The following is a 57671-nucleotide window of genomic DNA, read 5'->3' on the forward strand; positions in this document are numbered from 1 at the left end:
ACCTACGCATACTGGGATCAAAACCCAGTGTCTTAACCACTTGACGACTCCCCAATGCTTTTGTATTAAGCAATTGGCTGGGGAGGTAGGATTCGAACCTACGCATACTGGGATCAAAACCCAGTGTCTTAACCACTTGACGACTCCCCAACAACACACATCATTGATAAAACGGATGCTTCGCTAGCGAGGCAACACAATACGCCTGATGCGCGTAAGAAACTTTATTGTAAACAGCTTGTGCTGCATTTTCAGAATCGAAGGACAAAAATACACATGCACCAGAACCACTCATCATTGGTGAACCGTATTCAGCCAAAACATCAAATGCTACTTTTACTGCTGGATACTCAGCTAAAACAACACTCTGCATATCATTGCGCCAATGCTGTTCTGCTTGAAAGTCTGGCATTATCCTTGGCTTGGAATCACGTGTCAAGTCTTTATGTGCAAATATTTTCGGTGTGCTGACGTGCACAGGAGGCTTGATAATCACATACCATTGTTTCGGCAAGATTATCGGGCTTAAATCCTCACCAATACCGCGAGCAAATGCACTTTGTCCAAAAATGAAAAAGGGTACATCTGCACCTAATTGCACTCCGAGCTGTAATAGTTGGGTCTTATTCAGTTCAAGCTGCCACAGGCGGTTGAGTGCCATTAGAACTACTGCTGCATCGGCACTGCCACCACCCAGCCCACCACCAATGGGAATCTGTTTGTCCAGCCAGATGTCCACTCCCAGCCGAGTAGCGGTATGACTACGCAGTAGCTGTGCTGCACGCACGCATAAATCCTCTTCTGGTGCGATACCGGCAACTGGTGTATGCAGTTTTATGCTGCCAGTACGGTTTATTTTGAACCAGATTTGGTCATACAGTGTAATCAGGGTAAATATGCTTTCAAGTAAATGGTAGCCATCAGCACGCCGGCCGACGATGCGCAAATCAAGGTTAAGTTTGGCTGGTGCTAGAAAGTGATGAGCATCAGCAGCTGGCTGTAAATTATTCATGTTGTGCTAATTACTAAATTCAGGAAGTCTTTGACGCAATTCACATTGCGATGATGTCTGACTGGGCGCGTCTGTGTATTCATCAAACACCAGTTTGATATCAAAGCGCGCGTTATTTAATTGAACAATTCGTGGATTATTGCTGTTATTTTGCAGCTGGCGCTGAATTATCCAGCCTGACTGTTTCAGCTTACCATCTGGCAGTAACTGGTAAGGTTCGTCAGCAATCCAGTAACCTTGTACCCACTGATTCAGGTGATCAAATGGTAGTACAAAACCAAGCATACGCTGACTTAATTCTTCTATGCTGCTAGCGGTGATAATCTGCCCTTTGCTATTTTCTGCAATCACTCCTGTGTTATCACGACACAAAACCCCTACGCTGTTTCCCAAAGGCGTTTTGACTTCTATGGTTTGTACTGTGCCTAAATTCTGCCAGCTAAAGTTGGCATAGGTACCTTTGCCTTGATCTTTGATAGCCAACCGGCCGGAACTGTCAAAACTGGAAACGGTGTTTTCATAACCAGCCTGCCAGTCTGAAGCTGCTGTTATTTTTTCCGACATCAGACTATTGCAGGCACTTAAAGCTAAGCTAAGGATGGATGCTGTTATGTATTGGCGTTGTTTATGCAAAAATGAATGCATTATTTTCCACTCCGATAATCATGATGGGGTTTATTGTAACGATATGGTCAGCAACTGTATGTACTTTGAGTGGTTAAATTTCTATTATATTTAAATTAATAGCCGCCGTTTACACGATATGTGTACGGCAGCTATTTTGGCGATATTGCTGGATAATCAGGCTGGCAGATTAATTAGGCCTGTAAGGCTCTCCTACTCACTGGTCTGAGTTTGATCAGGAGGTGCAGGTAAGCTTGCCGGACTGATTGCAAATTTTTTCAAAGTCTGCTGTAAGACTTTCTGGTCTGAATTTTTATTAGCCAGCCCTTGAGCCCAGATTTGCCGTGCCTGCTCCTGTTCCCCCTCTTGCCACAATACTTCACCCAGATGTGCCGCAACCGTGCTTTCCGGCAATGCCTGATATGCTGAGCGCAGGAGCGGTAAGGCTTTTTGGGGATCGCCATTAAGGTAATAAGCCCAGCCCAGACTATCCTGAATCGTTGCTGATTTTTTGTCCAGCTGATGCGCATGTTGCAGAATAGTTAATGCCTCTGCCCAGTAGCGTTTTGACATACTCAGCATGGAATAACCCAGTGCATTGAATCCGTCTGCATCTTCAGGTTTCAATTTTGTATAGGTACGAAAATCGTTTACTGCTTTTTTCGGCTGATCCAGCTCTTCTGCATAAGCAAGACCACGCATATACAGGATCAATTCCACTGTTTTGCTGTTATGTGTGGTGTTGACAAGCTGCTGTGCTTCTTTTAGTTGCTGTGTCAGTTTTCGTACATAGGCTCTTGGTGTGAGTATTTTTCGATCAATGTAACTTGAAAGTACAAGTATACTAGAATCATCGAAAATTTCCGGTGGCTGTTTGCTTTGATTTATACGCTGTAACCATTGCTGAGCTGCTGCTATATTGTTTTGCTCTATTTCCATTATGCCCATCAGATAGGCTTTATCGGTAGCAAATTTGTCATCTGTAACTTTGTTTAACCATTCACGTGTGGCAGTCTTATTTTTATTGAGATAAAAATAATATGCTGCTACCAATGCTGCTTCGCTGCGCTGGCTAGCATTACCCACCTGAACTGCCTTATTGACGTTATCGACAAGTGCTGGTGTGTTTGCATCATTAACATCTAATGTGCTGGCCTGCCGCAGATAAAAGTCTGCATCCACCTGAGCTTTTTTTGTTTTTGCTGCAGTCAGAGGTAAGCTAGCAGGCTTGATTCTATGCTTGTTCAGAATTTGGTTCAGAACTTTATGATCGCTTTTTTTGTTAATCCACCCCTGAGCCCAGATTTGACGAGCCTCGTTTTGACGATCTAGCTGCCAGTAAACTTCACCCAGATGGGCTGCTACTTCACTCTCGGGCTGATGCTGATAAGCATATTGAAGTAAAGGCAGGGCTTTGTCTGCATTCCCATTGAGAAAGTATGCCCAACCCAGACTATCATTAATGGCCGGAGACTGGCTGTTTAGTGAATAAGCCTGTTCTAGTAATTTCTGCGCTTCTGACCAGTTTTCTTTAGGCATGCTCAGTAAGGTATAACCTAACGCATTGAGACCCTCTACCTGATCAGGCCGCATCTGGACAAAGCGGCGCATATCTGCCACTGCTTTGGCCGGTTCGTTAAGTTTATCCGCATACAATAGTCCTCGCAGCAGTAGTAATGGCGGAATATCCAGCTTCTGCGCTTTGGCATCGCCCTGCTCGGCTTTTGCCAGCATTCTGTTCAGATATTGTTCATACTGGCGGTTTGTAAGAGAGGAGCCGTTTATAAATGTTTGCAAACGCAATAAATCTCTGGCGCTGAAAAATGTGCCCTGTTTGCTGCTAGACTGAGCTTTGTTGAGCCATTTTTGCGCTGCTGTCCAGTGTTTTTCTTCGGCTTCAAGTGAGCACATCATGAGTGCCTGATCAAAGACAAACTGCGGATCATCTGCTTTTGCTGCCCATGAACGGGAAGCAGACAGGTTATGCTCATCGTAATAGCGCATGGCTACCATTATTGCAGCTTTACTGCGCTGATTGCGATTACCTAGCTCGGCGATTTTCTCTGCATAGGAAGCAATTGTAGCTGTGTCTGCTTTCTGGCTAACGGCCAGAAAAGCGGCCTGCAAATACAGGTCTGCATTTTTACTTTTAGCCAGTAATGGGTGTAATGTTTGATATGCCTCCTGCAATTTGTTATTTTTAATCAGTAATTCTATATAAAGGCTTTGCCATTTAGCTGGCATGGTATCGACGCCGGTCTGCTGATAGAAGTTCAGCAGATATTGTGGCTGTTTGAGATTAATGAGATTCAGGGTGAGCTGAGTGGCAGGAAAGATGTCTGTATCCAGACGAAGTAATGCTTGCAATGCTTTAATAGTCTGCTCTTCATGGGCGCCAGTTACGCCATAGATAGCATCGGCAATTAATGCTTCTGCCATTTCTGGATGTAAAATCGCTGTTTTGTGAATCGGAGCATTCAGTTCATCAGTGGCATTCAGATTGTTTAACCGCAGTTGTGCCAGTTTTAAGAACAGCCGGCGCAGCTGGTAATCGTTGACATGAGACAGAACTGCATCTGTGTTTTTCAACACTTGTGCTATATCATTTTTGGCTATGGCCAGTTCCCACATCAGACGCTGTCTGGCTGGCGTTTCTGTTGGTTCGATTTGCTGCCAGCGATCTGCAATGGTTTGCGCCTCTGTAATTTTATTGGCATTCAGTGCCATTTCCATAGCCCGCTCGGCTACCTCTGGCTCCTGCGTATGTTCAAGCATGCGCATGTCAGCAGCCAGTGCACTATCGGTTTTACCCTGTGAATAGGTAAGCTCACTGGCAAACAGAGTAAAAATATCATTGGCACGCCCGGCAATGGCCAGACGCCGTTGTGCAGATGCGGCATCATCTGGAGCGGTAATTTGTTTTACCCGCTCAATTCTGGTTTGAATCAGGGGAACAGATGTCTGCTGCTTCTGCGTGCTGTTTGCATTGGCCATACTTGCAGCAAGTAAACTCAAAATGATCGGGGTAATGCGATGAATCCGATGAGGCATTAAACTTCTCCATGTATGCTGATCAGTTATCGTATGCACTGACTTATAAAACAAATAACAATTTTTTGCCTGTTCTGCCAACTATCTCAGGCATGTCTGCTACCTATTTTGGGATTAAACTATTAAGGTAAAATAGCTTGCTACTTTAACACAGACATTTTTGAGCTGCGCATGATTTATGCCAGTTTTATGTAGCTAAAGCCTATATAATTTATGCTTTCAAATTTATTTTCACGATGTTATTGTATCAATTTTATTCTGGATTTTATCACTAAACTATGCCTGAACTGCCTGAAGTAGAAACCACTCGGCGTGGAATTGCTCCTTTTATTGTGAATCAGACGATTTCACAAGTAGAGGTACGTCAACCACGTTTACGCTGGCCGGTAATGAGTAATCTGGGTTCCCAGCTTGAAGGTGAAAAGGTTTTATCAGTCAAACGACGGGCTAAATATCTGTTAATAGAGCTGGCTTCAGGTACATTAATTATTCATTTAGGCATGTCTGGCAGTTTGCGGGTCTTTACTGATTTGAGCGCGCCACCTGTACAAAAACATGATCATCTGGATATTGTTTTTACTAATGGTACTTTACTGCGTTTTCATGATCCTAGACGCTTTGGCGCGGTTCTGTGGTTTTCTGGGGCGATTGAACACCATCCTTTACTGGTTAATCTGGGTCCGGAGCCGCTAAGTGCTGACTTTAATGCTGACTATTTAGGGCGAAAACTGGCTAAACAGAAGCGTGCGATTAAGTTAGCAATCATGGATAATAAGACTGTTGTTGGTGTCGGTAATATTTATGCCAATGAGGCATTGTTCCGCACTGGCATTCACCCAGCTACTACTTCTATGCAGTTGGATAAAAGGCAGATTATTGCTCTGACGGACGCAATTAAACAGATATTACAGGAAGCGATTACTGCCGGAGGCAGCACTCTGCGCGATTTTGTGAATAGTGCTGGCAAAAGTGGCTATTTTCAGCTACAACATGTTGTATACGGGCGAGCTGGAGAATTGTGCCCGCAATGTGGACATCCGATTGAGAAAATGGTTTTGGGGCAGCGCAGCAGTTTTTACTGTCCTCAATGCCAGCGATAATGATTAAATAACAATGACAAAATCAGAATATACTTCTTTGTTTACCCGCTGTGCGCGTATTTTCAAACTGGCCTTATGGCTGAGACAAACTATCAGGCGCGTAAAGCGTTTCAAGAATTTAAATGCAACTGAACAGAATAATGAATTAGTTTCAATTGCACACGATTTATTGCACATTTTGCACATTGAAGTAAAGTCTGAACAGGCAATGCCAGACACTGCCAGTATGCCATGGCTGACTGTTGCCAATCATGTTACCTGGCTGGATATTTTTGTCTTGATGGCCTATATTCCCGGCGGCTTTATTGCTAAACAAAGTATCAAGTCCTGGCCGGTATTGGGTAAGCTGGTTACCAATGGTGGTACCGTTTATATTAACCGGTTATCACGGCAAGACATTAATCCGGTTATTAAGGCTATAGTACAGGCATTGCAGGCAAATAAAAACGTTCTGTTTTTCCCTGAAGCTTATACATCTGAAGGGCTAACGACGCTACCGTTTAAAGCTGCTTTGTTTCAAGCAGCCATTGATGCTGACAGGCCGGTAATGGCAGTAGCAATACGTTATTATGATATGCATGGACAGCGCACACCGAAAGTAGCTTTTGTTGGTAAAACCACTTTGCTGCGCAGTCTGTGGAATATTGTTTCTATGCCGGAAATCAGGGTAAAGGTGGATTTCTCCGCATTACTGAATACTGCGGATAATAAAAATTCTGATCGTTTCTGCCTGAAAGATCAGGCCGAAGACTTTATTCAAGCGAAAATACTTAGCGATAGCCCAATAGAGTGCATGGCTTCGACAGAAAATATATCTTCTCAATAATGATGATCTGATATTTTATTCAGTAATAAATTACCTACGGGGACAAACGCTGTTTAATCCATGAGTTATTTTGCTGTATATACTGTATACGGTCATGTAAACGGCTTGGCCGTCCCTGCCAGAATTCGACCAGCTCAGGCTGAACGATATAACCTCCCCAATGAGGCGGTCTCGGTACATTGAGCAGATATTTTGCACTCAGTTTGGCTGCTCGCGCCATCAGTTCGGTTTTACTGCTGATAACTGCACTTTGTTCACTTGCCCATGCACCAATGCGGCTGCTGTATGGCCGGGATTGAAAATACGCATCGGAATCTGCTGGGGGTAATGGCTGCACTATTCCTTCAACTCGTACCTGCCGTTCCAGTTCCGGCCAGAAAAATGTCAGTGCTGCATAATGATTCTGGCTTAATGCACGGCCTTTACGACTAAGATAATTGGTAAAGAACACGAATCCCTGCGCTGTCACTTCTTTTAAGAGTACAATGCGCGCATTAGGACGGCCACGCTGGTCAACTGTGGCAATATTCATGGCAGTGGGTTCATTCACTTTGGCATGCATAGCTGCCGTTAGCCACTTTTGGAATTGTTCCAGTGGGTCGGCACTGCAATCTGCCTCGTTGAGTGACTGTTTGCTGTAATCCTGACGAATATTGTGTAAATCCAGATTATTCATAGTGTTTATTGATACATGCAAGAAATATATTTATATGGCCATCAGACTTGATCAGCTGCTTTTTCGGCATCAATAGCGTATAATCGCTCAATTTAACAGCTTTATGTTTAATTGAATGTAAAGTCTGATTGGCAATCATCCTACCCGCGATAGCGGGCAAACGCAAATTACTTCAGGTAACATGTCCTTAACCGTTATCGGGCTCAATCACCAGACTGCTCCTATTTCTGTGCGTGAACGTTTGGCATTTCCGGCTTTCATGCTGGCAGAGGCCTTATCTGCGCTTGGCAGTGAGATTAAAATTGCGGAAGCGATGATTTTGTCTACCTGTAACCGTACAGAAATCTATTGTATTGGTGACGCAGCTACAGTCGTACAGTGGCTATCCAGCTACCATCAATTACCACTGGCTGAATTTGCGCCCTATTTATATCAGTTCCATGACAAAGAAGCTGTACAACATGCCTTTCGGGTAGCATGTGGTCTGGACTCAATGGTTTTGGGTGAGCCACAGATTCTGGGACAATTGAAAGAAGCCGTGCGCATAGCGCGTAGCCAGCATACGCTGCATCAACATCTGAACGCTTTATTTGAAAAAACCTTTGCCGCAGCAAAAGAAATTCGCAATGAAAGTGCAGTTGGTGAAAATTCGGTGTCTATGGCTGCTGCCGCTGTAAAAATGGCCGCCCAGATTTTTCCGGATATTTCTGCATTGAATGTTCTGATGGTAGGTGCTGGTGAAATGATTGAGCTTGTAGCTACCTATTTTGCCGCCGAACATCCACGGCGGCTGACAGTACTCAATCGTACGCTGGCGCGGGCGCAGGAATTATGCAGCAAGTTGAATGTCGGAGCAGATGCGCGCATTTTAACTGCTCTGCCTGAAATTCTGGCTGAATATGATGTAGTAGTTTCTTCTACAGCCAGTCCGTTTCCGGTAATCGGCAAGGGTCTGGTAGAACGGGCACTTAAACAGCGACGCGGCATGCCTATGTTTCTGCTTGATCTGGCTGTGCCACGCGATATTGAAGCCGAAGTTGGAGAACTTAATGATGCTTATCTGTATAGTGTTGACGATATGGTCAATATTGTACAGCATGGGCAGGCTGCCCGACAGCAGGCTGCTGCCACTGCTGAAAAGATGGTTGCTAATAAGGTTGCAGAATTTATTGCTTGGCAACAAACCCGTAGAAGTGTTCCCTTAATCTGTGCATTACGCAGCCAAGGAGAAGAGCAGCGGAGCAAGGCTGTAGCCAAAGCTCTGCGCAGGCTTCGTAAAGGCACATCTATCGAAGAAGTATTGCAACGTTTAAGCCACGAGCTGACCAATAGTCTCTTGCATGCACCAACTAGAGCATTGAATAAGGATAGCCAGCAGCACCCTGAGCTGGCTGAAGCCATCAGCCTGATTTATCACCTGCACAGCGACAACCGGCAGCATTAGCCGGTTATGCCATATCGCACTTCTACTACACCAGCCAACGCAGTTTTGATTGACTAATAACTTATTTGAATACGGAACACCAGATGAAACCTTCATTGATAGAAAAGTTACAGCATCTGACTGAGCGTCTGGAGGAAGTAACGGCTTTGCTGGCTTCCCCTGACGTCACCAATAACATTGACGAGTATCGTCGCCTGACCCGCGAACATGCTGAGCTTACGCCGGTAGTAGAAACCTATCGCCAGTATACGCAGGCAGAAACCGATTTGGCCGCTGCTGAGGAAATGCTTGCAGACCCTGAATTAAAAGAATTTGCAACAGAGGAAATCAGCAACGCACGAGACCTGATTACTCAACTGGATAGTGAATTGCAGAAGTTGCTGCTACCAAAAGATGAAGATGACGATAAAAATATTTTTATTGAAATCCGTGCGGGTACTGGTGGCGATGAAGCAGCTTTGTTTGCCGGTGATTTACTGCGCATGTATACCCGCTTTGCCGAACGTATGGGCTGGCAGGTAGAGATTGTGTCTGCCAGTGAAAGCGATCTGGGTGGCTATAAAGAAGTTATTGCACGCATTGCCGGTATGAATGTTTACAGCCAGCTTAAATTTGAATCTGGTGGGCATCGGGTGCAACGTGTGCCTACTACTGAAAGTCAGGGTAGAATTCATACTTCAGCCTGTACCGTTGCCATTATGCCCGAAGCTGATGAGGTAGCCGAAGTACAATTAAATGCTAATGATCTGCGTATTGATACTTTCCGTGCTTCCGGTGCCGGCGGTCAGCATATTAATAAAACCGATTCAGCAGTGCGTATTACCCATCTGCCTACCGGAATGGTGGTGGAATGTCAGGATGGGCGCTCGCAGCATGCTAATAAAGCACAGGCGATGCGTGTGCTCGCTTCCCGTCTGTATGAGCAGCAGAAACATGCAGCCCATGCCAAGGAAGCGGCAGAACGCAAAAGCCTGATTGGCAGTGGCGACCGCAGTGAACGCATTCGTACTTATAACTATCCGCAAGGCCGGGTAACCGACCACCGCATTAACCTCACCTTGCACAAGCTGGACTTTATTATGGATGGCGATTTAAGTGAACTGACACAGGGACTAATCGCCGAACATCAGGCTCAACAACTGGCACTACTGAGTAATGCCAGCTAAAGCAGCCACAAAAAGCTGTTCTGGATACCAGAGCAGCTTTTTGGTTTATATACCCGGCAGCCATGTATTGAGGCTGCTGCCATAGAATAAAAACCAGATTGATGCAATGGCAAGCACAATTCCAGCAGCATTCAAACCATTAATTTTTTCCTTAAATACAAAAGCACCAATAATGGTAGCCAACGTAATCACTCCTAGATTCATGCCGGCAAATACCAGCGAAGGATCCTGCTGAAACTGCTGATGGGCACGGATGTAAAAAAGAATATTAGCGAAGTTCAGACAACCCAATAATAAACCGGCGAGGATACTGGCCGCATTCCAGACCGTTTTGCGCACACAAAGATAGCCTGTAATTAAAATAGCTGCCAGAATAAATGCTACCTGTAAAGTTGGGGCAAAGGCTGTGCCACTTTTGGCCATTTGTTTAAACAGTATGTCTGTTGTACCGTAACAAAGCCATACACCAAACAAATAGCCTGCGGTTTGAAAAAAACCACCCTGCTCCTTACTTTTGGCAGGACTATGCCGGTAAAGTAGTGTCAGCAGAGCCATCAAAGCCAGCGCAATTCCAATAATCTTGTTAGTACTCAGGCTTTCACCAAAAAATACGAATGCAGCTACAATGGGCAAAAACAGCGACAGGCGCTGTGCCGCATCGGTTTTAACCATTCCTGCCAGCTCAATAGCCCGCCCCAGTACAATAAAGCCCAGTGGTAAACCAATCCCCAATGCCAGAAAAATAATCCAGTGACCGGCGTATTTATGCCAGTTAGAAAAATCCGGATGTAGAAAAAACCAGCTGCATAATGCAGCCACCGGATAATTGACTGCTACTGCCTGCGCAATATCCACTCCGTTTCTGCGCGCCAGCTTCAATAATACGGATACTGAAACACTACATAAAATACTAATAATCAGAAAATACATTTTCTCCCCCCTAAAATAGATTCAGACCAAAATCAGCCATGTATGCAGAAATTTAAAAATCAAAATCCGCCTGTATCCATAATTGTTCCATCAGCCTGTCATTTTCATTACCTGCCTGCTGAGCCTGCAACAACAACTGCTCCAGCTTGCGCCGGCGCATGGCACATAAACGCAGTACATTCTGCTTTTGCATATCAGACAAGCGCAACCAATACAGACGTTCATTGCGGCTACGCAAGCAACCTTTGCAATAGCCCTTATGATTACTTTCACACACTCCACGGCAAGGGCTGGGAATGACAAAGAATTCTAACTGTTCCATCGCACAGATTCCTGTGTTCCACTACAGGGCAGCAATAGCAGCCAGCACCTGCACCTAATCATTATGGCTGGATAAGGCAGACAATAATTTTGGTGCATACTCCGGCATAATTTAGCCATTTTAATACAAGCAGACAACCTGATTTTGCTAAAAATTCCACGAAAAGCAGAGTAAATGTTATAATTCAAGGTTAATTTACCATCTAAATAGCTAATACAACTAGGTTACACACCCCCATGAGTAAAAAAATTCGTAATATTGCCATTATCGCACACGTCGACCATGGCAAAACCACACTGGTAGACCAGTTATTGCGTCAATCCGGTACTTTCCGCGCCAATCAGCAGGTAGACGAGCGGGTAATGGATAGCAACGATCTGGAAAAAGAGCGTGGCATTACCATTCTGGCCAAAAATACCGCCATCGAATACGAAGGCTATCACATTAATATCGTTGACACACCGGGACATGCCGACTTTGGCGGCGAAGTAGAACGCGTACTGGGCATGGTAGACTGTGTATTATTGCTGGTAGACGCACAGGAAGGCCCCATGCCACAAACTCGCTTTGTGACCAAAAAAGCGCTGGCACTGGGACTAAAACCTATCGTGGTTATCAACAAAATTGATAAACCCAGTGCCCGTCCAAGCTGGGTTATCGATCAGACTTTCGAATTGTTTGACAAACTAGGTGCTACCGATGAACAGCTAGATTTCCCCATTGTATACGCTTCTGGCTTATCCGGCTTTGCCAAGCTCAATGAAGAGGATGAATCCAGCGACATGCGCCCGCTGTTTGATACCATACTGAAATATACCCCTGAGCCATCAGGCGATGCAGATAAACCACTGCAATTGCAGATTTCCCAGCTTGATTATGATAACTACACTGGTCGTCTGGGTATTGGCCGCATTCTGAACGGACGTCTTAAACCCGGTCAGGTAGTAGCTATCATGAATGAAGACCAGCAGATTGGTCAGGGACGGATTAACCAGTTGCTTGGTTTTAAGGGCTTGGAACGCATTCCTCTACAGGAAGCTGAAGCGGGTGACATTGTCACCATTTCCGGTCTGGAAGATATTGGTATCGGTGTGACTATTGCCGACCGCGAACAGCCTCAGGGCTTACCCATGCTCAGCGTGGATGAACCCACGCTTACCATGGACTTCATGGTCAATACCAGCCCGCTGGCTGGTACCGAAGGTAAATTCGTCACCAGTCGTCAGATTCGTGAGCGTTTACAGAAAGAATTGCTTACCAACGTGGCATTGAAAGTGGAAGACACTGCTGATGCTGATGTTTTCCGCGTTTCCGGCCGTGGTGAACTTCATCTGACAATTCTGATTGAAAATATGCGTCGCGAAGGTTATGAACTGGCAGTTGGTAAACCTCGCGTGGTTTTCCGCGAAATTGACGGCGTAAAATGTGAACCCTACGAAAATCTGACTGTGGATGTAGAAGACAATACACAGGGTGCGGTAATGGAAGAACTGGGTCGTCGCCGTGGTGAGCTTACCAATATGGAAAGTGATGGCAAAGGACGCACTCGTCTGGAATACCGCATTCCTGCTCGCGGCCTGATTGGTTTTCAGGGTGAATTTATGACCATGACTCGCGGCCAAGGTCTGATGAGCCACGTATTTGATAATTATGCGCCGGTAAAAGCCGAAATACCCGGCCGTCGCAACGGTGTACTGGTATCGCAGGAACAAGGGGATGCCGTGGCCTATGCCTTATGGAATCTGGAAGACCGTGGCCGTATGTTCATCAACCCAGGCGAAAAAATCTACGAAGGTATGATTATCGGCATTCACAGCCGTGATAACGATCTGGTAGTTAACCCGCTGAAGGGCAAAAAACTGACCAATGTACGTGCCTCTGGTACAGACGAAGCAGTACGTCTGACACCGCCCGTACTGATGTCTTTGGAAGCTGCAGTCGAATTCATTGATGATGATGAACTGGTAGAAATCACCCCACAAACCATCCGCCTGCGTAAACGTTACCTGAGTGAACAGGAACGACGCAAACACTTTAAAAAGCTGGATTAAATTCAGTTATTTATGTAGAACAGGCAGCTTTGACGAGCTGCCTGTTTTTAAATCCGCGTAAATACATTGGCAAACAATACTTTTCTTCCCATCAAATCATCTTATCATCACCTATATCATTATTTAGTTCAGACATTATTTTGATAGCAAAATCAGAAATACCATTTCAGACAGCAACCCTCAATTTCTAACGCTTAGATTACATAATTTTTATTTTTCCAACAAAACTTACTCTTGTTTGTAAAAACAGCATCCCCCATCTCAGTATTCGTTATTTTATTCTTGTAAGGACTAAGTCGCATGACCGCAGTATTGGTAATACTGGCTATTATTTTATTGCTTATTGGCCTATTAGGCACAGTCATGCCCGCTTTACCCGGCCTGCCCTTAATGTTCGGCGGAGCTTGGTTACTGGCATTAAGCAGCGATTACCAGATAATGGGTGCAGGAACATTGATTAGTCTGGGTATTTTAACCATACTGGGCTGCACCATGGATTATATGGCAGGTATGCTTGGCGCTAAGCATTGCGGTGCGAGTAAAAGAGCCATCTGGGGTGCATTTATCGGTGCTATTATTGGCATGTTTTTTGCCGTACCCGGTATGATACTTGGCCCCTTACTGGGTGCAGCTGCCGGGGAGTTTATTGCCAGACGTAATCTGATGGCAGCCGGCAAAGTGGGACTAGCTACTGTTATTGGTCTGGTTCTGGGTGTTGTAGCTAAAATCGGCTGTGCATTCGCCATGCTCATAACCATTGCCGTAATGTATTTGTATCATTTTATTAATTTTTAATTCAATCAGTTCTCCGGAAAAACAGGTTATGGCTACAATATTTAAACAAATACTGTAGCCATTTATCAGATATCTTGCTTCTATTTACCAGCAATTGGATTTAATTGCCTGCCAGTACACCCTTGCCTTATCATAGTCTGTCCATAAATATTGGCAATCAAATTAATTATTACGTATAAAACTGAAATTATGCCCTCCGTTGCCCCTTTTGTACTGCCTCAAACCAGTCAAACTGCGTTCTGGCCAGATTTAAACGCTGGTAGTTTGCCATTGCTGTTAAGCAAACATTTACCTGAAAAAAAACTGAAAATTATTCTTACTGCCGATGCCGAACTGGCAATTCGCATTCAGTCAGCTTGGCAATTTTTCGACCCGTCAGCACGGATAGTATTCTTTCCCGACTGGGAAACGCTACCATACGAGCACTTTTCTCCCCATCAGGAACTGGTATCCGAACGCCTCAGTACCTTATGGCAATTAAAAAACGGATTAGTTGATGTTTTACTTCTTCCGCTGGCCACAGCAATGCAAAAAATTGCACCACCTTCTTTTTTGCTTGGTCGCACTTTCTGGCTGAAAACCGGTCAGCAATTGGATATAGAGGCACTTAAGCATAGCCTGATTGAAGCTGGCTATAATCATGTCACCCATGTTGTCGCAACAGGCGAATTTGCCACCCGTGGCGGTATTTTGGATATTTTCCCGATGGGCAGCGAAATACCTTTTCGTCTGGATTTATTTGATAACGAAATTGACACCATTAAAACTTTCGATGCCGACAGTCAGCGCACATTAAGCAGTGTAGATGAAATCCGCCTGCTTCCTGCGCACGAATTTCCTACCGATAGCGATGCACAGAAAATTTTTCGTAGTCGCTTTCGTGAAGAAATCAGTAGTGATGCCCGCAAGGCAACAGTATATGCTGCTGTATCTGAAGGCCACTTCGGAGCAGGTGTTGAATATTACCTGCCATTGTTCTTTGAAGAAGAATGTGTCAGCATTTTCGACTATATACATGAAGATGCCATTCTGGTCTGTCTAGGGGATATTTATAATGAAGCTGCCCGCATCTGGCAGGATGTCAAACAGCGTTATGCTCTGGCACAAGGCGATCCGGCCTATCCGCCTTTAGCACCCAGTTATCTGTATTTAAGCGAAGACCAGTTTGGTGCACACATTAAAACTTATGCACGTCTGATTCCGCAATTAAGCGCAGAAAATATTTATACCCTGCCCGGTGTCGCAGTAGACCGTCAAGCAGACGACCCCTTACATGCACTTAAAAATTTTTTAAAACAATACACTGGTCGGGTACTGATTTGTGCCGAAAGCCTCGGGCGGCGTGAAACCATGCTGAACTTCATGCGCGAGCACAACTTGCAACCTAATGTAGTAAACGGCTGGCAGGATTTTCTTAATGGCAGCACCAAATTGTGCCTTACTGTCGCACCATTAAGTTATGGTTGTCTGCTGCCAGAACAACAATTAGCCATCATTACTGAAGCCGATTTATACCAATATGTTGTACGCGGTCGCCGTACACGGCGCAAACACAGTGCCATTTCCGACGGCATGCTGCGTGATTTAGCCGAAATCAAAATTGGCGACCCTGTTGTTCACGAACAGCATGGTATTGGCCGTTATCTGGGTCTGGTTACACTGGATTTAGGCGAAGGCGCCAGTGAAATGATGCTGCTTGAGTACGCAGAAGGTTCACAATTATACGTACCCGTTAACCAGCTGCAATTGATTTCACGTTATGCAGGCAGTGCCCATGAAAATGTCAGCCTGCACAAACTTGGCCATGGCGCGTGGGATAAAGCGCGCCATAAAGCGGCTGAAAAAGCTCGTGATACCGCGGCAGAACTATTAAATCTGTATGCTCAGCGGGAAGCTCAGCAGGGACACCGCTTTAGTTTAAATGAAATGGATTATCAGGCCTTTGCTCATGGCTTTGGCTACGAAGAAACCGAAGATCAGGCGGCTGCGATTGCTGCAACAATTAAAGATTTATGTGCAGAAAAGCCCATGGATCGGCTGATTTGTGGCGATGTAGGGTTTGGAAAAACCGAAGTGGCCTTACGTGCAGCCTTTGTTGCCGCCATGGCCGGTAAACAAGTAGTGGTTCTGGCTCCGACAACACTGCTTGTGGAGCAACATGCACAAAATTTTGCCGATCGCTTTGCTGATTTTCCCATTAAAGTAGCTCAACTCTCTCGTTTTAATACTAGTAAACAGACACAGGCTACACTATCCGGTCTGGCTGACGGTACAGTAGACATCGTGATTGGTACGCACAAACTGGTACAGCCAGATGTTCATTTCAAAAATCTGGGACTGGTTATCATAGATGAAGAACACCGTTTCGGAGTACGGCAGAAAGAACAGTTGAAACGATTACGCGCAAATGTCGACGTGCTTACCCTGACAGCCACACCGATTCCGCGCACCTTAAGCATGGCACTGGAAGGTTTGCGTGACTTTTCACTGATTACTACCGCCCCCAGCCGTCGTCTGGCAGTGAAAACTTTTGTGCGCCAGTTTAGCGATGGTTTAATACGCGAGGCTGTAATGCGTGAGCTGAAACGTGGCGGTCAGGTATTTTTTCTGCATAATGAAGTTGATACCATAGCCAACACACATGAAAAACTCAGTACCTTATTGCCCGAAGCGCGCATCGGTATTGCCCACGGCCAGCTACGAGAACGCGAGCTTGAACAGGTAATGCGTGATTTTCTCCAGCAGCGTTATAACATCTTACTGTGTTCAACCATTATCGAAACAGGAATTGATATACCTAATGCCAATACCATTATCATTGAAAGAGCAGATAAATTTGGTCTTGCTCAGCTACACCAACTGCGTGGTCGCGTAGGCCGCTCTCATCATCAGGCTTATGCTTATTTATTGGTACCGGAAGCGATGACCAAAGACGCGCAGAAACGTCTGGAAGCCATAGAAATAGCAGATGATTTGGGTGCAGGTTTTACTCTGGCGATGCAGGATCTGGAAATCCGTGGTGCAGGCGAAATTCTGGGCGAAGGACAGTCTGGTGAAATGATTCAGGTCGGTTTCACTCTATATACAGAAATGCTCAAACAGGCTGTACGTAACCTGAAAAAAGGCCGCGAACCTGATTTAGATGCGCCATTAGGCATCACCAGTGACATCAAACTGCATAGCCCGGCTTTACTGCCAGAAAGTTATTGCCCCGATATCCATGCCCGTCTTGTGCTTTATAAACGTCTGGCCAGCTGTGAAACGATAGCCGAAATAGACCAGATACACGAAGAACTGATTGATCGCTTCGGCCTACCAGAGCCTGCTGTTTCCACCCTGATAGCCAGCCATCATCTGCGCATTGAGGCAGCCAGTCTGGGCATTGATACGATCGACGCCAGCAGTGAGGCCATTACATTTACTTTTGGTAAGCATCATCGCATCAATCCAGCAACCATTGTGGCAATTATGCAAAGTGACAAAAACTACCGTCTTGTTGGTGCCGACAAACTCAGAGTTAATATTGCCATTGAAGATGTCATGCAACGCGTACAGATAATCAAAAACATCATGAAGCAGCTTGCTGTTGATGCAGGCTAAGCCAGAATACAATCATCCTAAACTAAGCGTTAATTCAGCCTGAGCTGAATTAACGCTGACTACCATCATCTAATTGTGCCTGCAACTTGATAAGTATTAGTCATAAACATATTTCAGCTCATATTATCCAACGCAAACAGCTCAGTACCATACTTCTTCAACCATAAACGTGCATTAGCTGTTTCGGTAGTATATTCAGCCACCATCGCCCAAAATGCCTTACCATGGTTAGCATGACGTAAATGACACAGCTCATGAATGCAAACATAATCCACGACAAAAGCTGGCGCGCCAATCAAGCGCCAGTTTAAGCGGATACCAGTACGACTGCGACACACTCCCCAAAAAGTACGCGCCTGACTTAAAGCCATTGCCACTGGCTGTAATTGCATTATCTGCGCCCAATATTGCAAGCGTGATAATAATTCAGTTTGAGCGCGCTGCTTTAACCATGTACTTAAAGCTATCTGCGGTAATTGCACATTCGCCAGTGGCAATAAAAATCCTTGCTGCGCATCCCATTGCACATTAGTAAGCACAGCCACCTGCGTATAAGAATAAGTCTGACCACGAAACCAGATGTATGCAGGTAAGGCTGTTGATATTTGTAACGCCTGTTGCCATAACTGCTTAATAGAAAGCTCATTAGTATTTAACCAATGATACAATGATTTCTTTGATACAAATGGAGGTACATTGATATCAAGCAAACCGCGCGCAGCTGAACGCACAATAATATTTTTCCGCGCAGTACGCCTCAGCTTCAACCTGATAGCACAGCCATCCGCAGTTGTATGAATAAACACTGACATAACAACTAATCTGTCAAAACATCATGAAACAATAATCGTAATACAGACAATTATTTTTATAGACCAATACTAAAACGCGCTGATATTTTTGGACACAACAGCATCACCACACCCGAATCAGCCGCCGACATTGCCAACATTATATCTTTACCAATTGAGATACCAGTACTCCGCCCTGAATGCTATCCATTACTGGCTGTACAAATAAATTCATAACCACCTGAAAAACAGTCCGTTAATGCTGCACCAGTGGTGTAGGTGTTTGCGGATTTTGCGGTGCGAACGGACCAACACCTTGAATTATAATCTGCTGATTTTCTATCCACTGTTCACAAAGTTTAATTAACTCTTCTGGGGTCTGAGCAGCATCATAATGAATAGGCGTGCCAATCACTACAGTTACTTTACCCGGATATTTCAAAAAAGAGTCTTTCGGCCAGAATTCACCACTATTCAAGGCCACAGGCACCAGATGCATATGCAGCTGCTGAGCCATACGAGCTGCACCCTTTTTATAATACCCGCGGTATCCGGGTTTAATCCGTGTACCTTCCGGAAAAATACAAATCCACATACCTTTTTGATGGCATATTTTTCCCTGACTGATAATCTGAGCATTCGCCGCTTTAGGATTCTTGCGATCAATCCCTATTGTGCCACGCCATTTTAATGCCCAGCCAAATATCGGGATACGAAAAAGCTCACGTTTAGCAACAAAGGCCAGATCCGGAAAAAAGGAAAGCATTGCCAGCGTTTCCCAGCCAGATTGATGTTTACAGCAAACGATAGCCGGTTCATGCGGGATATTTTCCCGCCCGATTACCTCATATTTCAGACCAATAACGTGTTCCAACATCCAGAATAGCACTTTTGCCCATGCAGTAGTCGTCCATGTCACACCTTTCGGAATGAGCATAGAAATAAGCACCACCTCCAGCCATAGCAGCGAAAATACACATAGAACAAACCAGTAGATCAAATTACGTAACAGCAACATGTATATTATTCCTCGGCTGCCTTTTCAGCCTGTGCACGACAAAATTTAGCAAAGTCCAGCAAATCGTCATATACCTGCGTATCATCTGGTAATTCTTCCAATTTCAGCGTTTCTTTGCCCTTCCCTGTTAAAACAAGTACCGGATGCCCACCAATGGCTGCTATTGCTTGCATATCGCGAATGCCATCCCCTACCAGCCATGTATCCTCAGCCTTTATATGCAAACGGTCGATAATATCCAACAACATACCCGGCTGGGGTTTGCGACAATTGCATTTGGCATTACGGGTATGCGGGCAAAACCAGATTCCGCTTAAGCGACCGCCAGCTTTTTGAATATAAGTATGCATTTTGCCATGTACTTCATTAAGCTGCTGCATACTTACCTGACCACTCCCGATTCCGGACATATTCTCAGCTATAACTACGGTGTACCCACTTTGAGTTAAAAAAGCAACAGCATCCATACTACCGGGTAAAGGATGCCATTGGTCTGGATCGCTGATTGGCTGCGGCTGCATTACATTCAGTACACCATCACGATCTAGAATAATTAATTTTCTTTTTCCACTCAATGCCATAATCATCCTTACTGAGTAGGCTTCAGACTTTGACGCCACTTAATCAGAGCGCTATCAAAAACACTGTCAAGCAGAGCCTGATTTTCATCATTTATTTCCACATGATAAAAACTTTCCAGAACCGGTGTATCCAGCGTTTGTACATAGTCTTCCATAAAGCGGCCATAGCCTTCCTCTTCATCCTCATAGTAATAAAGCGAAAAGCGGCGTCCTTCATCATTGAAATCATTGTCTTCCAGACAGCCTGCCATATTATTCAGAACAAATTCTGCGCCACTCATTACCTGTGCCTTTAACGCAGACATGTCTTCTTCTGCCGCTTCATCCCATTGTGGATTATATAAACCTCGGCGCACAATCCATGACCAGTAATAGCCCATATGCGTGGCCGCATTTGCCAAGCTCAATGCTGGCGGATAATCTTCCTCTGTATGAAAAATTACATTATCGAATATCATAATTTGGCTCTCATTCACCATAAGAACGGGCTATAAAACATATCTTACTCATTAAGCAAAGCAATGTCGGCTACCGCATTCATCTGCTGTGACAGAAACACTAATAAGGCCAAGCGATTATTTTTAATCGCTTCATTCTCATCCATTACCATCACATTAGTAAAGAATGTATCTACTTTTTCCTTGATACCGGTTAGCTCCGCCAGTGCCTGAACAAAATTCTGCTGCTTCATGGCAGCCTGAATTTTTACTGCTACCTGCTCAGTTGCCTGATACAGATTCTGCTCGTCCTGTTGTTGTAAAAGTGCAATCTCAATAGCAGGTAATGCAGAAAAATCAACTTTTTTGAGCAAATTGTGCACACGCTTGTTCGCGGCTATTAATGCAGTAGCCTCAGCCAGTTGCTTAAACTGAGTTACAGCTGCCAGCCTCGCTTCCACCTCACCCAGATTATCAATCTTACCAGCCAGCACAGCGGCTACTACATCTTGCGCATAGCTATTTTGTAACAAAATAGCCAAACGTGCCTGCATAAATTCGGCTACTTCACCAATTGTATTGGCAGCCAGTTTACCAACAGGAAAAGTATCAAATGCAGCCCGTAATAATGGAGCTAGTGACAGATTATGCTGCATCAGCATTCGCAAAATACCCAACGCACTACGGCGCAGTGCATACGGGTCTTTATCTCCGGTTGGAATAAGCCCGATACCCCAGATACCCACTAAAGTTTCCAGTTTGTCTGCAAGTGCTACTACCGTTCCGAGTAAATTATCCGGTAAGGCATCATTGGCAAAACGCGGCCAGTAATGTTGTTCAATGGCCACAGCCACGTCTGCATCTTCACCATCATGCAGGGCATAGTATTTGCCCATCGTACCCTGTAATTCAGGAAATTCACCAACCATATCAGTAAGCAAATCCGCCTTAGCCAGTTCGGCCGTTCTGGCTGCCTTATCAATATCAGCACCCAGCAACGGAGCAATTACCTTAGCCAGCTGGATAATGCGCTGTACTCTTTCCGCCTGACTACCCAGCTTATTATGATAAACAACATCTTGTAAACGGGATAAGCGACTAGCCAGAGAAGTTTTCTGATCCTGACGATAAAAGAATTCAGCATCTGCCAGACGTGCGCGTAATACACGTTCATTACCCTGAATAATATGAACCGGATTTTCTGTCTGTAAATTGGATACCAGCAAAAAACGGTTAATCAGCTTGCCTTCGCTATTTAACAGCGGAAAATACTTCTGATTCTGCTGCATGGTTAAAATCAGACATTCCTGTGGTACTTGTAGGAAACGCTCAGCAAAACCGGCCTGTAACACTACCGGCCACTCAACCAGTGCCGTTACCTCATCCAGCAAACCTTCAGCATAGGCCACTTGCGCATGCAACTTCTCTTCAGCCTCATTCAGTCCCTGTTTAATACGGGCACGACGTTCAGCAAAACTGGCAATAACTTTACCCTGCTCCATTAACTGCTGCGCATAGTCTGCTGCATGGCTGAATACAATTCTGCCCTCACTCAGGAAACGGTGACCTAATGTCCAGTTCTGGCTGCTTAATCCCAATACACTACCCGCAACCGTCTCAGCACCATGCAGCATAACCAATCCATGCACTGGCCGAACAAAGGTATCCGTACTGCTCCCCCAGTGCATCACCTTAGGAATAGGCAGTTTTTTAATCGCCAGATTCAGAATATCGCTTAATAATGCACTCAAGGGCTGGCCAGTCTGAGTATACTCATAGGCAAACACCATCTGTTTGCCATCATCAATCTGACTAAGCTGACTAATTTCTATCTGATTACTGCGGGCAAACCCCTGCAAGGCTTTAGTAGGTTCACCATCTTTCATGCCCGCTGCCACACTCGGGCCTTTTTTTACTATGCGCTGATCTGCCTGTACCGGTTTAACATTCTGTATCAGCACACCTAAACGTCTGGGCGACGCAAATACCTCATAATCAGCCACACCACTGATCAGCTGAGCTTTCTCCAAACCTTCAACAATACCAGCAGCCAGACTTTCACCCAGATTATTCAAGGCTTTTGGCGGCAATTCTTCAGTACGCAATTCAATTAATAAAGGAGCATTCATGCAAGTATTACTTTCATTTTGTTCAGGCTGTGTGGCCGTTTGTATTCTTTTTCAATAACGGGAAACCAAGTTTTTCTCGGCTTTCCACATATTTATGGGCAACCGCTCGGCTTAAAGCACGCACACGACCAATATAAGTGGCACGTTCAGTCACAGAAATGGCACCGCGTGCATCCAACAAATTAAACGTATGCCCAGCCTTAAGTACCAGCTCATAAGCAGGCAGAGCCAGACTCACATCCTCCACAGCCAGCAGACGTTTGGCTTCTGCCTCATAATGATTAAACTGCGCCAGTAACCATTCAGCATTACTGAACTCAAAATTATAAGTAGACTGCTCAACCTCATTCTGATGATATACATCACCGTAAGTCACAGTCTGTCCGTCCTGAGTTTTGGCCCAAACCAGATCATAGACGTTTTCAACACCCTGTAAATACATGGCCAGACGTTCAATACCATAAGTAATTTCACCCAGAACTGGTGAGCAGTCCATGCCACCTACCTGCTGAAAATAGGTAAACTGAGTTACTTCCATGCCATTGAGCCATACTTCCCAGCCCAGCCCCCAAGCACCCAGAGTTGGATTTTCCCAATCATCTTCAACAAAGCGGATATCATGCTGACGCGGATCAATACCCAGTTCCTCCAAAGAGGCCAGATATAACTCCTGAATATTATCCGGTGACGGCTTTAATGCCACCTGAAACTGATAATAATGTTGCAGACGATTCGGATTTTCACCATAGCGACCATCCTTGGGACGGCGCGACGGCTGCACATAAGCTGCAAACCAGGGTTCAGGCCCCAGTGCGCGCAGACAGGTGGCCGGATGGCTGGTACCTGCTCCCACTTCCATATCCAGAGGCTGCAACACCACACAGCCATGACGGGCCCAGTAATTTTGTAGAGTAAAAATAATTTCTTGGAAAGTCAGCATGAAAGGAATTTTCTGATGATATGCAAAATTACCTATTTTACTGTGCTTGCCAGCAGTTGAACAGACGCCATCACATTTCTAAATAAGTTCACACACTAATAATAAATCAAAAAAATCCTTGCAACTTCCGGCTAGCAGTGAAACGATAGCCTTTTCATTGATCAAATCTACTTTCTCAAACATGTATCATGGCGAACGCTTCAACGCATATTCTCACCTTATCGGTTTTATCCTCGCCATCGTTGGCACAGGATTTCTCCTAATTAAATCGGTACATTATGGAGATATTTACCGCATTGTCAGTTCTGCCATTTATGGTGCCAGCCTGATACTTCTTTATGGCATATCCACCCTGTATCACTCCACTCATTCGCACCGAGCCAAGGCCGTGCTGCAAAAATTCGATCACTGCGCCATTTATCTGCTGATTGCTGGCAGCTATACACCTTTTACCCTTACCACATTGAACGGCGGCTGGGGCTGGTCATTACTTGGCATATCGTGGGGACTGGCAATATTTGGTATTATTCAGGAAGTGACTATTGGACGCAAAAGTGAAACGCGCATCCTGTCACTGATTCTTTATCTGATTATGGGCTGGCTGATCATCATAGCCATCTATCCGTTAACACAGCGCATGTCTTCACTAGGTCTATTCTGGCTGACTAGCGGTGGGCTGGCATACAGTATCGGCATCTACTGGTTCATTAATGATGAAAAAATCCGCCATGGTCATGGTATCTGGCATCTGTTTGTTATACTTGGCAGTCTGGCGCAATTTATCTGCGTTTACGCCTATATCTGAAATATCAATATACAAACGCTAATTGTCTACCTGAATCATTTAGCATTAATAGAAAGAATGAAAGTGAAGATATACCTGAAAACCTTGCTTGTTAGTCTGTGCCTGCTTATTCTGGCAGCCTGTAGTGGCGAAAAAACCACGCAATCTGCCGCTTCATCTGCGCAGACGAAAAAAGAAATTATTATTGGCACTACCGTGGGCGATTTTGCCGACATGGTGCGCGATCAAGTAAAGCCTGAATTAGAAAAACAAGGCTATAAAGTGCAACTATTGGAATTTACCGATTATGTTCGCCCCAATCTTGCCTTGGCGGATAAATCCATAGACATCAACATTTTTCAGCATAAGCCATATCTGGATGATTTTGCTCAGTCGCGCCATCTGGATATCATACCAGCCTTTCAGGTTCCTACAGGCCCTTTGGGTATATATGCCGGTAAGCTGAACCAACTGGATGCAGTAAAAAGCGGCTCCAGCGTTTCTGTTCCCAATGACCCCTCCAATCTGGCTCGTGCGCTGGTTATGTTGGACAAACTTGGCTGGATTACCCTGAAAGCCAACATTAATCCACTTAAAGCCTCACTGGCCGATATTGCCGGCAATAACAAAAACATTAAACTGGTACAACTGGAAGCTGCTCAATTACCCCGCTCCCGTCACGATGTGGATTTCGCAGTGATAAATGGCAACTTTGCCACCAGCTCAGGCTTAAAATTCACATCAGCATTGTTCCTCGAACCCGGCTACACCTACGTTAACTGGGCGGCAATCCGGGCTGTTGATAAAGACAACCAGTGGGTAAAAGACATAACCGCTGCTTACAATTCAGATGCATTCAAGCAGTATGCGTTCAAACGTTTTGCTGGTTACAAATATCCTGAATCCTGGGGCGTACAGGACACTCAATCCGCATCTACACCAGCACGATAAGCAACTGTATCTGCCGTGAACCAGCATTTCGTTATTTAGAGCATTAATAACGAAATGCTTTTACCCAAGCTGAGATAAGCATGAAGCCGAATAATTTTACCTCCAGTAATGAGCTGCCATTAAAGCAGAAAATCAATCTGGAAACTGCACGTATCAATTGGTATGAACTCCAACCTTATTTTGCTCGTGGTAGTTGTATTTACGTTGCACCAGAACTAGATTTAGTCAATATTGCCCATATGATAGCCGCAGACGACAGTACCACCATTGCACTTTTGATACATGAAGGTAAAATTAGCAAAGTCAGCGATATCATGGCACAGCAATATTTTGATTGTAACCAGCCAATGTGGGCAGTTGTGGTAAGGCCATATGTGCTGATCCAGCCAGACAATGCTATTGTCAGAAGCAAATAAGCCAAAAGCACTTAACACAAGCATTTATAATTGAAAGAGAACATTATGCCACGTCACAATCAGGGCTTTACGCTCATAGATATGATGATTACCGTCACCATTATTGCCATATTAGCCGCCATTGCCTATCCAACCTACAATCACTTTATCATTAAAGCTCGGGAGCAAGGTGCTCGTGCTGATCTAGTACAAAACGGCAGCAAGCTGGAGCGATTTTACGCTAAAAACAAAACATTTAATGGTTATACGGATCAGATGCTTGAGCAAAGTAAAAGTACAACATATTTTACCCTCTCTGGTACCTACAATTCCAGCAGCTATCGTCTGATGGCCACACCAACAGCCGCCAATAGTGGTGCAACTAGACTGGTTGTTTATGACAGTATAGAGGGTATGTTTTTATGCGATGATAATCAGCAAACAGAATGCAATCCCTATTAAATCTGCACACATGCATTCTACCTGAGAACATATAGCTAGAAGAAAGTGCATCATTTCAGCAAAGCATTTACCTTGATGAATTTGCAACTACTCTTCAAGTTATAACAGTTGGTGCAGCCTTACGAAAAAAGCTATATTCAAACGTGTTGTTTCAAGAAAGCAATTAAATTTCTCACCAGAAAATAAAGAGCAGACATATGGATATGCTGAAATTTATCTTGTTAATATCAACTACATTAACACTGACCAATTCCGCAATGGCGGCCAGCAATCAGCATTCGGCAGACAATGATGGGTTTGATGATGCCGAAAGAATCATCGTTCGGCTGTACAATCAGCAACAACAAATTGAAAAAGAAATCGACAAATTAACTGCTTCGTTTTTTGAGGATAATAATCAGATTGGGCGGTTTAACAACTGTAAACTGCCAGATTGTCATCAATACAGTGAAACTACATCTTTCCGTCTTGACCCGAATCAAAATTTTACATATCAGAATCAGGTTAGCAGAGATGGTCTGAGTAAATCTATCAGCCGTAGTGGCAAATTTAACCAGCATAAAGGTAAACAGACACTAATACTGAATAATGCAGATGGCCAGCCAGAACTGTATCTGTATCATTAAATTCCCAGAAACTCAGCATGACATTTATCAATAAATAGCTGATTAAATAAAAAGGCAATGAAAATATCATTGCCTTTTTATTTAAGTCCTTATCAGGTAAATTTTATTTATGCTTATGTTTGGACGAATTCACATCTGAGCGTTCAATTATCTGATCTAATTTGTAAACATACTCAGTGGCAGTGGCATCATCTGTAGCACCAGCCGGTTTTACCTCATACACGTTCAAACGTAATACCTGACTTTCTGCCGGATTGAACTGCCAGCCGTCAATCGTACCGGAGAAATTACGCCATACACCGGTTTTAACCTTCACACCCTGATCATTATAAGAAACTTCACGAACTTTAAGGCATTGAACTGCGCCATTATCCGTCTGACAGGTTTGTGTTTTCGGATTTATTTCCCAGAATACCACCGTAGGTTGACCATACTGAGCAGTAGCAGTAGGCACACCACGCCAGAGCAGATGTTCACCGCGCCGGTTTTCTATCCACAACTGTGGCTGTGCATTCTGGGCATTTTCTGTATTAAGCAATCCGGCATGCAATTGCTGGTCATTCATAAAAGCAATCAGTGCAGTATCCTGTGCCATTACATCAGGAGCACAGGCTTTCATAGTACTCATTGGTGCCCGAATCTGCATATCCTGTCCGCTTAACTGGTAAGCAGAACCAATATTATTACAACCACCGGAAACATTCAGTTGCTGGCCAGTAAAACTCAGCTTTAAGGCTGAATTCGACTTAAAATTGGCTAATGGCCGGCCATGCCGGTCAGCAGCTTCTACCAGCTGCCAGTCATAAGCACCTAATTGCTGCACACTGGCAGTACGCATATTAACTTTATGGTTAGATGTATGTGCACAGGCAGCAAGACCACCGGCAATCAGGGCAGTTACCACCATTTTTTTAATACTCATAATTATATCCTTGCTTTAACGACGCAACACTTGCACATTAAAATAAATCTACGCATAAAACAACTATCATGTTTTATATAAATGGAAGATTAGCTATTATGCAACAACCACCGCAAATTTAGGAGAATCAGTATGCAAATCGGCATCATCATTGTCGGCGATGAAATTGTAAATGGTTCGCGTCAGGACAGTCATTTTGTTTTTTTCAGACAATTACTTCAGCAGCATGGTCTATACATGGCCTGGGCACAGTATTTACCTGATGACCGCGCGATCATCAGCCGACAGTTAGTGCAGTCATTTAAAGAAAAAATACCTGTTTTTGTCACTGGCGGGATAGGAGCCACACCAGACGATCACACTCGTCAGGCCTGTGCTGATGCTTTAAACCTCCCATTAGTACCTCACCCCGAAGCCTTGAAAACGATTGAAGTTATCTCAGCAGAACATGGCGACAAACTAGACAGTCCTGCTCATTTACAACGGGCAAAAATGGCCGATTTTCCTCTAGGAGCAGCACTGATTCCGAATCCATTTAACAACATCGCCGGTTTTTCAATCCAAGAACATTACTTTTTACCCGGCTTCCCCAAAATGGCACATCCAATGGCTCAGTGGGTATTAGACCAATATTACCGGCAGAACTTTTTTCAGCATAAACTGGACACTAAAGCCGCATTAGTTGACGGCATACCTGAATCGCGAATTGTGCCACTGATGGAACAGATTGAACAAAACTGGCCGGGTATCAAAACTTTCAGCTTACCCACCATCCGTGAGGATTTACCAGCTAATGAACAAATACATCAATACCGGCTGGAATTTGGTTTGAAAGCCTGGGGTAAAGACTGCGCCATGCTACCAGAAGTCTGGGAAGACGCAGTACAGAAACTAAAACAGCTTGGAGCTACAAAAATTATCTTACTGAATAAAAGCAGTGAAGGCTAAAGTAGACAACACATAGACTCTGCATCGGGATAAATCCTGTAATTTATAGAAAAATTACCTGTTCAAATGCTAAAAAAAAGGGTTTAAAACTATGTCTATCGCGCTGACAGGCTGAAAAAACCATACTTTTACCTCTTTACATGCAAAATGGTTTTTTATTTGCGTTTCATTTGGCAAACAACTAGAATTTCAGCACCTTAAAGTAGTATCTGATTTTGCGGTTAGCGGGATACCAGTATATAACCGGCCGATAGCATACCGATTCCATTAACCGCGCACCTTAGCAACAGGTATAAATTTATTCATGATAACACTGAACAAATACAATTTTTCTGCCGGTCCTGCAATATTGCCAGAGGCCGTATTACAAACAGCTCAGGCTGAAATGCTGGATTATAACGGTATCGGTAGCTCAGTCATGACCATGAGCCACCGCTCAGATGCTTTCATCAGTATTCTGTACCATGCCGAACAGGATTTGCGTCAACTGCTGCATATTCCGGACAATTATAAAATATTGTTTATGCAGGGCGGAGCAAGCGCTCAATTTAACATGGTAGTCATGAATCTGGCCAATGGCTTTAAACGAGTTGATTCAGTGGTTTCCGGCAACTGGAGTCGAATTGCACACAGCCAGATGGGCAAACTTTCCAATGCGCAGATACATTTAGCAGCACATGGTGGTGATTTATATAACTACACCGACGTGCCCGCTCCCGAAAACTGGGACGTTGACCCAAATTCAGCCTTTGTCCACTATTGCATTAATGAAACTGTACATGGTCTGCAATACCGCAATATTCCTAAACCAGACGGAATGCCACCGATAGTATGTGATATGTCGAGTGAAATTCTTTCACGACCGATTAATGTTGCCGATTTTGGTGTTATCTATGCCGGTGCTCAGAAAAATATCGGCCCCTCTGGAGCAACCATCGTTATAATTCGCGAAGATTTACTGGAACGCTGCTCCGACCGAATACCTGATGTATGGAATTATCAAAGTCATATCAGCCGTCAAGGAATGTATAACACTCCCGCTACCTATCCGATTTATATTTCCGGTCTGGTTTTCCGCTGGCTACAGGCTCATGGCGGAGTGGAACAAATGCAGGCACTCAATACCATGAAAGCAGAAACCCTGTATTCTGCTATAGATAGCAGCAATGGCTTTTATATCAATCATGTGAAACAGCAAGCCCGTTCACATATGAATGTCATTTTCCATACCCCAGAAAAAGAACTGGACAAAATGTTTGTGCAGCAGGCTAATGCTCATGGATTATGTGCACTCCAAGGCTATAAATCGATTGGTGGAATGCGTGCTAGCATTTACAATGCCATGCCTATTCAGGGTGTCGAAGCACTGGTAAATTTCATGCGTGAATTTCAACGCCGTTACGGCTGATTTATCTGATTTGCCTTTCTACCGGTATAGCAGCAATCTGTTATACCGGTTTTCTGTTCAGCCTTAAAAAAAATCGTATTGTCTACGACAAAGCCATTAACAAATTATTTTTTCAATATAAGATGAAATTTCGACCTTAACTACTGTACTGTTTCAGGTCGATATCGCTCCAGCAACATATTACTGAATTTATTCTCCGGGTCTATTCGTGCCTTAAGCTTAAAAAACTGTGCTGCTTGCGGATATGCCTGCTGAAATTGCTCAGAAGTTGCATGCAATTGATAAGGCAAGAAATAACTGCCACCGTTTGCTAGTACTGCATCGATTAATTCTCGAGTCCAGACTCCCACTTGCTCTTTACTGCGCTCATCAGTAGACTGCTGATAATAAATAACAAAAGCAAATACCTCAGTTCTCGCCCAAGCCAGCAGTGAACCACTGTCCCGATTCGCATGACGAACAGAAATATTCATAACATTAACCCGATGTTTTTTCAAAATAGCAATCAATTCCGGATAAAAATTATCAAACCGCTCTACCGGTATAAAAAACTCTTCCAGAACAAAACTTTTATTTTCATAAGCAATAGGTTTTAAGTTGGCTACATTAAAACTGGCTTCATAATTACGCCACATCACTGGTCGCCGTGCATAATCGACATAATCATGCAATTTGCGCAACTCTTTGCCGAAAGCAGATGAAGCTATAATTTTCGGCTTTTGTTTTTGCCAGAAAGTGGGTTTAACCAGCGGTCGTAATCTGCTGGCAATAGTCACTGGTTCTTGTGTCTGTTCAAATGTAACCGAACGGACTTTTTTGAAATCAGGGGGGGTATATTATTGCATTGTGAAATATTGCGGTCTTATCCGAACGAATATGCTGAGAAAAGTACCGGTAGTATTCTGAAATTGGCATAACCTCATTAACACGTTTAACTTTAACATTATCAGCAAGACGCAAAGTCACTTCTGTAATCACGCCCAAGCCTCCATAACCGCCAATAGCAGCATAAAATATATCCTGATTTTCTTACGTCGGACTAGCTACTACTACCGAGCCATGAGCAAGCACAATTTTGAACTCTTCCACAGACAGAATAATTGGTCCTTCACCAAAATAGCGGCCATGCACATTAACGCTTAAAGAACCACCAATACTGAAATCAGCATAGCTTTGCATGATTTTTACTGATAAGCCATAAGGATCAATCAATTCCTGTACTTGACACCAGCTTGCACCGGCTTCAATGGTTAAAAGCTTTTGTTCAGGATTAAAAGCAATCACATGATTAAGTTTTTGCGTATCAATCTGGAGCGCACCCTGTATAGCTGTTTGCCCACCCATACTGTATTTACCTCCAGCGATACTGATTGAACCAGAAGTTTGTTTAATTAGTTCGGCGACCTGTTGGGTAGATTCCGGTTGCACAACAGCAGCCACCTGTACCGGCGTCATACCTGTCACATCATTGACAATCACCGCCTGTGTTTCTATTGATAGCAACAGGCACAGACAGCAGAACAAAAAGTTTATTTTTTTTATTGTCATGTCATATATTTGTTATAACCAACAGCAATTAGCAATTTTATTGGTACAAACAAATCAATAAAAGATATACATTATTAATATTTAACAAGAATCAAATATCTTATTCAATCCAAAAACCTTGATCACTTTCCTTTGACTCAATAATCGGATTACCGCCTAATCCAGACCACTATTTAAATAGTAAAGGTGGGTAATCAGCAGCATAGCAGTAAACTGCAAGCCATGTCTGGCAACACTGGTTGCGAATATTAGCTATCTTCAACAATCCGCACCACATAGAAAGGCGCTTAAATGTGCAACCAGAAGAAAAACGATTTATATTGTAATATGATAAATGCACTCAAGTGGTTCGCATTGAATTATCGCGCATACCATTGCTCAATAAATATATTACTTACATAAAACCAATAATTATGAAATTCTTGCAGCTGTTAATATTTATATCTATATCATTTTATTCATTAGCAAACATTCATATTTATCAAGGAATATTTAATAATAAAAAAATACAACTTTATATAGATGATGCTTTAGATCCCAATATAGCATCGTTTTATCTATCCGGTGATAATACACCACCTGTTGCACTGGATCTTTTTTAACAAAGAAAACGAGTGGTTTTTCCGTGAAAGCAACTGCTCTAAAACAGGTTCGTGCAATTATTTAAAAACTAATAATATAAAGCTGGATTCAGATGATGAAAAATAAACAACAAAGTCCTTACAGCTTATTTGACTAATGACAGAACAAATAACAAACATCATCAGCATTTAAATAAAATAAAAGAACTCAAGCTTTTTGACAATAAAGCTGAATTCAGAAATGAACTTATCTGGTAATTTACTTAATTATTCAATAGTATTTCCGCTGGTGATTATAATTTTGATGATATAGAAGATTTTTCTAGACTTAAAAGCGGATCACCCGATTGGCTATTTTCAAACAATACATATGCTTATTATATATATGATAACAAAAAGAATAAATTTATAAACTTGCCATTGTCCGGTTCTAATATTACTTTCAATCCACAAACACGTACTGCTAGCAGTCAAAAAAATTGCATTGAATATCTAGGCTCAGATACTGGCTGTAAAATAACGGTCATACAAAATATTTATCGTTTCCACAATAACCGGTTTATATACTCACCAACCGAAATTCATGTTCAATCTATTATAAATATTTCTATCAAGCTGACTCTACAAATAATTGTGATGAAGAAAGTTACTTCAGATGTCTATCTGAATAATTGACTAGTTCATAAAATTTGAAACAATTTAGAATATTTCAAAATAATAGTTAAAACACCCAAAGATCTGAATAATATGATCATTACGTTTTAGTGTTAGGAATAACAAAAAAACTTTTCCAAGCTAATCGATTCAGCAGCTAAACAAACAACCGTTTATAACCCAAATCTGCAAGAGAATTTATAAGCGCACTTTACGTTCAGCACATCGTCGCTTCGCAGCTGCAATTGCCTGATTAAGTTTAGCCTCGGTAAGTGTACCCAGTAACGCTTGCCTAAACCCGCACTTAGATGCCTGCACCTGTGTATATGGTATACCACCAATCTCATTGCCTAACCGCCTCATCCAGGCACGGCTATCCGTACCGGTATACCGAAACAGTGGATAGCGTACAGATACCTGACGGGTAAAGCGTTGTAAATTAGCTTCACTATCCAGCGCTACCCCCACCACAGCAACCGTTCCTTTACCAGAACGCAGTTGCTGCTGATACCAGCGCGACAACATAGGCATTTCTTTGCGACAAGGTGCACACCATGTTGCCCAGACATTGATAACAAGTATCGGATTATTCGTTGGTAAAACTGTAGCTTTACCTTGAGGCCAGCTCTGTAACTCTGCTGCCTGTAAGCGAATGCAACCGAAAAACAACAAACTAAATAAATATATTTTTTTTAAAAGCTCAGCAGACTGAAACATTTCCTTACCTGAATATTACATTCTAATAGCCTTAATTATAAAACATTTGATATATAATTTCTGGGCGCTAGTCATACGTGGTGCCGTTTCCCTATCTTTTCTGTATCAAACTGCTTAAATATGTAACTGAAATCAAATAATTAACAATCATCAAATATAAAATCCGCTTAACATTTAGAATAATTAATAATACTTGTCAAAATTTGAAGTTTCGTCCACACTTCCAATTCAGATTTTTCATTTCTTTAGAAAGAAGTTCAGAGATAATCATGGCCAATACCGTCATACTCTATCACAATCCAAACTGCTCCAAATCACGAGCTGCGTTGTCTTTACTTCAGGTACGCAATGTTAATACCAAAGTCATTCCTTACTTAACGGAGCCATTAACTGAGTCGCAAATACGCGTACTGAAACAAAAACTGGCAATTAGTTCAGCACGGGAAATGATGCGCAGCAAGGATAATCTATTTACACAACTGAATTTGTGTGAAGCTGATGAAGATACATTGATAGCTGCCATGGCAGCACATCCGATACTGATTGAACGACCAATAGCTGTAATTGGCGAACACGCCGCGATAGGTCGCCCTTTAACCAATATTGAAGCACTACTTGAAAAGTAAATGACCGCTGATACCCATCTTGGTTTCTGGCGCTGTTTGCGAAGCGTTATTATTGCTGGCAGTCTGTTTGTCGGCACCAATTATATCATTAGTGTTGCTACGGTTTATCAGTACAGCCATCCGCGCGTACTTTGCGAGGCTGATGCTGCGATCGTACTTGGCGCAGCTGCATGGGATAAACGCCCTTCTCCGGTTTTTCGTGAACGCATCAATCATGCCATCCATCTTTACCGTACAGGCATTGTAAAAAAAATCCTGTTCACTGGTGGCAGCCCCAAAAGTGGTTTTATGACTGAAGCAGCAGTCGGGCGGCGTTATGCAATTCGCAATGGCGTTGATGCTAATGATATTATTTATGAAAACCATTCGCGCGATACTTGGCAGAATTTAGTTAATGCGAAAGCTGTTGCCGATGATAATGATTTAGATAGTTTTATCATTGTCAGCGATCCCTACCATCTGGCTCGCGCTAGCTTGATGGCACATGATCTGGGTTTGAATGCTCAGGTTTCTCCTACCCCTACCACCCGTTATAGCGCCACCCAGTCCAAATTGCGTTTTCTGGCACAAGAAAGCTATACCCTTATGGTATATCAATGGATAAAACATCTTGCGCTTTTCCCTCAATTTATTCATATGCTACGCAGCAAATTTTAGTAATTATTGCCAATTTACCAGCTAATAGCATTTGATTATTCTTATCGACAGCATCCAAACACTCAAGCCTGTTATAGCAGCTTTCACAATACTGAATCTATTCACTATTATTTTTATGACATATTATAAAAATAACGGTAGGCATAGTCTGCTAATGACCTTCGATATTCATTTTTCCAGCTAAAAAAATCTCAAGACCATTAACCCTATCGGGCAATCGATAGTATGATTAAACTTTTAAATCCAATCATTCGCGATAGCATAGGATCAAATCATGGATCGAAACCAGCAACTTTTCGAACAAGCAAAAACCATCATTCCGGGCGGAGTGAATTCTCCAGTACGCGCTTTTGGCAGCGTAGGTGGCACTCCTCGCTTCATTAACAAGGCACAGGGTGCGTATGTATGGGATGAAAACTGTAACCGCTATATCGATTATGTTGGTTCATGGGGGCCGGCTATTGTCGGGCATGCACATCCAGAAGTAGTTGAAGCAGTCTGCCATGCCACCGAAAATGGCCTGTCCTTCGGTGCCCCTACAGAAAATGAAATCCGCATAGCTGAAGAAATTCGCCATATTATGCCAAGCATAGAGCAAATCCGTCTGGTCAGCTCCGGCACAGAAGCCACAATGAGCGCAATTCGTCTGGCCAGAGGTTTTACCGGACGCGACAATATCATCAAATTCGAAGGCTGTTATCATGGTCATTCCGATAGCCTGCTAGTTAAAGCCGGTTCCGGCTTGCTAACCTTTGGCCATCCCAGTTCCGCCGGTGTACCTGAAGATTTCAGCCGTCATACACTGGTTTTACCTTATAACGATGTTGAGGCTTTGCAACAGACTTTTGCCAGCAAAGGCGACAGTATTGCCTGTGTGATTGTTGAACCAATTGCTGGCAATATGAACATGATTCCGGCTACAACAGAATTTGTTCAGGCTTTGCGTGCACTGACTGAAAAGCATGGCAGTGTTCTGATTTACGATGAAGTGATGACCGGTTTCCGCGTTGCATTAGGCGGTGCACAGTCTATTCATGGCATTAAGCCAGATTTGACCACAATTGGCAAAGTCATTGGCGGCGGCATGCCCGTAGCTGCTTTCGGTGGTCGCGCAGATATTATGGCTTGTATTTCACCATTAGGCGCAGTTTATCAGGCTGGTACATTATCCGGCAATCCAGTATGCGTAGCTGCCGGAATGAAAACACTGGAAATCATACAGCGCCCCGACTTCTACACCAATCTCAACACACATACTCAAGAACTCAGTAATGGCCTGACTGCCATCGCCCGTCAAGCTAATATTCCATTCTGTAGTCGCAGTATCGGTGGCATGTTTGGCTTTTACTTTACCCCAGATCTGCCAAATTGTTTTACAGATATGCAGAACAGCAATCTAATATTGTTTAAAGCGTTTTTCCATGCCATGCTCTCACGTGGCGTAGCACTTGCACCATCTGCATATGAAGCCTGTTTTGTTTCTGCCGCACATAACAGCGAAATCATTGCCGATACTCTTGGTTTGGCTACAGAAGCATTTACCGAAATTGCACGCACCATCTGACATTAAAATTATTACCGGCGAATACGCCATCTGAGGCATACGCCGGTTTTATTATCCGCTCAGCAAACCTACTTTTACCACTTGGCCTGTATCCAAATTAACCCTTTGCTGCTCAGGCATATCAAATAAATTTTTTTATATTGTTGAATTTATAAACGATAAAGCCATGTTTTATTGCCTGTCTTTTTAAAAATTGTAATCTACAACATATTTGCTATGTAGCGCGCTTGTCTTTATTTTGTCCAATTAGTATCCGTGTTTTTAGTATCTTTTACTTAGTAGCATAAAGTCCGCTACTAGCAAAATCCTAAAAGATAACAATAAAAATTAATTGAAGCCTAACCGTATAAATTTCTTATTAACATATAATTACAACTATTTAACAATAAAAAATAATTTACTAAGTCTGGCCTAAGTATTCAACGCCATACTGTGCATTAACAAGAACCAAGAAGGTTATTGTCTTAAACCAATTTTTAATGGAGATCTGTCATGAAAAAAATCACTACTGCTGTTGTAAGCGCTATTTTCGGTTTAACTGCTGCTGCTTCTTTTGCCGCTCCTGTTGCCGCAACAACTACAACCAACACTACTACTGCTACCACCTCTGTTAAACCTGCTGCTAAAGTTGTTAAACCAGCTGCTAAGAAAACTCAGGTTAAACAGGTAAGAAAAGTACATGCTAAAAAAGCTCATGCTAACAAAGCAGCTGCCAGCAGCACTACTACCAAACAAACCACTACCACTACTGAAACCAATTAATCAGCCAGCTGGTTAACGTTTGAATAAAAACCGTTTCAGGAATCCTGAAGCGGTTTTTGTTATCATAGATAACTCTCAGCCTGATTACTGACAGGCTGCTCATTGGTAGTCTATGTGGAAAATGTTAACCCATGCGAATTCTACTTCTTGAAGACGACAAAATGATTGCAGAGGCATTAAGCGATATGCTGCATGTTGCCGGTTTTGCTGTCGATTGCGTTACAGACGGTCTGGCAGCAGAAAGTGCATTACAGCCAGATATCTACGATATCGCCCTACTGGATATCGGCGTACCCAAACAGGACGGCCTGAGTGTACTACGTCACCTGCGTGCCAAAAACAGTGATTTACCTGTTATCCTGATTACTGCCCGAGATACGGTGGAAGAACGCATTAATGGTCTGGACAGTGGCGCTGACGACTACGTAATCAAACCATTTGCGCCATCTGAATTACTGGCTCGTATTCGGGCATTATTACGCCGGCGTAGCGGACATGCCTGCCCAGTACTGAGCAATGGTATTATCACATTGAATCCGGCTACCAGAGAAGTGAGCGCCAATGGTCTGGTTACCCGCCTGTCCGCCCGAGAATATGCTCTGCTTTACAGTTTATTGCTACAGCCGGGCACCATATTGTCACGGCAGGAATTAGAAGAAAAAATTTATGGCTGGAATGAAGAAGTGGAAAGCAACGCCGTTGAAGTGGTAATTCATGGAATTCGCAAAAAGCTCGGCAGTAACGTCATTAAAAATGTTCGAGGACTAGGATGGCTAGTGGATCGACGCGGATAGTCTCATCGCTACAATGGCGTTTATTACTGGTATTAACCATTGTGGTAACATTTATCGCCATTATTGGCGACATTCTTGCCTACCAGACTGCTTTTCGGGAAACTCAGGATTTACAGGATGCCCAATTAGAGCAGATTGCGCATTTACTTGATCCGCGCAGTGCCATACTGCGCAGAGATACACAGGAAGACCTCAACTTTCCCGAAAGCGCCAGAACACTGCCCAAACCGCGCATACTGGCACAAACTCTTGACTCGCCCTATCTCAATATACTGATGGGTGATGACAACGCAGTAAAGAACTTGCAACAATTACAGGATGGCTTTCACAATTTTACAACCGTAGCCCGTCATTGGCGCGTCTACATTCTCACCCGTGAACGCGAACGCATAGTTGTAGCCCAACGCACAGCCTACCGTAATCATATCGCCAAAGATAGCGCGCTGAGTGTGGTCTGGCCATTTCTTATCCTCATGCCCATCTTATGGCTGTTTACCGCCATCTGGATTCGCCGTTTGTTCCGGGCAACACAGGAAATGAGTACAGAATTAACTGCCCGCAGTGCCAACGATTTATCTCCACTAGATACCAGACACGTACCCACTGAAATCCGTCCTTTTATCACCGCACTAAACCGCCTTTTCAGCCAGTTACAGGCTGCCATAGAGCATGACAAAAAATTTATCAGTCATGCAGCACACGAATTACGTACACCAATCACTGCACTAACCATACAGATAGCCCGATTTGACGAACCAGATTTAAGCATTCAGGAACAACGCAAACTTATCGGACAAATCAAAGCCGGTATAGCTCGCACCAAGCAACTACTTACCCAGTTGTTATCGATGGCCAGAGCGCAACATCAGCTCCAGCAGCACCTTATGCCAAATAATGTCAGTACCGCCTTGATGCCACTGCTACGCGACCTGATTGCAGAATTATTACCTCTGGCAGAACAGAAACAGCAAATTCTGAGTGTTGACATTAACGAAGATATCAACCTGCCTATCAGCAGTAATGACTTACAAACCATTCTCAAGAATATTCTGGCCAATGCCATCAAATACACGCCCGCTCACGGACAGATCTGTATTCAGACCAAGCAACCCACAGATAACCAGTTAGCACTATGGATAGAAGACAATGGCCATGGTATTTCGGAAGCTGAGCGAAAGCTCGTATTCGAACCGTTTTACCGCATTCTAGGTAATAACGAATGCGGTAGCGGATTGGGACTGGCCATCGTTAAAACCCTGTGCGAACAATGGCATATCACCATTCAGCTCACCGATTCGAGCCTGCAAAATAATGAGCACCAGCCGGGACTAGCCGTTGGTTTAACATTCAGTATTAATAATCAATAAACTTAGCCAGCACATTGCCGCTGATGTACGTGTACAGACATTAAAAGCCGATAGTATCAATAATAACCATCACTTTAGAAATAAATATTAAGTGGCCAAAACAATATATAAAGTCGTTATATACAACGCTAATGGCAATCAGATTTGAGACAAGATTTGTTCACAACATAACACATGCCTGATTGATCGCATTTAAGATAAATAAAAAAAACAGAACGCTCACACAGAGCATTCTGTTTTTTAAAATTGGTATACTTCTTACAGCCCAGCAACAAATTAATTTAAAGACCTGTCTGTAGCTTACCAGTGTTTAGTACCGAAAATTTTGTCACCGGCATCACCCAGCCCGGGGATAATATAACCATTATCGTCCAGATGGTCATCCAAAGCTGCAGCATATATAGTCACATCGGGATGGGCTTCATTAACAGCTTTGACGCCTTCCGGAGCCGCAACCAATACCAGTGCCTTAATATCTTTACAGCCTTTTTTCTTAAGCAGGTCAATGGTGGCAATCATTGAACCGCCGGTTGCCAGCATAGGATCAATAATCAGCGCCGGACGCTTATCCATCTGACTGACAAATTTTTCAAAATAAGGTACCGGTTCCAGCGTCTCTTCATCACGCTGTAAACCTACCACGCTGATTTTAGCTGTAGGAATTAAATCCAGCACCCCATCCAACATACCAAGCCCGGCACGCAGAATAGGCACAACAGTAACAGTCTTGCCCTTAATCTGGAATGCATCAATCTCACCACACCAGCCCTGCATTTTGACAATCTCAACATCAAAATCACGACTAGCCTCATAAGCCATTAAGCGCGCCAGCTCTTTTGTCAACGTGCGGAAACGATAAGTACTGCAATCCTCTTCCCGCATCAATGACAGTTTGTGCTTCACCAACGGATGGTCAATCACATTAATATTCATCGCCTGTTCCAAAAAAATTCCTTTAACACCTAAATCCAAACAGCCACCGGGAAACGTCCCGAATAAAATTTAGTCAAACAGAAGCCAGCAAAGTCTGCAATTCACCTGCTTCATACATTTCCAGCATAATATCAGAACCGCCGACAAATTCACCTTTTACATACAACTGCGGAATGGTTGGCCAGTTTGCATATTCCTTGATACCCTGACGGATATCATCATCTTCAAGCACATTAACAGTATAAAAATCTTTCAAGCCAGCTGCCTGTAAAATCTGCACAGCACGAGATGAAAAACCACACTGTGGAAACTGTTTTGTCCCTTTCATGAACAATACAACCGGATGATCGGTTACAAGCGCTTTAATTCTTTCCTGAGTACTCATGTACATTCCTTATTTCATTTACTTAATGCGTGTTAGCACAGCAGCAAAAAAGCCGTCTGTATGATGTTCACTGGTATTCAACTGCAAATAATCACCCTGCATGGCTGGCAAAGCATGACTCTTCAGCAAAGTCTGTACCGGTTCAATATGCCAGCCTGTGTTGGCGGCCAGAAAATCATTTAATTGCTGCTGATTTTCAGCCTCCAGAATACTACATGTAGCATATATCAGTCTGCCACCCGAGCGTACCAACGCAGAAGCTGCCTGCAAAATCGACCGCTGTTGCTGCTGCAATGCCTCAACATTGTCACCACTCTGGCGATATTTTAAATCAGGATTGCGGCGCAAAGTACCTAGCCCGGAACAAGGCGCATCCACCAGCACACAATCCGCTTTACCTTTTAAACGAGCAATACGGGCATCGTGCTCATTATCTATGCGCTGCGGATGAATATTAGTCAAACCTGCACGTACCATCCGCGGCTTCAGATTAGCCAGACGTTTTTCCGCCACATCCAACGCATACAGGCGTCCACAGCCAGCCATCATCGCGCCCATTGCCAGCGTTTTACCGCCTGCACCCGCACAGAAGTCAACAGCAATCTGCCCGCGTTTTACACCTGTTAACAGTGCCAGCAACTGACTGCCCTCATCTTGTACTTCCAGCACTCCGTCCAGAAACAGCGGATGTCGGTTTAATGCCGGCTTATCATATAACCGGATTCCCCAAGGTGAATAAGGAGTAGCTTCTGCGCGCAAGCCTTCTGCCTGCAACACAGCCAGAATCTTATCACGCTTACCTTTCAAAGTATTGACCCGCACATCCAGCGGTGCTGCCTGCATCACACTGCGACCAAAAGCAATAATCTGATTCTCATCCCAGCCCTGCTGCTGCAAACAGTCAGTCATCCATTCAGGCAGCTCGGCAGCAGTTGCCAGCGTAGCAGCAAAATCAGATTTATGCTCCTTTAATTCAACCAGCCACTGCTTCTCTTCCGCATCACACAGACTTTCTACAGCATGAATACTTAAACCGCGTCCTAAAACCAGTGCCGCCAAAGCTGCACGACGCGGTTTGTTATGCGGTCTTTGCAACATCTTCTGGATTTTCTGCAAGTGACGAATGGTCGCAAATACGGTTTCTGCAATTTCCTGCCGGTCACGCACACCCAGCTTGCGCTGGCGCCGGAAGAAAGCCGACAACACAACATCTGCCGGCTGTCTGAACGTTAACACCTGAGCCAGAGCAGCAGCTGTCAAATCAAGTTGTTGTGCATTTATCATAATTACTTAAATAGCCTTCCCATCAATCTGGCCGCCTTTCAGCTGCAAGGTATAAACCTTACCATTATCCATATAGCTAATCCGTACCGGAACATTCCCAAACTGCGGTGCAAAAGCATATTCCACCACATCATCACCACGACTGATACTGTACTGGCTGATATCGATTTGCTGGCCATTAATCACCAGCTGAGTATTGCCGAGGCTACGAACCGTATCCAGCGGATAAACTTTTTTACCATTAGTCAAATAGGTATTTGCGGGCAAATTTCCGTGATTAAAGCCCAATTGCCAGCCCAGTGCAAACATATCGTATACCGGCCCGTTTACCACCATATGCTTACCAGCCTCAGAAATCTTGCCATAATCAACCCCCTGCTCAGTAAAGTGCGCCTGTGCATAAGGCTTACCAAAGCGGCTATCCACATAGGAAAGCGGATTCAGACCAGAACCGTTTACCGTGCCCGCAGAAACAAACTGCATTTGGTAAAAAATCACATTAATTTGAGTATTAATCCGGTACTGGTTACCTTTCTGTACAAAATCCATACTTACCGGCAAACCATAACTGTCTACAAACTGTAATTGTGCCTGTTGTGGCAAATCGGCTGCCCGTACTACTACCGGTAATAACAGTAAACTTATCCATGTCAGCAACACACCCGGCGAAAATTTTATTTTCATACTTCTCTCATAGCATACTAATTTTTCAGACAGACCGAACCATTCTCATTGACTATAGACAGATTATTTACTCGATTACCCTCTACAACCAGATTGCCAGCAACAAAATCAGCCACTACCTGAGGCAATAATTCATGCTCAACGCACAAAACCCGTTGTGCCAGAGTATCGGCTGTATCACCATTCACAACAGGTACAACCCCCTGAGCAATAATCGGGCCGCAATCTAATTGAGCCGTCACAAAATGAATAGTACATCCAGCCACCCTACAGCCACTGTCCAGTGCCCGCTGATGCGTATGCAGTCCGGGGAATGCCGGCAATAAAGACGGATGAATATTAATCAGCCTGCCGGCATAATGCTCGCAGAATTCAGGGGTTAAAATACGCATAAAACCTGCAAGCAACACCAGATCCGGCTGATAGGCATCAATTCGCGCCATAAGAGCAGCATCAAACGCTTCACGACCAGCGTAATCCTGATGGCAGATTGCCTCAGTTGCCAGACCACGCTGTGCCGCCCATTGTAAACCGGCTGCATCAGCCCGATTACTGATTACCGCCACCACTTCTGCCTGCGCAATATTTGCCTGCACCACAGCCTGCATATTACTGCCACGCCCTGAAATCAGAATCACAATTCTTTTCATACTGCTTATCTTCCATCAGTCAACAAAAGCCTAGCCCAAAGACACCATTTCCAACTGCTCAAGACTACGTCCCAGAAACCGCTCCCCGATTGTCTGAAAGCGCAGAGGAATATCACTCACATAGAAACGATATTGCGCCCCCGAATAATCCGGATTAACAAGCTGCTGCTGTTTCAATGCCAGTGCCGTTACTTCTGCCGTCGTAATAGCCGAATCAACAAGTTTCAATTGTGGTGCTTCCTGCCGAATTAAAGATTTGAGTAATGGGTAATGAGTACAGCCCAAGACCAGAGTATCCACATCTTCCGCCAGAATAGGCTTTAAATATTCTCTAGCTGTTAATCGTGTCACCTCATGATCCAGCCAGCCTTCTTCTACCAGCGGCACCAGCAATGGACAGGCTTGTGAAAATACGCGGGTTTGTGCATTCTGTTTGTGAATCGCCCGCGCATAAGCATTGCTATTGACCGTAGTACTGGTAGCAATCACACCAATGTGATTATTTCGTGTTGTTTCCAGTGCAGCCTTAGCTCCAGCAGAAATCACATCTAATACCGGCATACCGCCTGCCAGCTGCCGTATCTTATCCCGTGCCACCGCTGCTATGGTATTACAGGCCACAACCAGAGCCTTAACATCATGTTCCAGCAGAAACGACACAATCTGCTCAGTATAAACCTCAATCGTATGTCTGGACTTCACCCCATACGGAACCCGTGCCGTATCTCCAAAATAAATAATATTTTCATTAGGCAGCCGTTCCATCAAAGCCCTTACTACAGTCAGGCCACCAACTCCGGAATCAAATACACCTATTGGGCGTTGTTGTATTGCAGTCATTTGTCTCTTCATCTGTAGCCATGACAATTCAGCACACCGCGCACCGAATCAATAATAGGCCAGTCATCATCGCAATTATAACATTGACCCAAAATTATACTCATAGTACAAATCCGGCCGTACAGGCTTAAAAGCGGCTTTTGCCAGATCACTTGGTCTGCCGGCACAACTTTACTACTTTCACTCTTACAAACTTTATCGCATAATAAACCCGTTTTGTTAATTAAACATACCATGTCTGCATCTCAAATCCGTGAACTAGTTCTGGCCAGCGAAAATGATACCCTGAATCTGGGTGCTCTTTTTGCCCAGTATATCAGCCCGCCTTTAATCATCTGGTTAGTAGGTGATTTAGGCGCGGGGAAAACAACCTTTACCCGTGGCTTACTAAATGCCCTAGGCTATCATGGTGCAGTTAAAAGTCCCACATACAATATAGTTGAAATCTATCCTTTTAACGGATTTCAACTACATCACTTTGACTTATACCGCTTTCAAAGCCCTGAAGAATGGCTGGATGCAGGACTGGATGAACTCATCAACTCAGATAGCATTATCCTGATTGAATGGCCGCAACTAGGTGGAGACCTAGCGCCGCCGGCTGACATAATACTGAATATCACTTCTCATGGCAGTAGCCGCACAATCCAGATGAGTGCCACTACAGCCAATGGCACACACATACTAGATAAGATTACAGAATAAACCATGCCTAACCATATCAGCCGCCGAAAATTATTAATTGCTTCTACCGGCACACTATTAATCAGCCTTACCCCGTTTGCGCGCGCCGCCAATGCTGGCGCAGACATCGTGGCTTCGCGTATCTGGCCGGCCACAGCCTATACCAGAATGACTTTAGAATCCACAACACCAATTCAGTTTAAATATTTTCAGCTAAAAAATCCCGACAGATTGGTTATTGACATTCAAGGCTCAGTCACCAATCAAGCTTTGCGCCAACTGAGCAGCAAAGTCATCCCAATGGATCCGTATATTGCCAGTATCCGCATCGGGCAATTCAATCCTGAAACCATACGTATCGTGATGGATTTAAAAACTACCGTTAATCCGCAGGTATTTTCACTTGCTCCGGTAGCCAATTTCAAAAACCGTCTGGTAGTGGATTTATATCCTACCGCCACCGTAGCCATGGAAGAGGAAAAAAACGACCCATTAATGGCACTCTTACAAGACTATAGCCACGGCAAAGTCAACAGCGACGGCACCACCGGCCCTCAAGCCACCGCATCCACGCCTCCTGTACAAAAAACACCTGAAAACAAACCACCTGTCACTAACCGGCCACCGATATCAGGTATGCCAAATAAACTCAGCCGCCAGCCAGTTATCATGATTGATCCGGGACATGGCGGTGAAGACCCCGGTGCCACAGGTCCATCCGGCCTGCATGAAAAAGATGTAGTACTGGCTATTGGACGTGAAGTAAAAAAAATACTGGACTCCTATGGCTACAAAACTTACATGACTCGGAACGAAGATATATTTATACCGCTTGGCGTTCGGGTAGCCAAAGCACGTAAACTCAGAGCCGATGTATTCGTTTCCATCCATGCTGATGCATTTACCAATCCATCGGCCAAAGGTACAGGCGTATACGCCCTTAATCCCAAAGGTGCCACCAGTGCAGCAGCCAAATATCTGGCACAGACCCAGAACGCGGCCGATTCAATTGGCGGCGTAAGTTACTCTACCGATAAAAATGTCAACAACACCCTGTTTGACCTTACCCAGACAGCAACCATTAACGATAGCCTGAAACTAGGCAGAGATGTTTTAAATCAATTAAGTAAAATTAATAATCTGCATAAAGGCAGTGTCGATCAGGCTAATTTCGCCGTTCTGAAAGCACCGGATGTCCCATCCATACTGGTTGAAACCGCTTTTATTTCCAATCCGATTGAAGAACGATTATTATCAAGTAGTGATTTCCGCCAGAAAATGGCCACTTCCATTGCCAGCGGTATTAAAGATTATTTATCGACGGCAGTACTGGCACGTCGTTGATAGCAATGAATCAATATAATAACAATTCAAGTATATATGACAAATAAAAAACTGCTATTGCAGCTTGCAATAGAGCATTTATATAAAATGATAATTTAATCTATCTCGGTTATTTGCTTTCGATAAATTAAATATGGTTGATTTCAGCTGAAAACAAATTACAGCCTAATAAGTGATGCAGATTAACAATAATCTGCCATTGAATTAAACTCAGGAATACAAATTACCGATTGCAGAGTATAAGCTAGCCTGCAATCGGACACTTGCTGATAAAAATATAAAGTTAATTAGTACATAGAAATAAAGGTAAATAAGAAAGCCGCTTTTTATCTGGCAACCAAGAATTGCATACAATTACTTAAATAGTATTTTGCAATCAGTTAAATATGAATAGCCTCATTCCAAAAATTAAATATTTGCTTTTCATCCAGATGCAAAACATCAGTTAAGAATGCCCACCAATTATCATTATCTAACGAAAAGTTTTGTGTTTCCAAAATGTAATTGCGAATCTTGATTAATTCTACACCAGACAATGCATTTTCAGCTGCTTCAACCAGAGCTTCCTTATTTTTACCCAAACTGATTTCCAGCTGGGAAAGCATCTGCATACGAGATAAAATTCCAGCTGTGTTACGTTTATTCTGCAAACGTAACTGTGCAGCATCAGCTTTTTCTACCCAGCTATTGGCCTTCTCTGACCACTGATGATAAATATCGGGACAAGGCGTGGTGGTAACAGTTGCGGGCAATACGCCTGGTTCCTCAATTGCGACCACTTCGCCGGTTTCCTTACTATACACCGTTTCGCCCCGATGATCTTCGATATATTGCCAATTATCACCTGTCCACTGCGCTATATAACCTTTTTTAGGCTGTGGTTCTTCGGTCTGAATGCATAGTCTGGGAATCAGATAATGACCATTATTTTCCAGAGGATCCAAATCCGCAACAGTCATACCAACAAAATAGTTGTTTTCATCTAGTTGGCATACAGGAATAGTTTGTGCATAGATTTCCATTTTTTATTCCTTAAACTTTTATACAGGCTAGTAATGCAATATTGCGTGGTCGATTTTCTGTAGAAGTAGGAACCACACGACTAGCATCTATGTTCATTACTGCTCCCCATTCATCATCACCACCGGCTGCTACTTTTGCATTGAAATAAGATGAATAATACAAGGCCCCTTTTTGTACCGGATTATCACCTCCACCCCTATGAACTACATTTATGCGACCAGTAATATTTCTGATTGCATCTCTCTGAAACAAGCCGAGCGTCCTTCCCGAATCAGCACCTCTTCCATCATCCCAGCAACGTATAAACTCACCACGTAAATCCGGTAAATTAAATGTAGTTTTACCATCTCCTGCACCATGATATGTGTTAAGCACAGCAAATAAACCCGCGTACGTTGTACGTGAAACAGCGGCACCGTTAGCTTTTAACCAGCCTGTTGGCGCCCATTCTCGGGCGAAGTACATTATTGTACCAGCAGGTATAACATTAATATCCTGAGTACCATCGAAAGGCACGCCATTGATAGTTCGTGCTGTTTGCAATCTTGTAGCGGTTGCTGCATTACCATTCTTATCCAACTTGCTGTCATTCAGTGCTTTACCCTGTCGTGCAGATAATGCTGAAAGTTTGTCATTAGAATTCAGCGTGTCAATTATCTTGGTTACGCCGGCAACATCGGCAGTTGCGGCTGCTGGCGTACTTGATGCTATTAACATTTTGATTGCTGTTATTACCTGATTCTGTGTGGCTTTTTCCGGCTTGATGCCAGCTGCAGCCAGAATGGCAATCAATTCAGCCTGTACCTGATTCAGCCAGCTGGCTGGCAATACAGTGCCCAGTTCATTTATACCGTTACCATCATGGAATAGTCCATCTTGCGTATCAATTGGATACATTTTTATTTGTCCTTATAAGTAAATCGTATATCAGTAAATGCTGGTTTCAGCTCTTTTAATACACTTTCAATAATTACATCACCATATGCTGTCAATCTGTCGCCGGCTGTTGACATTCCGGCACGAAAGCGGGTTGCGCGACTATCAGCATTCCTGATGTTTACCCACCACACCCACATAATATCTTCACGCGCTAACCTATCACCTGCGCGGTTAACACCAGCGCGGAATGGCTGTGGTTCTGTTATGGTGATGTCGTAGCCAATTGAGGCAGCCATCTGCATAAAATAAGGAATACTCAAGCCACCGGTTTCATTAATTTTAGTGATCACTGCCAGTATTCTTTGCTGGCCATTTTTACCGGAGCTATCCAAATTGAGCAGCTCCTCCCAGCGGGCGATATAATTTCCCGAAGTGCGTGGGTCAATAACGCCCAGTTTACGACGGGCAGCATTCTGTATTTCATCCAGACAATTGCCATCAATTATGGCGGCATTTCTTACCGCCGGAGCGGTGCGGTTGTAGGCGACCGGTGGTAATAATCCCAGTAACGTATTGATGTAACTCATAGCATACTCACATCCACCGTACCCAGCATAAACCACTCAATCTTTTCTTTTGTATCAGCTATCAGATTGGCTGCCGGATGAGTCATTTTGCGATCGATAACGCCAGATACATCACTGATTACGGCTTCCAATTGAGATGCAATCACGCTATCACCAGGCTTTAAGGCACTGAAATGCTCCTGCAAGGCCTGTCTGATGTCCGCTGTCGCCCTTTCAAGGTTCCCATCGGACAAACGCACCTTTACTTTAATATCAACTCTGGTGACATCTGGTTTAATAACAAAGCTATTTTTAGCTGTTACCGGTCGCACTGAATCAATGTAAGCCTGTACTTTGCTGACTATCTCATCACTGGGTAAATTATTATTGCTGGTAATAACAATATCTACCGTTCCAAGCCCACGGCGTAATGGGTATACATATGCGCTGGTAACACCGTCCACACTCAATGCCCAAGCCCGATAATCATATTTATTGCCTCCGGCAGGTGGGCGACGCAATAAATCCAGCAAACGGTTCAATAACGAAGTATCGCTTTCAACATCAGTGCCACCGGTTGTATGTACGATTTCGACATCACTGGATACGCCTATCGGTGCAGCCATAAATTGAGCTGCTTTATTATGCTGATTTGATGCAGAACCAGCTTCATCCGCCTGTATGGATAAAACAGCAGTACCCTCCTTACCGATTACAGCCTCTTGCTGAACCGCATATGAATACTCACCACATTTAATTTGTAGTTTTGCTTTTATTAATGATCCTTCAATACCATGCGCAATGGCTGTTCCATTGGCTGAAGTAGCATTCTTGCGGCGTATGCCACGCAGATTACAATGCCTTTCTAAAAATTCTGTATCTGCAGTATCTGGAAAAAATTGTCTTAATATCCATGCCTGATGGGCATATTGTCCCGTGGCACAACTGGCCAGACTGCTCGCCCGGATAAAATTATCACTATCTGAAGAAATATCAGCTTCGGGATTTAATGAAACCATATCACGTAAAATAGCCTGACGTATTTCCTCAAATGTTGGAATATTATGCATTTTCAAAATCCATTTAATTATTTTTTAAATTACTTTAACCGGACATTCAAATATAAATTTTTCTCCAGTTAATTGCGTTACCTGTATATTCAGATTCAGTATGCCATTATGTGCTTGCATGGTGGCAACAGAAATATCTGCCGCACGCCCATCATCAATAATTGGCTGTAACGCTTGTTGCGCATACTGTTTGGCTAGCAAACTAACTGATTGCAAATCTTTTTCCCGCTCAAGCGTATACAACAGTGAACCCAGCTTTTTATCCGCCCAATAGCTACCCAGCGGTGTTATCAGACGCAAATAAACTGCATTTTGTAAATGATTTATGATTTGTCCGGTATAATCACCTGTTCTGGTATCAATTTCTCTGTCCATAAACTATCCCGTTGTGTTATTTCTGTAGTTTATAAAAATAACAATATTTATCTGAAACTGAAGTACTTCAACAGCTATCAAACAGGCTTGCCTACGCTGACACTGTGATCATGGTCTGCCAGACTGATGCCTTTGGCTTTAACATCGCCAACAGTGGTATAGCTGCCATTAGTCTGAACAATATTGCCTGAAAATATCGCCCCCTGCCCGCCCTTAATATTCATGCCGCCATTACCATTAATTTGGCCTGCAGCTGTGATTTCCTGTGAACAATTAACATTTTGAGCACTGATATTTACGCCAGACTGAGCATCGATATTAATACCAGCTGCAGCCTCGATTTTTACTCCTGACGGTGCTTTTATATTTAAAGTTTCACAATCAATTTCAATCAGTTTGCCATTTTTTAAGGTAATCGAAGCACCAGATTGGTTATAAACAGCTACTTCACCGGCTGCCAGTGCTTTAATACGATATTCACCGTGTTCAGTGGCAATAATAATTCCATGACTGGTCTGACCACTTAATGGCAAAACAATAGCTTCCGAACCTACGGGCGGATTGCTGGTGAAACCAAATTGCTGTATCTGCTCAACATCCTGTAGAAATTCATCGGCCAGAGCGGCTATCTGAGCAGATTGAATCGGCTGAGAGGCGTTTACCCGTGTCAACCGGCCACGGAAAGCCTGCCGGACTGAGCTGGTAGTATTATTAATTGTCGTTCTGGTTTTATTTACCAACTTCGCAACATAACTCATCTGACTCTCCAATTAATTAAAATATATTGTAATTAAATATATACTTTGTTAAATTTTTGCCTATTTATTCTGCCGGTTAGTCACACCTTTCCGTTTACCTTTGCGGGATCGTGCTGCTGCCGATTTTTTAACATAAGCATCCGGCGTCCATATTCCATCCTCCTTCAAGCGCAGTTCAGTCAGCGTGCCACCACTTCGACTCAGTAAAAACCGGCGTCCCATCAGAAAAAAAATAGCATCAATTTGCTGATCTTCATCAATGACATGCACTCGTTGACCAGGTTGCCATAAGACACCATCCTGAGTTTTATGATCTGCAACCGTAATGGTTAAAGTGAAACCTTCCAGACGCCAGTCAGAAAGCATTTTTTTTGCCTGCACCTTCAATTGTTCCAGATTTTCTGCATCACCGATTACGACTGTTTTCGGTTTGTACAAAAGCATTGTTTCGTCTTTATATACCCATTTCAAATCATGCTTTGATGAATTGGCATAACGGGTGTGGCTCTGGCCAAGAAAGGTAACTTCCGAGTAACGATTCTCAGTACTATATTCGATATGAATACTTTGAATATTACGTCTGCGATCATACTTACTATGACAAAGAGTTGCCACAGGCGGACTAGCGTAATCAGCACCGCCAATTACCAACGTACCATCTGGTTCCAGCCACACATGCAGGCCTGCCTTATAGGCAACTTTGCTCAATGCCTGCCATGCAGTTTCCCCAGGTTCAATGTCTACTTTGTCCAGAACTGGATTTTTTTCCGCCTTTAATATCACCTTTTTAATTTGTGGCCATGGTTCAACTATCTTCTGAGCCGCGGCTAAAACAGTCATTCCTTTAACATTAATTTGCTTCACACTGCAATCTACCAGCAAACCGGCAAGGTCACGACCATTAAAACTGATACTATGGTTATTTTTATCAACCATTTCATTCTGGTGCCCAATAATCCCCGTCATAACCAACTGATTATTAATTAAAACCTCACATTGTAAAGAGCTATAATCAGCCAAAACACCCTGATTTCGGGAAACATTGGTTTCAAAACTGAAAGCATCAGCAGGAATCAAAAAATCACTGTCAATATCATAGCTAAGCCAGTCTTTATGCTCTTTTCCGCCTATACGTACCACCACTTCATTAGCATAAGGATACGGTAATACTTCAGTCTCATTTAACATAATAATTAATCCACTCATTACGCTGAATAAATGATGGATGGCATAAATGAGGATTCAGACGCATTAATTCATTCGCCCGTTTAATATCCTGATAAAGCAAATATGCCAGTTGGTGAATAGTGCCGCTAATATCTGCTTTTCTGGTTCGTATTGGCGGTTTCTGATTAATGACAGCCAGAATATAATCATTAAATTGTGCAGCGATATTAGCCAGCAACTGAACCATTATCGTCGTTTGCGTATATATATTGGCAGCATTTATGCTTTTAACATTATCAGCATAATCATAAGTTTCACGTAAAATATCTATTAATTTCTGAATACGCAGACGCAGATTATTATTGATATACAACAATTCATTTGCCGTAACTATGTCACTATTCACCTCAATTATAGTCACTGTATTCTGAATCAAAGCACCAATACTTATAATTTGCAGAATCTGGGCAATGGGTTGCATCTGAATACCCGCAATCTTTTGCACATGATTAATGGCTTCTTCAGATTCCTGAATATCCTGACTATGCAAAACATAATCAGGCAAATTATTCAAACTATCTACACGGTTACTGATAGAATCAAAAGTCTGTCTGCTACTTAAACTGCCAGTAGCAAACTGTGCATCATTCGTCAGGCCTGTTGTCACCATTGCGGCCACAGAATGAATCAGCTTACTGACGTCCTGATTGTAAGATGCAGAAGAAAAAGCTTTACTGGTCAAATATTTTATAGGATCAAGATCGAAAAAGCGGCGAACACTGCCAGCTACACCACATAATGCAGCAAATACACCATTTGTACTGCCCCATAAAGATGAGATACCCTCCCGAACACTTAACAGCGTTTCAGAATAACCCAGTAATTGCTGTGTATACTTTTCAAGAGTATTGTGTATCTGCTCTAATTTAGCTAACCATTGATTTTCAAATAAAAATATCGGGACAGACTCTTTCGCCTCAAAAAAGGTTATATCCAGTGCAACATAATTAACTGAATCAGCTTCAGTACGAAACGACCAGCTTGCAGCAATCATATTTTGTAATAGACCTAAAACCGGATGAACTAATGTGCCAGCACCTGGTTCTTCCAGCACCGCCAATAACTGTGATAACTTTGTATCAAATCCAGCACCAAAATAGACAGCAGCAATCTGACATTGCCGTCCCTGCGTACCCAAATCCTCAATATCAGTTCCATTTGCAAACGGACGACCATGCCTAACTAGCGCTTTCTCATTTTTATCACTAATAGAAATGACATCAAAGGCAACATTTTTATAACTGGCCTTTTGCAGGTTATTCTTCCACATAGTCATTATTGTGCACCTCCACGGTTATACATTTCCATTTGATTGCGTGAAACCAGATTACTAATCACTCTGCCATCAAGCGTTACCGTAAGATTATTCTGAATAACCTGCTGCTGGTTCGACAGAATAGTAGCTATTTTGTCTAAACGTATACCCAACTCCTGTACAATAGACTGAAAAGCATTTTGAAATTCAGCACTTTGCTGCACAAGCATAGACTGCCCAGCACCAGACTGGCTTTCTATAGCAGGTAAATCAGCCAGAGCATTTCTGTATGAAAGCATCATTACAGCAGACGGTGTCATATTCACACCCGTTATCAGCTCATCCCTTTCACAGGCAAACATTGATTGCCCATATAATGCAGGATTGAGTCCGTAGGCATTGCGAAAATCTGATGTGATTGACTGGTTCCCCTCTACACCAGTTGTAGCTGTTATTTCCTCAGTATCCTTATTTTGCGTAACAGCATCGCCTACCTTATCGCCCATAAAGCTGCCGCCGATTCCGCCAAGTAAACCGCCAACCAACCCGCCCAGCGCAGTACCTATACCAGGTAATATTAATGTTCCGATTGCAGCGCCAACCTGACCTCCTGCCCAGGCACCTGCCAGACCACCAGCGGTACTGGTTGCATTTTTTATCTGAGCCGTCTTCTTTTCTTCATAGGTTAAACTGTCATCATTCTGAATTGCATATACATTATAGGCACCACCAAGGACAGCCAATGCCGAATTACCCCGCCCTAACATTTTACCAGACACTCTAGCTGGAATTTTTCTACTTTTTATGCCAGTTTTACCACCGACTGACGTTTTTTTACCGTTGCTTCTGCGTGATTTTCTTCTTTCTCTATCAAAATCACCTGCTGAATCAATATCACCTCCTTGACCAGACAAAGCCCCCAATACCTTCAGTGCAGTTGCAGCACTGCCAGCAGCTGCGGCCAAAGCGGTTACAGCAAGCGTAAGAGCAGGAAATTCCGCTGATAACTCGGTCAACCTCGTTTGAAAATTAACTAATGGTTCTACTACATCACTTCTGCCCAAAGTAGCCAGAGCATGATTCTTTTCCTGCTGCCGCTCCGGATCCGCAGATAACACGGCTAACTGTTTGGCAGCCAAACCATCAGCATCTTTCTGCAACGCATTTATTTGTGGCAGCAGCAGATTATTATTCAAATTAGCATTAATAGCATCTCTAGCATCTACAGGAATAAAAGATAACAGCTTATCCTGACGAGCCTCCATCTGTTGCTGTGCCTGTACATCGCCTGCATCAGCTTTTTGCTTTAAGTTCTGATAATTCTTATCTTTGGCCAGAATATCACTACAAACTTTAATCAGAGATTGAGCATCATTTAATCCCTGCTTATTGCCCTGTTCCCTGATTTTATCCCAATCAAGATATTTGCCAGAAGCATTAGGATCTTTAATTTTACGCAGATTACTGCCCAATTCCGGATTAGCCAATGTTTCCAGAAAAGCTTTAATGCTTTTACTTGCCTCATCATTGGATTCTGAATTTTTTGATGTGGTCTGTAAGGCTGAAATTAAATAATCAATACCTCCAGTATCCGTTAGCCCCGCCTTTTTGGCAGAAGACAGTAAATCCGGTAATTCACCCTGCAATTGGGCAATAGTAAATTTACCCTGACTGCTTGATCCAATAATATGATCAGAAACCGAATTATAATCTTTAGCCTGCAGACCATAGTCTGCCAATGATTTGTACAATCTGGCTGTATTTTCATGATCATATTCACCAGCATTGGCAGAGGATCCGACCATGGTGCGATGAGCATAAGGAATTGTTGCCTTCACCTGATCCAGAGTCATGTTCTGCTGTAACATATCAGTAAACAGATTCAGAGCAGCCTGTGATGTACCGCCATTTTTAGCAACTAGCCCCTGAACCAAACCCTGAATTTCTTTAACACCCTGAGTTTTAATCCAATCCGCAGATTTACTCTTATCTGTACCAAATGCCTTTGCAGCCGCTTGAATCACACCTGAACGTAATTTTTTTTCATCATCTATTGCGGGTTTAACTGCGCCGTAGGCCGCCTTTCCGCCCCTGATAAGTTCACTGCCAACAGTTTTGGCTACGCCCCATTTAGATGATTTTTTTTGTTGCTCAGCAAAATTTTTTTGTATTTTAGAACTTTTTTCTAATTCCTTATTTAACTCACGAATACTGTTACGAGAAGCCTTGGTTGCATGCTGAATCTGTTTTTGAGCCGCAGTAGCAGTAGCAGTAAAATTCTTATATGCATTCTTGCTCTTACCAATTTCCCGTTGTATTTCCCGCTCAGACCGTATTTCCTTCCGTAATCGCATATCTGCGGCACGCTGTTGCTCTCGCTGAATCTGCTGAATAATTCGGATTTGGGATTTACCGGCTTTCTCACTTTCCCTGACTGCAACGGCAGCTGTACGCTTGATTTGCTGTTCTAATTTTTTTACCTCCTCAGTCATTCTGGTAATAGAGGCCTCCTGTTTTGCTAGCGACTCCTGATTTGAAGACATGTCAATACTCTCGTCTAATTGTTGATTATATTTATTCTGACTGATTAAAAATAATTGCAAGAAATGAATATGCCCTAGCAGCCCCCATGCAAAAAGCCCTGCTGTAGAGCAGGGCTTTTATCAGTCAGGCTGATTAGCTACCAAACTATCTTTAACCGGCTGGAATGGTTTTGGCTTTCTTTGGCGTAAAGAAATAATAACATTCTCATCATCATTTTTTATGCCCATACTCTCCAGAACAGTCTCAATCCAGACAGATACTTCAGCATGGCACATTGTGCTAACCATAGCTGGCGTGATCATCGATTTAGCCAGCAGAATACACGCCTGTCGATAATTTTTATGTGCTATTGCATAATTACGGTGCTGTCCGCTTCCTCTGATGCCGCTGGGTCTGACTGGCCAGCGGCAATCGATTTTGAACGTAGAGCTTCCATACTGGTTAAAATTGACTGATAATCTTCTGAGGCAAGGTTGTGCAACAGAAATTCAACACTCAGGTTTTCGGCATCAATACCAGAAACTTCTAATTGTTGTGCCCAATAAGCCAGTGTGGTTAAAATAGCTTTTTTAGCCCCTGATACCTCTTCAATCAAACCAGTTTCTTCCAGTACTTCCAGTGCCTTGAGTTCATCTGCCAAAGTCAATGGCTTAACAGTATAATCAAAATACATCTGGCCATTGTACGCCAGACCATAAACCAGTTTTCCAGTCTCTTTTAACATTATTCTACCACTTTATCCAGTGCAAACATTTCAATATCACGACGTGCTTCATTTTCTACACTGTATTCTTCCGTGCATTTAGTGCTGGTGCAACCTATATAGCTGATGCGTGCTTCATCTGCATTACGGGGATAAATAGTAATTTTTGCATTAGTAATATTGTCCCAGTCAATGCCACTTTCATCCAGTGGAATGGCTGCACTCACACTCATCGTATATTCGGTTACGCCATCTGCATAACCACGTACCTTGCCGGATTTATTCATGGTTTTAACCACCTTACGTCCGGTAGTTACTTCCGGTTTAAAGCTGATAATTTCAACCTCACGACCATTTACTTCCATTATTACCGCACCGGCATATTTAGCGCCTGTTTTATTTGCCATATTTTTTCCTTTCAATAGACAAGGTGTTAACCTTAAACTAACACCTTATATGATTAATTTATAAATACAGATCCACACGCGCAGCCAACACATGCAATCCGTTGACTACATCAGCAGGAATAACCGCATCCAAGCGGTTTGGATCATTTGGATTTCGCTGTACAATCAGTTTGTCTTTATTTTCCAGAACTGCTTCAAGAATCTCAGCATTTTCACACTGATACAATACATCCAGAATTTCTGAGCGTACTTTTAACGGAGTACGTTCTGAGAGCTTCTCACGCGGAAAACGCAGGGCAATGCGCTGATTAACAGCATCGCGTACATAGTCAAGTGTGCGAATTGTTGTGATATCCAGTAAAGCCGGATCATCTGTACCCGTAGCATTTTTCACATAGGTAGATACAGCACGCATAATCTGCACACGATTGTTTACAATCTGCAAAGGCGTTAGCCCGTTATACAGCGCACTATTAAACTCAGCAAACAACGGCCAATTGGCATCAGTTGTTTTTCTCAGCCCTTTGATTTCCAGTGTATTGAGTGGACGAGCCGGGTCAGTTTCACCAGCAATTACTGCCGCATAGCCTGCTGCAATAATGGCATTGCCTTCCATAGCATTTTTATACCAGGCTATGGTAATGCGGCCACTATTGATATCTTTAGCAAAGGCAGTGCCTGTACTGAGCGTACCGCGCCAGCCCATTACACCGATACAACCACGTTTTTCAATTGCATTAGATACCAGATCGATATGATCAGACAATTTTCTGGCATTTAAACTATCGGTAAAAGCATTAC

General features: G+C 43.4%; 57 protein-coding genes and 2 tRNA genes (2 of these 59 running past the window's edge). 22 read left to right on the plus strand and 37 right to left on the minus strand.

The annotated features are described in order from the left end of the window. The 5 genes from J6578_RS06190 to J6578_RS06210 all read right to left on the minus strand — a co-directional run. Window positions 1-54: transfer RNA gene (locus J6578_RS06190), tRNA-Gln, on the minus strand (it extends 122 nt beyond the left edge of the window). Window positions 55-74: 20 nt separating this feature from the next. Beyond that, window positions 75-150, minus strand: a tRNA-Gln gene (locus tag J6578_RS06195). 10 nt (window positions 151-160) lie between these two features. After that, window positions 161-1012 (minus strand): 4-(cytidine 5'-diphospho)-2-C-methyl-D-erythritol kinase, encoded by an 852-nt coding sequence (gene ispE / locus J6578_RS06200; RefSeq protein WP_287954121.1) that lies wholly within the window; start codon window positions 1010-1012, stop codon window positions 161-163. A gap of 6 nt (window positions 1013-1018) precedes the next feature. Then, complete coding sequence (gene lolB, locus J6578_RS06205) at window positions 1019-1657, minus strand: lipoprotein insertase outer membrane protein LolB (RefSeq protein WP_287954122.1); 639 nt, start codon at window positions 1655-1657, stop codon at window positions 1019-1021. Between the two features lie 192 nt (window positions 1658-1849). After that, window positions 1850-4687 (minus strand): tetratricopeptide repeat protein, encoded by a 2838-nt coding sequence (locus J6578_RS06210; RefSeq protein ID WP_287954123.1) that lies wholly within the window; start codon window positions 4685-4687, stop codon window positions 1850-1852. A gap of 278 nt (window positions 4688-4965) precedes the next feature. Between J6578_RS06210 and mutM the strand changes: the two genes are divergently transcribed. Both mutM and J6578_RS06220 read left to right on the plus strand, forming a co-directional pair. After that, the gene (gene mutM, locus J6578_RS06215; RefSeq protein ID WP_100149488.1) at window positions 4966-5787 is read left to right on the plus strand and encodes a bifunctional DNA-formamidopyrimidine glycosylase/DNA-(apurinic or apyrimidinic site) lyase; all 822 of its coding nucleotides are present in this window, start codon (window positions 4966-4968) and stop codon (window positions 5785-5787) included. Between the two features lie 13 nt (window positions 5788-5800). After that, window positions 5801-6613, plus strand: coding sequence for a 1-acyl-sn-glycerol-3-phosphate acyltransferase (locus J6578_RS06220; RefSeq protein WP_093090304.1), 813 nt, complete (start codon window positions 5801-5803; stop codon window positions 6611-6613). Between the two features lie 34 nt (window positions 6614-6647). Here J6578_RS06220 and pdxH read toward each other — a convergent pair whose 3' ends face one another. Beyond that, on the minus strand, window positions 6648-7280 hold the full coding sequence (gene pdxH, locus J6578_RS06225; protein ID WP_287952760.1) for a pyridoxamine 5'-phosphate oxidase: 633 nt from the start codon (window positions 7278-7280) through the stop codon (window positions 6648-6650). Between the two features lie 190 nt (window positions 7281-7470). Between pdxH and hemA the strand changes: the two genes are divergently transcribed. Continuing rightward, window positions 7471-8733 carry a glutamyl-tRNA reductase gene (hemA, locus tag J6578_RS06230; RefSeq protein ID WP_239423667.1) on the plus strand — a complete coding sequence of 421 codons (1263 nt, stop codon included), beginning with the start codon at window positions 7471-7473 and terminating at the stop codon, window positions 8731-8733. A gap of 83 nt (window positions 8734-8816) precedes the next feature. Continuing rightward, the gene (gene prfA / locus J6578_RS06235; protein ID WP_093090299.1) at window positions 8817-9899 is read left to right on the plus strand and encodes a peptide chain release factor 1; all 1083 of its coding nucleotides are present in this window, start codon (window positions 8817-8819) and stop codon (window positions 9897-9899) included. Between the two features lie 45 nt (window positions 9900-9944). Here prfA and J6578_RS06240 read toward each other — a convergent pair whose 3' ends face one another. After that, entirely contained in the window at window positions 9945-10829 is an 885-nt protein-coding gene (locus J6578_RS06240) for a DMT family transporter (RefSeq protein ID WP_287954124.1), read from the minus strand. Window positions 10830-10881: 52 nt separating this feature from the next. Then, window positions 10882-11151: a DUF1289 domain-containing protein gene (locus tag J6578_RS06245; RefSeq protein ID WP_239364067.1), complete on the minus strand. Its 270-nt coding sequence runs from the start codon at window positions 11149-11151 to the stop codon at window positions 10882-10884. A gap of 236 nt (window positions 11152-11387) precedes the next feature. Between J6578_RS06245 and typA the strand changes: the two genes are divergently transcribed. The 3 genes from typA to mfd all read left to right on the plus strand — a co-directional run bounded on the left by typA (window position 11388) and on the right by mfd (window position 17597). After that, the gene (gene typA, locus J6578_RS06250) at window positions 11388-13202 is read left to right on the plus strand and encodes a translational GTPase TypA (protein WP_037407586.1); all 1815 of its coding nucleotides are present in this window, start codon (window positions 11388-11390) and stop codon (window positions 13200-13202) included. Between the two features lie 300 nt (window positions 13203-13502). Beyond that, window positions 13503-13997, plus strand: coding sequence for a DUF456 domain-containing protein (locus J6578_RS06255; RefSeq protein WP_100150431.1), 495 nt, complete (start codon window positions 13503-13505; stop codon window positions 13995-13997). 189 nt (window positions 13998-14186) lie between these two features. After that, window positions 14187-17597 (plus strand): transcription-repair coupling factor, encoded by a 3411-nt coding sequence (gene mfd, locus J6578_RS06260; protein WP_287954125.1) that lies wholly within the window; start codon window positions 14187-14189, stop codon window positions 17595-17597. Window positions 17598-17710: 113 nt separating this feature from the next. On the opposite strand, the gene J6578_RS06265 is transcribed toward mfd, so the two are convergent. The 6 genes from J6578_RS06265 to glyQ all read right to left on the minus strand — a co-directional run bounded on the left by J6578_RS06265 (window position 17711) and on the right by glyQ (window position 23493). Next, window positions 17711-18409, minus strand: coding sequence for a M48 family metallopeptidase (locus J6578_RS06265; protein ID WP_287954126.1), 699 nt, complete (start codon window positions 18407-18409; stop codon window positions 17711-17713). Between the two features lie 235 nt (window positions 18410-18644). Then, entirely contained in the window at window positions 18645-19406 is a 762-nt protein-coding gene (locus J6578_RS06270) for a lysophospholipid acyltransferase family protein (protein ID WP_239427724.1), read from the minus strand. Window positions 19407-19411: 5 nt separating this feature from the next. Continuing rightward, entirely contained in the window at window positions 19412-19987 is a 576-nt protein-coding gene (gmhB, locus tag J6578_RS06275; protein WP_037407802.1) for a D-glycero-beta-D-manno-heptose 1,7-bisphosphate 7-phosphatase, read from the minus strand. An 8-nt stretch (window positions 19988-19995) separates the two neighbouring features. Continuing rightward, window positions 19996-20445 carry a DUF7832 domain-containing protein gene (locus J6578_RS06280; RefSeq protein WP_239364079.1) on the minus strand — a complete coding sequence of 150 codons (450 nt, stop codon included), beginning with the start codon at window positions 20443-20445 and terminating at the stop codon, window positions 19996-19998. A 44-nt stretch (window positions 20446-20489) separates the two neighbouring features. Beyond that, window positions 20490-22553: a glycine--tRNA ligase subunit beta gene (gene glyS, locus J6578_RS06285; protein WP_287954127.1), complete on the minus strand. Its 2064-nt coding sequence runs from the start codon at window positions 22551-22553 to the stop codon at window positions 20490-20492. Window positions 22554-22575: 22 nt separating this feature from the next. Further along, on the minus strand, window positions 22576-23493 hold the full coding sequence (gene glyQ, locus J6578_RS06290) for a glycine--tRNA ligase subunit alpha (RefSeq protein WP_093090810.1): 918 nt from the start codon (window positions 23491-23493) through the stop codon (window positions 22576-22578). Between the two features lie 181 nt (window positions 23494-23674). Between glyQ and trhA the strand changes: the two genes are divergently transcribed. The 5 genes from trhA (at window position 23675) to J6578_RS06315 (ending at window position 26711) form a co-directional block, all read left to right on the plus strand. Further along, window positions 23675-24298, plus strand: a complete 624-nt coding sequence (trhA, locus tag J6578_RS06295; RefSeq protein WP_100150435.1) for a PAQR family membrane homeostasis protein TrhA — start codon at window positions 23675-23677, stop codon at window positions 24296-24298. A gap of 57 nt (window positions 24299-24355) precedes the next feature. Next, window positions 24356-25228: a MetQ/NlpA family ABC transporter substrate-binding protein gene (locus tag J6578_RS06300; RefSeq protein ID WP_287954128.1), complete on the plus strand. Its 873-nt coding sequence runs from the start codon at window positions 24356-24358 to the stop codon at window positions 25226-25228. 80 nt (window positions 25229-25308) lie between these two features. Next, window positions 25309-25644: a DUF2288 domain-containing protein gene (locus tag J6578_RS06305; RefSeq protein ID WP_239364086.1), complete on the plus strand. Its 336-nt coding sequence runs from the start codon at window positions 25309-25311 to the stop codon at window positions 25642-25644. Between the two features lie 45 nt (window positions 25645-25689). Further along, complete coding sequence (locus tag J6578_RS06310) at window positions 25690-26085, plus strand: type IV pilin protein (protein ID WP_287954129.1); 396 nt, start codon at window positions 25690-25692, stop codon at window positions 26083-26085. Between the two features lie 197 nt (window positions 26086-26282). Continuing rightward, a complete protein-coding gene (locus J6578_RS06315; protein WP_287954130.1) occupies window positions 26283-26711 on the plus strand; it encodes a hypothetical protein in 429 nt (142 codons plus the stop codon). Between the two features lie 103 nt (window positions 26712-26814). Here the strand turns inward: J6578_RS06315 and J6578_RS06320 are convergent, their stop codons facing one another. Then, a complete protein-coding gene (locus tag J6578_RS06320; protein ID WP_287954131.1) occupies window positions 26815-27633 on the minus strand; it encodes an META domain-containing protein in 819 nt (272 codons plus the stop codon). 132 nt (window positions 27634-27765) lie between these two features. Between J6578_RS06320 and J6578_RS06325 the strand changes: the two genes are divergently transcribed. Both J6578_RS06325 and serC read left to right on the plus strand, forming a co-directional pair. After that, window positions 27766-28581, plus strand: coding sequence for a competence/damage-inducible protein A (locus J6578_RS06325; RefSeq protein WP_287954132.1), 816 nt, complete (start codon window positions 27766-27768; stop codon window positions 28579-28581). Window positions 28582-28885: 304 nt separating this feature from the next. Beyond that, on the plus strand, window positions 28886-29989 hold the full coding sequence (serC, locus tag J6578_RS06330) for a phosphoserine transaminase (protein ID WP_093090269.1): 1104 nt from the start codon (window positions 28886-28888) through the stop codon (window positions 29987-29989). Window positions 29990-30129: 140 nt separating this feature from the next. Here serC and J6578_RS06335 read toward each other — a convergent pair whose 3' ends face one another. The 3 genes from J6578_RS06335 to J6578_RS06345 all read right to left on the minus strand — a co-directional run bounded on the left by J6578_RS06335 (window position 30130) and on the right by J6578_RS06345 (window position 33489). Continuing rightward, the gene (locus J6578_RS06335) at window positions 30130-30765 is read right to left on the minus strand and encodes a D-arabinono-1,4-lactone oxidase (protein ID WP_287954133.1); all 636 of its coding nucleotides are present in this window, start codon (window positions 30763-30765) and stop codon (window positions 30130-30132) included. Between the two features lie 253 nt (window positions 30766-31018). Next, on the minus strand, window positions 31019-31537 hold the full coding sequence (locus J6578_RS06340; protein WP_287954134.1) for an FAD-binding oxidoreductase: 519 nt from the start codon (window positions 31535-31537) through the stop codon (window positions 31019-31021). 1433 nt (window positions 31538-32970) lie between these two features. Beyond that, window positions 32971-33489: a TlpA family protein disulfide reductase gene (locus tag J6578_RS06345; RefSeq protein ID WP_287954135.1), complete on the minus strand. Its 519-nt coding sequence runs from the start codon at window positions 33487-33489 to the stop codon at window positions 32971-32973. 269 nt (window positions 33490-33758) lie between these two features. On the opposite strand from J6578_RS06345, the gene arsC reads away from it, so the two are divergent. From arsC to J6578_RS06375, 6 genes are all read left to right on the plus strand, one after another. Then, window positions 33759-34115 (plus strand): arsenate reductase (glutaredoxin), encoded by a 357-nt coding sequence (gene arsC / locus J6578_RS06350; protein ID WP_093090263.1) that lies wholly within the window; start codon window positions 33759-33761, stop codon window positions 34113-34115. After that, window positions 34116-34772, plus strand: a complete 657-nt coding sequence (locus J6578_RS06355) for a YdcF family protein (protein WP_093090261.1) — start codon at window positions 34116-34118, stop codon at window positions 34770-34772. Window positions 34773-35046: 274 nt separating this feature from the next. Beyond that, window positions 35047-36336: a glutamate-1-semialdehyde 2,1-aminomutase gene (hemL, locus tag J6578_RS06360; protein WP_100150444.1), complete on the plus strand. Its 1290-nt coding sequence runs from the start codon at window positions 35047-35049 to the stop codon at window positions 36334-36336. A gap of 492 nt (window positions 36337-36828) precedes the next feature. Then, entirely contained in the window at window positions 36829-37098 is a 270-nt protein-coding gene (locus tag J6578_RS06365; RefSeq protein WP_037407623.1) for a hypothetical protein, read from the plus strand. Window positions 37099-37229: 131 nt separating this feature from the next. Further along, entirely contained in the window at window positions 37230-37892 is a 663-nt protein-coding gene (locus J6578_RS06370; protein WP_100150445.1) for a response regulator, read from the plus strand. Further along, window positions 37868-39259 (plus strand): ATP-binding protein, encoded by a 1392-nt coding sequence (locus J6578_RS06375; protein WP_287954136.1) that lies wholly within the window; start codon window positions 37868-37870, stop codon window positions 39257-39259. Before J6578_RS06370 ends, J6578_RS06375 begins: the two co-directional genes overlap by 25 nt. Before the next feature lie 300 nt (window positions 39260-39559). Here J6578_RS06375 and upp read toward each other — a convergent pair whose 3' ends face one another. The 6 genes from upp to murI all read right to left on the minus strand — a co-directional run bounded on the left by upp (window position 39560) and on the right by murI (window position 44035). Beyond that, window positions 39560-40192, minus strand: a complete 633-nt coding sequence (gene upp, locus J6578_RS06380) for a uracil phosphoribosyltransferase (protein ID WP_093090253.1) — start codon at window positions 40190-40192, stop codon at window positions 39560-39562. Between the two features lie 73 nt (window positions 40193-40265). Beyond that, entirely contained in the window at window positions 40266-40577 is a 312-nt protein-coding gene (grxD, locus tag J6578_RS06385) for a Grx4 family monothiol glutaredoxin (protein ID WP_093090251.1), read from the minus strand. Between the two features lie 18 nt (window positions 40578-40595). Then, complete coding sequence (locus J6578_RS06390) at window positions 40596-41858, minus strand: RsmB/NOP family class I SAM-dependent RNA methyltransferase (protein ID WP_100150540.1); 1263 nt, start codon at window positions 41856-41858, stop codon at window positions 40596-40598. 9 nt (window positions 41859-41867) lie between these two features. Beyond that, window positions 41868-42545 (minus strand): DUF3108 domain-containing protein, encoded by a 678-nt coding sequence (locus J6578_RS06395; protein ID WP_239364115.1) that lies wholly within the window; start codon window positions 42543-42545, stop codon window positions 41868-41870. A gap of 17 nt (window positions 42546-42562) precedes the next feature. After that, window positions 42563-43195 carry a phosphoribosylglycinamide formyltransferase gene (gene purN / locus J6578_RS06400; RefSeq protein WP_287951166.1) on the minus strand — a complete coding sequence of 211 codons (633 nt, stop codon included), beginning with the start codon at window positions 43193-43195 and terminating at the stop codon, window positions 42563-42565. A gap of 30 nt (window positions 43196-43225) precedes the next feature. Then, entirely contained in the window at window positions 43226-44035 is an 810-nt protein-coding gene (gene murI, locus J6578_RS06405) for a glutamate racemase (RefSeq protein ID WP_100150449.1), read from the minus strand. 234 nt (window positions 44036-44269) lie between these two features. Here murI and tsaE point away from each other — a divergent pair, with 234 nt between their 5' ends. Together tsaE and J6578_RS06415 are read left to right on the plus strand one after the other, a co-directional pair. After that, a complete protein-coding gene (tsaE, locus tag J6578_RS06410) occupies window positions 44270-44740 on the plus strand; it encodes a tRNA (adenosine(37)-N6)-threonylcarbamoyltransferase complex ATPase subunit type 1 TsaE (RefSeq protein ID WP_287954137.1) in 471 nt (156 codons plus the stop codon). A 3-nt stretch (window positions 44741-44743) separates the two neighbouring features. Then, on the plus strand, window positions 44744-46063 hold the full coding sequence (locus J6578_RS06415) for an N-acetylmuramoyl-L-alanine amidase (protein WP_287954138.1): 1320 nt from the start codon (window positions 44744-44746) through the stop codon (window positions 46061-46063). A gap of 380 nt (window positions 46064-46443) precedes the next feature. Here the strand turns inward: J6578_RS06415 and J6578_RS06420 are convergent, their stop codons facing one another. The 13 genes from J6578_RS06420 to J6578_RS06480 all read right to left on the minus strand — a co-directional run. Beyond that, window positions 46444-47085, minus strand: a complete 642-nt coding sequence (locus J6578_RS06420) for a hypothetical protein (RefSeq protein WP_287954139.1) — start codon at window positions 47083-47085, stop codon at window positions 46444-46446. 10 nt (window positions 47086-47095) lie between these two features. Next, window positions 47096-47983: a phage tail protein gene (locus J6578_RS06425; protein WP_287954140.1), complete on the minus strand. Its 888-nt coding sequence runs from the start codon at window positions 47981-47983 to the stop codon at window positions 47096-47098. Window positions 47984-47985: 2 nt separating this feature from the next. Further along, window positions 47986-48552 (minus strand): YmfQ family protein, encoded by a 567-nt coding sequence (locus J6578_RS06430; RefSeq protein ID WP_287954141.1) that lies wholly within the window; start codon window positions 48550-48552, stop codon window positions 47986-47988. Continuing rightward, on the minus strand, window positions 48549-49601 hold the full coding sequence (locus J6578_RS06435) for a baseplate J/gp47 family protein (RefSeq protein WP_287954142.1): 1053 nt from the start codon (window positions 49599-49601) through the stop codon (window positions 48549-48551). The genes J6578_RS06430 and J6578_RS06435 overlap by 4 nt, the downstream gene beginning before the upstream one ends. A gap of 24 nt (window positions 49602-49625) precedes the next feature. After that, window positions 49626-49976 (minus strand): phage GP46 family protein, encoded by a 351-nt coding sequence (locus J6578_RS06440; RefSeq protein WP_287954143.1) that lies wholly within the window; start codon window positions 49974-49976, stop codon window positions 49626-49628. Window positions 49977-50053: 77 nt separating this feature from the next. Then, a complete protein-coding gene (locus J6578_RS06445) occupies window positions 50054-50734 on the minus strand; it encodes a phage baseplate assembly protein V (protein ID WP_093090227.1) in 681 nt (226 codons plus the stop codon). Window positions 50735-50794: 60 nt separating this feature from the next. Continuing rightward, entirely contained in the window at window positions 50795-51922 is a 1128-nt protein-coding gene (locus J6578_RS06450; RefSeq protein WP_287954144.1) for a phage baseplate assembly protein, read from the minus strand. Next, window positions 51912-53237, minus strand: coding sequence for a DNA circularization protein (locus J6578_RS06455; RefSeq protein ID WP_287954145.1), 1326 nt, complete (start codon window positions 53235-53237; stop codon window positions 51912-51914). The genes J6578_RS06450 and J6578_RS06455 overlap by 11 nt, the downstream gene beginning before the upstream one ends. Beyond that, window positions 53237-55759, minus strand: coding sequence for a glycine zipper domain-containing protein (locus tag J6578_RS06460; RefSeq protein ID WP_287954146.1), 2523 nt, complete (start codon window positions 55757-55759; stop codon window positions 53237-53239). Before J6578_RS06460 ends, J6578_RS06455 begins: the two co-directional genes overlap by 1 nt. A 120-nt stretch (window positions 55760-55879) precedes the next feature. Continuing rightward, window positions 55880-56062: a hypothetical protein gene (locus J6578_RS06465; protein ID WP_093090219.1), complete on the minus strand. Its 183-nt coding sequence runs from the start codon at window positions 56060-56062 to the stop codon at window positions 55880-55882. Window positions 56063-56106: 44 nt separating this feature from the next. Next, window positions 56107-56484: a hypothetical protein gene (locus J6578_RS06470; RefSeq protein WP_093090217.1), complete on the minus strand. Its 378-nt coding sequence runs from the start codon at window positions 56482-56484 to the stop codon at window positions 56107-56109. Further along, window positions 56484-56870 carry a phage tail protein gene (locus J6578_RS06475; RefSeq protein WP_287954147.1) on the minus strand — a complete coding sequence of 129 codons (387 nt, stop codon included), beginning with the start codon at window positions 56868-56870 and terminating at the stop codon, window positions 56484-56486. Before J6578_RS06475 ends, J6578_RS06470 begins: the two co-directional genes overlap by 1 nt. 58 nt (window positions 56871-56928) lie before the next feature. Further along, window positions 56929-57671 carry the 3' portion of a phage tail sheath subtilisin-like domain-containing protein gene (locus J6578_RS06480; protein ID WP_353846664.1) on the minus strand. 688 nt of this gene lie beyond the right edge of the window, so only the last 743 of its 1431 coding nucleotides appear in the window; its start codon lies beyond the right edge, outside the window; it ends in the stop codon at window positions 56929-56931.

This window comes from Snodgrassella sp. (genome assembly GCF_024103505.1).
Classification (GTDB): domain Bacteria; phylum Pseudomonadota; class Gammaproteobacteria; order Burkholderiales; family Neisseriaceae; genus Snodgrassella; species Snodgrassella communis.

Coding starts and splice junctions, on each gene's coding strand:
- ispE (WP_287954121.1), bottom strand. CDS start 1,012: ATGAATAATTTACAGCCAGCTGCTGATGCTCATCACTTTCTAGCACCA.
- lolB (WP_287954122.1), bottom strand. CDS start 1,657: ATGCATTCATTTTTGCATAAACAACGCCAATACATAACAGCATCCATC.
- J6578_RS06210 (WP_287954123.1), bottom strand. CDS start 4,687: ATGCCTCATCGGATTCATCGCATTACCCCGATCATTTTGAGTTTACTT.
- mutM (WP_100149488.1), top strand. CDS start 4,966: ATGCCTGAACTGCCTGAAGTAGAAACCACTCGGCGTGGAATTGCTCCT.
- J6578_RS06220 (WP_093090304.1), top strand. CDS start 5,801: ATGACAAAATCAGAATATACTTCTTTGTTTACCCGCTGTGCGCGTATT.
- hemA (WP_239423667.1), top strand. CDS start 7,471: ATGTCCTTAACCGTTATCGGGCTCAATCACCAGACTGCTCCTATTTCT.
- prfA (WP_093090299.1), top strand. CDS start 8,817: ATGAAACCTTCATTGATAGAAAAGTTACAGCATCTGACTGAGCGTCTG.
- J6578_RS06240 (WP_287954124.1), bottom strand. CDS start 10,829: ATGTATTTTCTGATTATTAGTATTTTATGTAGTGTTTCAGTATCCGTA.
- J6578_RS06245 (WP_239364067.1), bottom strand. CDS start 11,151: ATGGAACAGTTAGAATTCTTTGTCATTCCCAGCCCTTGCCGTGGAGTG.
- typA (WP_037407586.1), top strand. CDS start 11,388: ATGAGTAAAAAAATTCGTAATATTGCCATTATCGCACACGTCGACCAT.
- J6578_RS06255 (WP_100150431.1), top strand. CDS start 13,503: ATGACCGCAGTATTGGTAATACTGGCTATTATTTTATTGCTTATTGGC.
- mfd (WP_287954125.1), top strand. CDS start 14,187: ATGCCCTCCGTTGCCCCTTTTGTACTGCCTCAAACCAGTCAAACTGCG.
- J6578_RS06265 (WP_287954126.1), bottom strand. CDS start 18,409: ATGTCAGTGTTTATTCATACAACTGCGGATGGCTGTGCTATCAGGTTG.
- J6578_RS06270 (WP_239427724.1), bottom strand. CDS start 19,406: ATGTTGCTGTTACGTAATTTGATCTACTGGTTTGTTCTATGTGTATTT.
- gmhB (WP_037407802.1), bottom strand. CDS start 19,987: ATGGCATTGAGTGGAAAAAGAAAATTAATTATTCTAGATCGTGATGGT.
- J6578_RS06280 (WP_239364079.1), bottom strand. CDS start 20,445: ATGATATTCGATAATGTAATTTTTCATACAGAGGAAGATTATCCGCCA.
- glyS (WP_287954127.1), bottom strand. CDS start 22,553: ATGAATGCTCCTTTATTAATTGAATTGCGTACTGAAGAATTGCCGCCA.
- glyQ (WP_093090810.1), bottom strand. CDS start 23,493: ATGCTGACTTTCCAAGAAATTATTTTTACTCTACAAAATTACTGGGCC.
- trhA (WP_100150435.1), top strand. CDS start 23,675: ATGTATCATGGCGAACGCTTCAACGCATATTCTCACCTTATCGGTTTT.
- J6578_RS06300 (WP_287954128.1), top strand. CDS start 24,356: ATGAAAGTGAAGATATACCTGAAAACCTTGCTTGTTAGTCTGTGCCTG.
- J6578_RS06305 (WP_239364086.1), top strand. CDS start 25,309: ATGAAGCCGAATAATTTTACCTCCAGTAATGAGCTGCCATTAAAGCAG.
- J6578_RS06310 (WP_287954129.1), top strand. CDS start 25,690: ATGCCACGTCACAATCAGGGCTTTACGCTCATAGATATGATGATTACC.
- J6578_RS06315 (WP_287954130.1), top strand. CDS start 26,283: ATGGATATGCTGAAATTTATCTTGTTAATATCAACTACATTAACACTG.
- J6578_RS06320 (WP_287954131.1), bottom strand. CDS start 27,633: ATGAGTATTAAAAAAATGGTGGTAACTGCCCTGATTGCCGGTGGTCTT.
- J6578_RS06325 (WP_287954132.1), top strand. CDS start 27,766: ATGCAAATCGGCATCATCATTGTCGGCGATGAAATTGTAAATGGTTCG.
- serC (WP_093090269.1), top strand. CDS start 28,886: ATGATAACACTGAACAAATACAATTTTTCTGCCGGTCCTGCAATATTG.
- J6578_RS06340 (WP_287954134.1), bottom strand. CDS start 31,537: ATGACAATAAAAAAAATAAACTTTTTGTTCTGCTGTCTGTGCCTGTTG.
- J6578_RS06345 (WP_287954135.1), bottom strand. CDS start 33,489: ATGTTTCAGTCTGCTGAGCTTTTAAAAAAAATATATTTATTTAGTTTG.
- arsC (WP_093090263.1), top strand. CDS start 33,759: ATGGCCAATACCGTCATACTCTATCACAATCCAAACTGCTCCAAATCA.
- J6578_RS06355 (WP_093090261.1), top strand. CDS start 34,116: ATGACCGCTGATACCCATCTTGGTTTCTGGCGCTGTTTGCGAAGCGTT.
- hemL (WP_100150444.1), top strand. CDS start 35,047: ATGGATCGAAACCAGCAACTTTTCGAACAAGCAAAAACCATCATTCCG.
- J6578_RS06365 (WP_037407623.1), top strand. CDS start 36,829: ATGAAAAAAATCACTACTGCTGTTGTAAGCGCTATTTTCGGTTTAACT.
- J6578_RS06370 (WP_100150445.1), top strand. CDS start 37,230: ATGCGAATTCTACTTCTTGAAGACGACAAAATGATTGCAGAGGCATTA.
- J6578_RS06375 (WP_287954136.1), top strand. CDS start 37,868: ATGGCTAGTGGATCGACGCGGATAGTCTCATCGCTACAATGGCGTTTA.
- upp (WP_093090253.1), bottom strand. CDS start 40,192: ATGAATATTAATGTGATTGACCATCCGTTGGTGAAGCACAAACTGTCA.
- grxD (WP_093090251.1), bottom strand. CDS start 40,577: ATGAGTACTCAGGAAAGAATTAAAGCGCTTGTAACCGATCATCCGGTT.
- J6578_RS06395 (WP_239364115.1), bottom strand. CDS start 42,545: ATGAAAATAAAATTTTCGCCGGGTGTGTTGCTGACATGGATAAGTTTA.
- purN (WP_287951166.1), bottom strand. CDS start 43,195: ATGAAAAGAATTGTGATTCTGATTTCAGGGCGTGGCAGTAATATGCAG.
- murI (WP_100150449.1), bottom strand. CDS start 44,035: ATGACTGCAATACAACAACGCCCAATAGGTGTATTTGATTCCGGAGTT.
- tsaE (WP_287954137.1), top strand. CDS start 44,270: ATGTCTGCATCTCAAATCCGTGAACTAGTTCTGGCCAGCGAAAATGAT.
- J6578_RS06415 (WP_287954138.1), top strand. CDS start 44,744: ATGCCTAACCATATCAGCCGCCGAAAATTATTAATTGCTTCTACCGGC.
- J6578_RS06420 (WP_287954139.1), bottom strand. CDS start 47,085: ATGGAAATCTATGCACAAACTATTCCTGTATGCCAACTAGATGAAAAC.
- J6578_RS06425 (WP_287954140.1), bottom strand. CDS start 47,983: ATGTATCCAATTGATACGCAAGATGGACTATTCCATGATGGTAACGGT.
- J6578_RS06430 (WP_287954141.1), bottom strand. CDS start 48,552: ATGAGTTACATCAATACGTTACTGGGATTATTACCACCGGTCGCCTAC.
- J6578_RS06435 (WP_287954142.1), bottom strand. CDS start 49,601: ATGCATAATATTCCAACATTTGAGGAAATACGTCAGGCTATTTTACGT.
- J6578_RS06440 (WP_287954143.1), bottom strand. CDS start 49,976: ATGGACAGAGAAATTGATACCAGAACAGGTGATTATACCGGACAAATC.
- J6578_RS06445 (WP_093090227.1), bottom strand. CDS start 50,734: ATGAGTTATGTTGCGAAGTTGGTAAATAAAACCAGAACGACAATTAAT.
- J6578_RS06450 (WP_287954144.1), bottom strand. CDS start 51,922: ATGTTAAATGAGACTGAAGTATTACCGTATCCTTATGCTAATGAAGTG.
- J6578_RS06455 (WP_287954145.1), bottom strand. CDS start 53,237: ATGACTATGTGGAAGAATAACCTGCAAAAGGCCAGTTATAAAAATGTT.
- J6578_RS06460 (WP_287954146.1), bottom strand. CDS start 55,759: ATGTCTTCAAATCAGGAGTCGCTAGCAAAACAGGAGGCCTCTATTACC.
- J6578_RS06465 (WP_093090219.1), bottom strand. CDS start 56,062: ATGATCACGCCAGCTATGGTTAGCACAATGTGCCATGCTGAAGTATCT.
- J6578_RS06470 (WP_093090217.1), bottom strand. CDS start 56,484: ATGTTAAAAGAGACTGGAAAACTGGTTTATGGTCTGGCGTACAATGGC.
- J6578_RS06475 (WP_287954147.1), bottom strand. CDS start 56,870: ATGGCAAATAAAACAGGCGCTAAATATGCCGGTGCGGTAATAATGGAA.